The sequence below is a fragment of the Mycobacterium sp. SM3041 genome (assembly GCF_039668335.1).
In the GTDB taxonomy this organism is placed as follows: Bacteria; Actinomycetota; Actinomycetes; order Mycobacteriales; family Mycobacteriaceae; genus Mycobacterium.
Genome location: NZ_JAYXBQ010000017.1, coordinates 55,177 through 110,594 on the forward strand (window position 1 = coordinate 55,177; position 55,418 = coordinate 110,594).

The 55,418-nt window shown below is 67.3% G+C and carries 57 protein-coding genes, 1 tRNA gene and 1 pseudogene (2 of these 59 only partly in view); 30 read left to right on the top strand and 29 right to left on the bottom strand.

Features of this window, described 5'->3' with window-relative positions; translation table 11 throughout:
* Nucleotides 1-147, bottom strand: partial view of a geranylgeranyl reductase family protein gene (locus VXD91_RS05260; RefSeq protein WP_346414840.1) — the 5' end (the start) only. The gene continues 1,065 nt to the left of window position 1, outside the view; 147 of the gene's 1,212 nt are visible here — the first part of the coding sequence; the start codon lies at nt 145-147; its stop codon lies beyond the left edge, outside the window.
* A gap of 264 nt (nt 148-411) precedes the next feature.
* On the opposite strand from VXD91_RS05260, the gene VXD91_RS05265 reads away from it, so the two are divergent.
* Both VXD91_RS05265 and VXD91_RS05270 read left to right on the top strand, forming a co-directional pair.
* Nucleotides 412-1,077 carry a fasciclin domain-containing protein gene (locus VXD91_RS05265; RefSeq protein ID WP_064860545.1) on the top strand — a complete coding sequence of 222 codons (666 nt, stop codon included), beginning with the start codon at nt 412-414 and terminating at the stop codon, nt 1,075-1,077.
* A gap of 121 nt (nt 1,078-1,198) precedes the next feature.
* Complete coding sequence (locus VXD91_RS05270) at nt 1,199-2,056, top strand: cyclopropane mycolic acid synthase family methyltransferase (protein WP_064860544.1); 858 nt, start codon at nt 1,199-1,201, stop codon at nt 2,054-2,056.
* A 45-nt stretch (nt 2,057-2,101) separates the two neighbouring features.
* Here the strand turns inward: VXD91_RS05270 and VXD91_RS05275 are convergent, their stop codons facing one another.
* The 3 genes from VXD91_RS05275 to VXD91_RS05285 are packed head-to-tail and all read right to left on the bottom strand — an operon-like array spanning nt 2,102 to nt 5,373.
* Complete coding sequence (locus tag VXD91_RS05275) at nt 2,102-3,319, bottom strand: cytochrome P450 (protein WP_346414842.1); 1,218 nt, start codon at nt 3,317-3,319, stop codon at nt 2,102-2,104.
* Complete coding sequence (gene purB, locus VXD91_RS05280) at nt 3,316-4,734, bottom strand: adenylosuccinate lyase (RefSeq protein ID WP_346414843.1); 1,419 nt, start codon at nt 4,732-4,734, stop codon at nt 3,316-3,318. Before purB ends, VXD91_RS05275 begins: the two co-directional genes overlap by 4 nt.
* A 24-nt stretch (nt 4,735-4,758) precedes the next feature.
* Entirely contained in the window at nt 4,759-5,373 is a 615-nt protein-coding gene (locus VXD91_RS05285; protein WP_166428169.1) for a TetR family transcriptional regulator, read from the bottom strand.
* Between the two features lie 96 nt (nt 5,374-5,469).
* Between VXD91_RS05285 and VXD91_RS05290 the strand changes: the two genes are divergently transcribed.
* Nucleotides 5,470-6,366, top strand: a complete 897-nt coding sequence (locus VXD91_RS05290) for an alpha/beta hydrolase-fold protein (protein WP_346414844.1) — start codon at nt 5,470-5,472, stop codon at nt 6,364-6,366.
* Between the two features lie 51 nt (nt 6,367-6,417).
* On the opposite strand, the gene purD is transcribed toward VXD91_RS05290, so the two are convergent.
* Complete coding sequence (gene purD / locus VXD91_RS05295) at nt 6,418-7,686, bottom strand: phosphoribosylamine--glycine ligase (RefSeq protein ID WP_346414845.1); 1,269 nt, start codon at nt 7,684-7,686, stop codon at nt 6,418-6,420.
* A 72-nt stretch (nt 7,687-7,758) separates the two neighbouring features.
* Here purD and VXD91_RS05300 point away from each other — a divergent pair, with 72 nt between their 5' ends.
* A complete protein-coding gene (locus VXD91_RS05300) occupies nt 7,759-8,250 on the top strand; it encodes an EspA/EspE family type VII secretion system effector (protein ID WP_346414846.1) in 492 nt (163 codons plus the stop codon).
* 183 nt (nt 8,251-8,433) lie between these two features.
* On the opposite strand, the gene VXD91_RS05305 is transcribed toward VXD91_RS05300, so the two are convergent.
* Genes VXD91_RS05305 through VXD91_RS05325 form a run of 5 tightly spaced genes read right to left on the bottom strand, consistent with a single transcriptional unit; the run spans nt 8,434 to nt 13,216 of the window.
* The gene (locus tag VXD91_RS05305; RefSeq protein WP_346414847.1) at nt 8,434-9,660 is read right to left on the bottom strand and encodes a hypothetical protein; all 1,227 of its coding nucleotides are present in this window, start codon (nt 9,658-9,660) and stop codon (nt 8,434-8,436) included.
* Nucleotides 9,650-10,093, bottom strand: a complete 444-nt coding sequence (locus VXD91_RS05310; protein ID WP_226520553.1) for a carboxymuconolactone decarboxylase family protein — start codon at nt 10,091-10,093, stop codon at nt 9,650-9,652. Before VXD91_RS05310 ends, VXD91_RS05305 begins: the two co-directional genes overlap by 11 nt.
* Entirely contained in the window at nt 10,093-10,947 is an 855-nt protein-coding gene (locus VXD91_RS05315; protein WP_346414848.1) for an NAD(P)-dependent oxidoreductase, read from the bottom strand. The genes VXD91_RS05310 and VXD91_RS05315 overlap by 1 nt, the downstream gene beginning before the upstream one ends.
* On the bottom strand, nt 10,944-11,696 hold the full coding sequence (locus VXD91_RS05320) for an SDR family oxidoreductase (RefSeq protein ID WP_061002506.1): 753 nt from the start codon (nt 11,694-11,696) through the stop codon (nt 10,944-10,946). The genes VXD91_RS05315 and VXD91_RS05320 overlap by 4 nt, the downstream gene beginning before the upstream one ends.
* Nucleotides 11,697-11,746: 50 nt before the next feature.
* On the bottom strand, nt 11,747-13,216 hold the full coding sequence (locus tag VXD91_RS05325) for an aldehyde dehydrogenase (RefSeq protein WP_061002535.1): 1,470 nt from the start codon (nt 13,214-13,216) through the stop codon (nt 11,747-11,749).
* A gap of 212 nt (nt 13,217-13,428) precedes the next feature.
* Between VXD91_RS05325 and VXD91_RS05330 the strand changes: the two genes are divergently transcribed.
* From VXD91_RS05330 to VXD91_RS05365, 8 genes are all read left to right on the top strand, one after another.
* Nucleotides 13,429-14,034 carry a TetR family transcriptional regulator gene (locus tag VXD91_RS05330; RefSeq protein ID WP_061002508.1) on the top strand — a complete coding sequence of 202 codons (606 nt, stop codon included), beginning with the start codon at nt 13,429-13,431 and terminating at the stop codon, nt 14,032-14,034.
* Nucleotides 14,031-15,230, top strand: a complete 1,200-nt coding sequence (locus tag VXD91_RS05335) for a cytochrome P450 (RefSeq protein WP_061002510.1) — start codon at nt 14,031-14,033, stop codon at nt 15,228-15,230. Before VXD91_RS05330 ends, VXD91_RS05335 begins: the two co-directional genes overlap by 4 nt.
* The gene (locus VXD91_RS05340; protein ID WP_061002513.1) at nt 15,231-16,058 is read left to right on the top strand and encodes an SDR family oxidoreductase; all 828 of its coding nucleotides are present in this window, start codon (nt 15,231-15,233) and stop codon (nt 16,056-16,058) included.
* Nucleotides 16,055-17,443, top strand: coding sequence for a cytochrome P450 (locus tag VXD91_RS05345; RefSeq protein ID WP_061002515.1), 1,389 nt, complete (start codon nt 16,055-16,057; stop codon nt 17,441-17,443). The genes VXD91_RS05340 and VXD91_RS05345 overlap by 4 nt, the downstream gene beginning before the upstream one ends.
* 1 nt (nt 17,444) lies before the next feature.
* Complete coding sequence (locus VXD91_RS05350; RefSeq protein WP_061002518.1) at nt 17,445-17,651, top strand: ferredoxin; 207 nt, start codon at nt 17,445-17,447, stop codon at nt 17,649-17,651.
* A 17-nt stretch (nt 17,652-17,668) separates the two neighbouring features.
* Entirely contained in the window at nt 17,669-18,232 is a 564-nt protein-coding gene (locus tag VXD91_RS05355) for a nuclear transport factor 2 family protein (RefSeq protein ID WP_061002520.1), read from the top strand.
* 96 nt (nt 18,233-18,328) lie between these two features.
* Nucleotides 18,329-19,459, top strand: coding sequence for an NDMA-dependent alcohol dehydrogenase (locus VXD91_RS05360; RefSeq protein WP_061002522.1), 1,131 nt, complete (start codon nt 18,329-18,331; stop codon nt 19,457-19,459).
* Between the two features lie 58 nt (nt 19,460-19,517).
* On the top strand, nt 19,518-19,955 hold the full coding sequence (locus VXD91_RS05365; protein WP_061002524.1) for a nuclear transport factor 2 family protein: 438 nt from the start codon (nt 19,518-19,520) through the stop codon (nt 19,953-19,955).
* On the opposite strand, the gene VXD91_RS05370 is transcribed toward VXD91_RS05365, so the two are convergent.
* Genes VXD91_RS05370 through VXD91_RS05385 form a run of 4 tightly spaced genes read right to left on the bottom strand, consistent with a single transcriptional unit; the run spans nt 19,943 to nt 25,297 of the window.
* Nucleotides 19,943-20,941 carry an NAD-dependent epimerase/dehydratase family protein gene (locus VXD91_RS05370; protein ID WP_061002536.1) on the bottom strand — a complete coding sequence of 333 codons (999 nt, stop codon included), beginning with the start codon at nt 20,939-20,941 and terminating at the stop codon, nt 19,943-19,945. The two genes, VXD91_RS05365 and VXD91_RS05370, sit on opposite strands and share 13 nt — an antisense overlap.
* Nucleotides 20,941-21,906 (bottom strand): SDR family NAD(P)-dependent oxidoreductase, encoded by a 966-nt coding sequence (locus VXD91_RS05375; RefSeq protein WP_346414849.1) that lies wholly within the window; start codon nt 21,904-21,906, stop codon nt 20,941-20,943. The genes VXD91_RS05370 and VXD91_RS05375 overlap by 1 nt, the downstream gene beginning before the upstream one ends.
* A gap of 8 nt (nt 21,907-21,914) precedes the next feature.
* A complete protein-coding gene (locus VXD91_RS05380; protein ID WP_346414850.1) occupies nt 21,915-24,134 on the bottom strand; it encodes an MMPL family transporter in 2,220 nt (739 codons plus the stop codon).
* Nucleotides 24,131-25,297 (bottom strand): thiolase family protein, encoded by a 1,167-nt coding sequence (locus VXD91_RS05385; protein WP_346414851.1) that lies wholly within the window; start codon nt 25,295-25,297, stop codon nt 24,131-24,133. The genes VXD91_RS05380 and VXD91_RS05385 overlap by 4 nt, the downstream gene beginning before the upstream one ends.
* A 461-nt stretch (nt 25,298-25,758) precedes the next feature.
* Between VXD91_RS05385 and VXD91_RS05390 the strand changes: the two genes are divergently transcribed.
* The 5 genes from VXD91_RS05390 to VXD91_RS05410 are packed head-to-tail and all read left to right on the top strand — an operon-like array spanning nt 25,759 to nt 30,097.
* Entirely contained in the window at nt 25,759-26,382 is a 624-nt protein-coding gene (locus VXD91_RS05390) for a PaaI family thioesterase (protein ID WP_346414852.1), read from the top strand.
* The gene (locus VXD91_RS05395) at nt 26,383-27,318 is read left to right on the top strand and encodes an SDR family NAD(P)-dependent oxidoreductase (RefSeq protein WP_346414853.1); all 936 of its coding nucleotides are present in this window, start codon (nt 26,383-26,385) and stop codon (nt 27,316-27,318) included.
* Nucleotides 27,319-27,334: 16 nt separating this feature from the next.
* Nucleotides 27,335-28,696, top strand: a complete 1,362-nt coding sequence (locus VXD91_RS05400; RefSeq protein WP_346414855.1) for a cytochrome P450 — start codon at nt 27,335-27,337, stop codon at nt 28,694-28,696.
* 9 nt (nt 28,697-28,705) lie between these two features.
* Nucleotides 28,706-29,683, top strand: coding sequence for an enoyl-CoA hydratase/isomerase family protein (locus VXD91_RS05405; RefSeq protein ID WP_346414856.1), 978 nt, complete (start codon nt 28,706-28,708; stop codon nt 29,681-29,683).
* Nucleotides 29,684-29,692: 9 nt separating this feature from the next.
* A complete protein-coding gene (locus tag VXD91_RS05410) occupies nt 29,693-30,097 on the top strand; it encodes an HIT family protein (RefSeq protein WP_346414857.1) in 405 nt (134 codons plus the stop codon).
* On the opposite strand, the gene VXD91_RS05415 is transcribed toward VXD91_RS05410, so the two are convergent.
* Nucleotides 30,044-31,558, bottom strand: coding sequence for a HAMP domain-containing sensor histidine kinase (locus tag VXD91_RS05415; protein WP_346414858.1), 1,515 nt, complete (start codon nt 31,556-31,558; stop codon nt 30,044-30,046). The genes VXD91_RS05410 and VXD91_RS05415 overlap by 54 nt on opposite strands.
* Before the next feature lie 67 nt (nt 31,559-31,625).
* Nucleotides 31,626-32,345, bottom strand: a complete 720-nt coding sequence (locus VXD91_RS05420; protein WP_020098732.1) for a response regulator transcription factor — start codon at nt 32,343-32,345, stop codon at nt 31,626-31,628.
* A gap of 137 nt (nt 32,346-32,482) precedes the next feature.
* Between VXD91_RS05420 and VXD91_RS05425 the strand changes: the two genes are divergently transcribed.
* The 3 genes from VXD91_RS05425 (at nt 32,483) to VXD91_RS05435 (ending at nt 34,349) form a co-directional block, all read left to right on the top strand.
* The gene (locus VXD91_RS05425; RefSeq protein WP_346414859.1) at nt 32,483-33,778 is read left to right on the top strand and encodes a hypothetical protein; all 1,296 of its coding nucleotides are present in this window, start codon (nt 32,483-32,485) and stop codon (nt 33,776-33,778) included.
* 48 nt (nt 33,779-33,826) lie between these two features.
* Nucleotides 33,827-33,901: transfer RNA gene (locus VXD91_RS05430), tRNA-Thr, on the top strand.
* 43 nt (nt 33,902-33,944) lie between these two features.
* Nucleotides 33,945-34,349: an HNH endonuclease gene (locus tag VXD91_RS05435; protein ID WP_346414860.1), complete on the top strand. Its 405-nt coding sequence runs from the start codon at nt 33,945-33,947 to the stop codon at nt 34,347-34,349.
* Between the two features lie 11 nt (nt 34,350-34,360).
* Here the strand turns inward: VXD91_RS05435 and VXD91_RS05440 are convergent, their stop codons facing one another.
* On the bottom strand, nt 34,361-35,383 hold the full coding sequence (locus VXD91_RS05440; protein WP_346414861.1) for a tetratricopeptide repeat protein: 1,023 nt from the start codon (nt 35,381-35,383) through the stop codon (nt 34,361-34,363).
* Nucleotides 35,380-36,606 carry an ATP-binding protein gene (locus tag VXD91_RS05445; protein ID WP_346414862.1) on the bottom strand — a complete coding sequence of 409 codons (1,227 nt, stop codon included), beginning with the start codon at nt 36,604-36,606 and terminating at the stop codon, nt 35,380-35,382. The genes VXD91_RS05440 and VXD91_RS05445 overlap by 4 nt, the downstream gene beginning before the upstream one ends.
* A 331-nt stretch (nt 36,607-36,937) precedes the next feature.
* Here VXD91_RS05445 and VXD91_RS05450 point away from each other — a divergent pair, with 331 nt between their 5' ends.
* The 4 genes from VXD91_RS05450 to VXD91_RS05465 all read left to right on the top strand — a co-directional run bounded on the left by VXD91_RS05450 (nt 36,938) and on the right by VXD91_RS05465 (nt 41,329).
* Nucleotides 36,938-38,335 carry a threonine/serine exporter family protein gene (locus VXD91_RS05450; RefSeq protein WP_138247816.1) on the top strand — a complete coding sequence of 466 codons (1,398 nt, stop codon included), beginning with the start codon at nt 36,938-36,940 and terminating at the stop codon, nt 38,333-38,335.
* 6 nt (nt 38,336-38,341) lie between these two features.
* Nucleotides 38,342-38,707 (top strand): hypothetical protein, encoded by a 366-nt coding sequence (locus VXD91_RS05455; protein ID WP_346414863.1) that lies wholly within the window; start codon nt 38,342-38,344, stop codon nt 38,705-38,707.
* A gap of 94 nt (nt 38,708-38,801) precedes the next feature.
* Entirely contained in the window at nt 38,802-40,835 is a 2,034-nt protein-coding gene (locus VXD91_RS05460) for a DUF4185 domain-containing protein (RefSeq protein WP_346414865.1), read from the top strand.
* 2 nt (nt 40,836-40,837) lie between these two features.
* A complete protein-coding gene (locus tag VXD91_RS05465; protein ID WP_138247813.1) occupies nt 40,838-41,329 on the top strand; it encodes a hypothetical protein in 492 nt (163 codons plus the stop codon).
* Nucleotides 41,330-41,333: 4 nt separating this feature from the next.
* On the opposite strand, the gene VXD91_RS05470 is transcribed toward VXD91_RS05465, so the two are convergent.
* A complete protein-coding gene (locus VXD91_RS05470; RefSeq protein ID WP_346414866.1) occupies nt 41,334-42,332 on the bottom strand; it encodes an AraC family transcriptional regulator in 999 nt (332 codons plus the stop codon).
* 180 nt (nt 42,333-42,512) lie between these two features.
* Here VXD91_RS05470 and VXD91_RS05475 point away from each other — a divergent pair, with 180 nt between their 5' ends.
* On the top strand, nt 42,513-42,785 hold the full coding sequence (locus tag VXD91_RS05475) for a hypothetical protein (protein ID WP_138247811.1): 273 nt from the start codon (nt 42,513-42,515) through the stop codon (nt 42,783-42,785).
* 158 nt (nt 42,786-42,943) lie between these two features.
* Nucleotides 42,944-43,468 (top strand): DUF1254 domain-containing protein, encoded by a 525-nt coding sequence (locus tag VXD91_RS05480; protein ID WP_346414867.1) that lies wholly within the window; start codon nt 42,944-42,946, stop codon nt 43,466-43,468.
* Here VXD91_RS05480 and VXD91_RS05485 read toward each other — a convergent pair.
* The gene (locus VXD91_RS05485) at nt 43,465-45,372 is read right to left on the bottom strand and encodes an acyl-CoA dehydrogenase (RefSeq protein WP_346414868.1); all 1,908 of its coding nucleotides are present in this window, start codon (nt 45,370-45,372) and stop codon (nt 43,465-43,467) included. The two genes, VXD91_RS05480 and VXD91_RS05485, sit on opposite strands and share 4 nt — an antisense overlap.
* A 66-nt stretch (nt 45,373-45,438) precedes the next feature.
* Here VXD91_RS05485 and VXD91_RS05490 point away from each other — a divergent pair, with 66 nt between their 5' ends.
* On the top strand, nt 45,439-46,071 hold the full coding sequence (locus tag VXD91_RS05490; protein ID WP_060999488.1) for a TetR/AcrR family transcriptional regulator: 633 nt from the start codon (nt 45,439-45,441) through the stop codon (nt 46,069-46,071).
* Between the two features lie 17 nt (nt 46,072-46,088).
* Nucleotides 46,089-47,138, top strand: a complete 1,050-nt coding sequence (locus VXD91_RS05495; RefSeq protein WP_346414869.1) for an oxygenase MpaB family protein — start codon at nt 46,089-46,091, stop codon at nt 47,136-47,138.
* Here VXD91_RS05495 and arsB read toward each other — a convergent pair.
* Nucleotides 47,135-48,603 (bottom strand): annotated as a pseudogene (gene arsB, locus VXD91_RS05500) (ACR3 family arsenite efflux transporter). The gene VXD91_RS05495 and the pseudogene arsB sit on opposite strands and share 4 nt — an antisense overlap.
* On the bottom strand, nt 48,600-49,025 hold the full coding sequence (locus tag VXD91_RS05505; RefSeq protein ID WP_346414870.1) for an ArsI/CadI family heavy metal resistance metalloenzyme: 426 nt from the start codon (nt 49,023-49,025) through the stop codon (nt 48,600-48,602). Before VXD91_RS05505 ends, arsB begins: the two are co-directional and overlap by 4 nt.
* A 99-nt stretch (nt 49,026-49,124) precedes the next feature.
* On the opposite strand from VXD91_RS05505, the gene VXD91_RS05510 reads away from it, so the two are divergent.
* Nucleotides 49,125-49,478, top strand: coding sequence for an Rv2640c family ArsR-like transcriptional regulator (locus VXD91_RS05510; RefSeq protein WP_060999484.1), 354 nt, complete (start codon nt 49,125-49,127; stop codon nt 49,476-49,478).
* Between the two features lie 7 nt (nt 49,479-49,485).
* Here the strand turns inward: VXD91_RS05510 and chrA are convergent, their stop codons facing one another.
* The 3 genes from chrA to VXD91_RS05525 all read right to left on the bottom strand — a co-directional run bounded on the left by chrA (nt 49,486) and on the right by VXD91_RS05525 (nt 51,404).
* On the bottom strand, nt 49,486-50,643 hold the full coding sequence (chrA, locus tag VXD91_RS05515) for a chromate efflux transporter (RefSeq protein WP_346414871.1): 1,158 nt from the start codon (nt 50,641-50,643) through the stop codon (nt 49,486-49,488).
* Between the two features lie 38 nt (nt 50,644-50,681).
* The gene (locus tag VXD91_RS05520) at nt 50,682-51,137 is read right to left on the bottom strand and encodes a lipoprotein LpqH (RefSeq protein ID WP_346414872.1); all 456 of its coding nucleotides are present in this window, start codon (nt 51,135-51,137) and stop codon (nt 50,682-50,684) included.
* An 84-nt stretch (nt 51,138-51,221) separates the two neighbouring features.
* Complete coding sequence (locus VXD91_RS05525; RefSeq protein WP_060999479.1) at nt 51,222-51,404, bottom strand: hypothetical protein; 183 nt, start codon at nt 51,402-51,404, stop codon at nt 51,222-51,224.
* Nucleotides 51,405-51,668: 264 nt separating this feature from the next.
* Here VXD91_RS05525 and VXD91_RS05530 point away from each other — a divergent pair, with 264 nt between their 5' ends.
* Complete coding sequence (locus VXD91_RS05530) at nt 51,669-51,986, top strand: DUF732 domain-containing protein (protein WP_060999477.1); 318 nt, start codon at nt 51,669-51,671, stop codon at nt 51,984-51,986.
* Nucleotide 51,987: 1 nt separating this feature from the next.
* Here the strand turns inward: VXD91_RS05530 and VXD91_RS05535 are convergent, their stop codons facing one another.
* The 4 genes in view from VXD91_RS05535 to ttfA are tightly spaced (at most 25 nt apart) and all read right to left on the bottom strand, a layout consistent with a single transcriptional unit that may run on beyond the window.
* Nucleotides 51,988-53,142 carry a glycoside hydrolase family 76 protein gene (locus tag VXD91_RS05535; protein ID WP_346414873.1) on the bottom strand — a complete coding sequence of 385 codons (1,155 nt, stop codon included), beginning with the start codon at nt 53,140-53,142 and terminating at the stop codon, nt 51,988-51,990.
* A 15-nt stretch (nt 53,143-53,157) separates the two neighbouring features.
* Entirely contained in the window at nt 53,158-53,832 is a 675-nt protein-coding gene (locus VXD91_RS05540) for an RNA methyltransferase (RefSeq protein WP_060999472.1), read from the bottom strand.
* Nucleotides 53,825-54,736: a hypothetical protein gene (locus tag VXD91_RS05545; protein ID WP_346414874.1), complete on the bottom strand. Its 912-nt coding sequence runs from the start codon at nt 54,734-54,736 to the stop codon at nt 53,825-53,827. Before VXD91_RS05545 ends, VXD91_RS05540 begins: the two co-directional genes overlap by 8 nt.
* Before the next feature lie 25 nt (nt 54,737-54,761).
* A protein-coding gene (gene ttfA, locus VXD91_RS05550; protein ID WP_064857537.1) for a trehalose monomycolate transport factor TtfA crosses the window boundary here: on the bottom strand, nt 54,762-55,418 show its 3' portion. The gene runs 156 nt beyond the window's last position; only the last 657 of its 813 coding nucleotides appear in the window; its start codon lies beyond the right edge, outside the window; it ends in the stop codon at nt 54,762-54,764.

Sequence of the window (55,418 nt, forward strand, 5' to 3'; positions counted from 1 at the left end):
TGTCAGGCCATCACCACACGGCTTGTCTCGGGGGAACTCAGCCTTGTCCAGCAACAGCACGCGAGCCCCTGCCTGCGCCGCCTGCCATGCGGCCGCCGACCCTGCCGGGCCGCCGCCCACTATCGCCACGTCAAATCGCTGCGTCATCTGGTTTCACTCTCGTCCGACGCCCGAGCCACCACGCTGCGGGTCGCAGGAGGGGTTCGGAGCCAGGGGCGGCCCGGATGGGTGCGGCAGCGAATTCGGTGTCTTCGGGTACACGAGTCTGGCCGTTCCCTCCCTTCAGTCGAATCACGTTGGCGGACAATCCTGATTCCATCCGCCCGCGGACCCATCCAAAAGCACCGGGGCTCCGAATCAGTAAACAAAGAACAAACCACCGCGGCAGTCGTCCGCACTGAGGAGACCCGGATGCAACACCCTCGCTATCCACACATCGCGGCCGCCGGCCTGTCGATTGTCGCCGTCATCGGCCTATCAGCGTGTTCGGACGCCGGCACCAAGTCGGCATCCTCAGCTGCGCCGAGTACGAACATGGCTTCTATGCCAAGTGCTGCCTCGGCAGTGACATCGGCCCCACCCGACACGGCACTCGTGGGCACTGGTTGCCAGGCTTACGCACAGCAGGTCCCCACTGGGCCGGGTTCGGTCGCCGGGATGGGGTTGCACCCGGTCGCGACGGCAGCCTCCGACAATCCGATGCTGACCACGCTGACGGCGGCACTGTCGGGCAAGCTGAACCCAAACGTCAACCTGGTCGCGACTCTGAACAATGGCGAGTACACCGTTTTCGCGCCCACCGACGATGCCTTCAAGAAGCTGCCGGCAGCGACTCTGGACTCACTCAAGACGGACTCCGCCACCCTGACCAGGATCCTCACGTATCACGTTGTGCAAGGCCAACTCTCGCCTGCGGCGGTGGCCGGAACCCACACCACCCTCGAGAGCTCGCCGGTGAGCGTCACCGGCGACGGCGCAGGTCTGAAAGTCAATGACGCCGCGCTGGTGTGCGGCGGAGTCAAGACCGCGAATGCCACGGTGTACATGATCGATTCGGTCCTGATGCCGCCGACCTGACGGAATCACACCGCGATTCGGTACTGATCAGCCGAAGCCGCAGCCATTAAATCGATATCCGTTGCACTTCAAGGCTTTTCATAATCGACTGAATCCAGTCCCACCGCCAGGAAGGAACCTCATGGCGCCGAAACTTCAACCCCATTTCGCGGACGTTCAAGCCCACTACGACCTGTCCGACGACTTCTTCAGACTGTTCCTGGACCCCAGCCAGACCTACAGCTGCGCATACTTCGAGCGCGACGACATGACGCTCGAACAAGCCCAAACAGCCAAGATCGACCTCGCCCTCGGAAAACTCGGCCTCACACCGGGAATGACGCTGCTCGACGTCGGCTGCGGCTGGGGTGCCACCATGTGCCGCGCCATCGAGAAGTACGACGTGAACGTCGTCGGCCTCACCTTGTCCAGAAACCAGGCCACCCACGTCGAGCGGCTCTTCGACGACATGGACACCACCCGCTCCCGTCGCGTCCTCCTCGGAGGCTGGGAGCAATACGACGGAACAGTCGACCGGATCGTGTCGATCGGCGCCTTCGAACATTTCGGTCACGAACGCTATCCGGCGTTCTTCCAGATGGCATACGACGCCCTCCCGCCCGACGGCGTCATGCTGCTGCACACCATCTGCACCACCGATCCGCGTTACACGAACCTGCCCGTGACGATTGACCTCCTGCGGTTCGTCAAGTTCATCATGACCGAGATTTTCCCGGGCGGCCGACTGCCGTCCGCCCCGATGGTCCGTCAGCACGCCGCGGCGGCCGGATTCAAGGTGACTCGTGTCCAGTCATTGCAGCCGCACTACGCGAAAACCCTCGACCTCTGGGCCGAAGCCCTGGAATCACACCGCGACGAAGCCATCGCAGTGCAATCGGTCGAGGTCTACGACCGGTATATGAAATACCTGACCGGGTGTGCGAAGTTGTTCCGGCTGCGCCAGGTCGACGTCAATCAATTCACCCTCGAAAAGTCGTGATTTGTGCACGATTTTCCGCGCCACCCGCGGATTTTCGTGCACAAATCACGACAGGGACACCCAGAGGTGCCGGAGGCCGGTGTGCCGGTTGCTGCGGGTCCATTCGGGCGGCTCGACCACCTGGATGTCGGGGAACCGGGTGAGCAGCTCCTCGAACAGCACCCGCAGCTCCAGCCGCGCCAGGTTGGCTCCCAGGCAGTAGTGCAGTCCCTGCCCGAATCCCAAGTGTGGGTTGGGCTTCCGGGTCACGTCGAACGTCATGGGGTCGGCGAACACCAGCTCGTCACGGTTGGCCGAACCTTCCCACACGACCACCTTCTGTCCCGCCTCGATATCGCAGCCGCCGAGCGACACGGCACACGTGGCGGTGCGCCGCTTGGACGGCGACGGTGACGTCCAGCGCACCATCTCCTCGATCGCCGACGGCAGCAGCGACAGGTCGGCGCGTAGCAGCGCCAGCTGAGATGGGTTCTCGCACAGGGCCAAAAGCCCGCCGGCCACCGAGTTCCGGGTGGTCTCGGCGCCCGCACTGAACAGTAGGTTGAAGAACAGGTACACCTCGAGATCGGATACCCCCTCGGCGTTGGCCACCACCGACAGCATGTCGTCGGTCGGCTCGGCTCGCTTGGCAGCGATCAGCTCCATGCCGAAGTTGTACATCCGGGAGCCGGCTTCCTCCACGGACAACCGGGTGATGGCGGCCTTGCGCGAGCCGCCGAAATCGAAGCTCGGCTCGATGGCCTCGAACAGCCAATGTCGTTGCGACTCAGGGATGCCCATCAGGATGCAGATCATCTGCATGGGCAGCTCGGCGGCGATGTCGACCAGGAAGTCGAACGGCACCCCCGGCGACACCGCGTCGAGCAGGGCCTGGCTGCGCGCGCGAAGGTCGTCCTCGACCCGCGCGATCATCCGCGGCGTCAGCCCCGACGACACCAGCCGCCGAATCTCCGCGTGCCGCGGGTCGTCCATCATGTTCAGCACCTGGCCGGCGATCGACAGGTCCTGGATCAGCGTCCCGCCGAACGGGCGTACACCGCCCGTCACCGACGAGTATGTGACCGGATCACGCAGCACCGCAAGGATTTCCGCATGTGTGGCGACCGACCAGAAGCCTTCGCCGTCCGGGGTGTTCTCGGTCGGCTCGTGCCAGTACACCGGAGCTTCCGCGCGGTGCCGTGCGAACAACTCGTGCGGGAAGCCCGACGCGAAGTTGTCGAGGTCGGTCAGGTCAACCCCGGCCAAGCTTCCCGCCAAGGTCACAGGATGGCGCCCGAGGTGTACTTGGCCGCTTCCGGGTACTGCGCGACCAGACGGTCCACCGCCGCGACGACGGCGTCGACCTGGTCACCGGCGGCGCCGCTGAACGCCTGCTTGTCGGCCAGCGCCGCATCGAGCTCGACGCGGTCCAGCGGGAGGCGCGAGTCGGCTGCCAGCCGGTCCAGAAGGTCTGGCTCCAAACCCTTTTCGCGCATCGCGAGCGCGACGGCGACGGCGTGCTCCTTGATGACCTCGTGCGCGGTCTCGCGGCCGACGCCGGCGCGCACCGCCGCCATCAGGATGCGGGTCGTCGCCAGGAACGGCAGGTAGCGGTCCAGCTCGCGCTGGATCACGGCCGGGTAGGCGCCGAACTCGTCGAGCACCGTCAGGAACGTCTCGGTCTGTCCGTCGATGGCGAAGAACGCATCGGGCAGCGCGACGCGGCGCACCACCGAGCAGAAGACGTCGCCTTCATTCCATTGCGCCCCAGCCAGTTCCGCGGCCATGGAGCCGTAACCACGAAGGACGACCTGCAGGCCGTTGACGCGCTCGCACGAGCGGGTGTTCATCTTGTGCGGCATGGCCGACGAGCCGACCTGCCCGGGCGCGAAGCCCTCGGTGGCCAGTTCGTGGCCGGCCATCAGCCGGATGGTGTGCGCGAACGACGACGGGCCGGCGCCCAGCTGCACCAGCGCGGACAGCACGTCGTGGTCCAGCGACCGCGGGTACACCTGCCCGACGGAGGTGAAAACCTCGGTGAATCCCAGGAATTCCGCAACCCGGCGCTCCAGGTCGGCCAACCGCGAGGCGTCACCGCCGAACAGATCCAGCATGTCCTGCGCGGTGCCCATCGGGCCCTTGATGCCGCGCAGCGGGTAGCGGTCGATCAGCTCCCGCAGCCGGGTCAGCGCGACCAGGGTCTCCTCGGCGGCCGAGGCGAATCGCTTGCCGAGGGTGGTGGCCTGCGCCGCGACGTTGTGCGAGCGGCCGGCCATCACCAGGTCGCGGTACAGCGCGGCGCGCTCGGCGAGCCGGGCCACCACCGCGACGCCGTGCGAGAACACCAGTTCCAGCGACTGCCGGATCTGCAGCTGCTCGACGTTCTCGGTGAGGTCGCGGCTCGTCATGCCCTTGTGGACGTGCTCGTGGCCGGCCAGCGCGTTGAACTCTTCGATGCGCGCCTTGACGTCGTGCCGGGTGACGCGTTCGCGCGCGGCGATGGAATCCAGGTCGACCTGGTCCAGCACCCGCTCGTAGTCCTCAACGACGCCGGACGGCACGGCCACGCCCAGTTCGGACTGCGCGCGCAGCACGGCCAGCCACAGCCGGCGTTCGGCGACGATCTTGTTCTCCGGCGACCAGATGGCCACCATCTCGTCGCTGGCGTAACGATTGGCCAGCACGTTGGGGATGCTCACGGGACTACAGCCTACTAAGCCCGCTTATAGGGCGACCCGGCGTTCTTGGTCGAAGGGCGCCAAGACGTCGATGACGTCCACGAGGGTCGCCCGGGCCGTCGCGCGCGGGCCGTCGCCGTCACTCACCATCGACGCCACCACCGCGCCGTCGACGGCACAGACCAGGGCCGTGAGCAGTTCGGCCCGCACCGAGCGCCCGGACCGTTCCACCACCTCGATGACGGCATCGGACCGCTGCTTGAGGATGCGTCGCTGCACGTCACGCAGCCCGGGCTGGCGGGCGCAGGCGATGTACCGCTCGTAGCGGGAAATCAACTGGTCGGACGCCCGGTTACCGTCACCGACCAGCAGATCGACCAGTAGATCCGCCGTCGCGTCCGCGCCGCGGCGGCGTCGCGACAACGCCGAGACGCGCATGCGCAGCTGCTGAGATTCCGATTCTCCGACGTGCTCGACCGCCTTTTCGATCAGGTCGTCGAGGGACGAGAAGTAGTACGTCGTGGAGGCCAGCGGCAGCCCGGCCCGCTGCGCCACGGCGCGGTGCCGGACGGCGTCGAAGCCGCCCTCACACAGCAGCTCGGCGGCAGCGCTGACCAGCGCATACCGTCGCCGTTCCCCCTTTGGGGTGACTGCTGTCATCACCCTGTAAATGCTGCCAGGAATGGTCACGCGGCGATCACGATTTCACGTAATCCATTAGGCATTACTCAGGAATGACGGGCTGCGGCCGATGGCATGATGGCGGCCATGGCAGAGCTGAGCCGACGCGCCGTCCTCCGTCTCGGAGCCGGCGCCGCCGCAGGGGCCGCCGGCGCATTCGCGTTGGGGTCGACGTCGGGCCGCCCGACCGTCACCGCGACCCCGGTGACCATGACGAGCGTCGGGGTGCCGCTGGCGCCACCCCCGGCCGTCGCGGATCCGGCACCGACCTACGTGACGGGTTCCTTCGTCTCGCAGGCCCGCGGCGGCATCTCCACCAACTGGGCCATCGCCCGCCCGCCGGGCCAGACGGCCCCGCTGAGGCCCGTGATCGCGCTGCACGGCAAAGGCAGCGACGCCGCGACGGTGATGGCCGGCGGCGTCGAACAGGGGCTGGCGCAGGCCGTCGCCGCGGGACTGCCGCCGTTCGCGGTCGTGGCCGTCGACGGCGGTGGCGGCTACTGGCACAAGCGGGCTTCGGGCGAGGATTCGGGCGCCATGGTGCTCGACGAGCTGATCCCGATGCTGGCCGCGCAGGGCCTCGACACCTCGCGGGTGGGTTTCCTGGGCTGGTCGATGGGTGGCTACGGCGCGCTGCTGCTGGGCGGGCGGCTGGGCGCGGCCCGCACCGCGGCGATCTGCGCCGTCAGCCCGGCGCTCTGGACGTCATCGGGAGCGACGGCCCCGGGCGCGTTCGACGGCGCGGCCGACTACGCCGCCAACTCGGTGTGGGGGCTGCCCGGGCTGGCCGGTATCCCCATCCGGATCGACTGCGGTGACAGCGATCCGTTCTACTCGGCGACCAAGCAGTTCATCGCACAGCTGCCGAACGGCGCCGCGGGCGGCTTCTCCCCCGGCGGACACGACGCGTCGTTCTGGAGCGCACAGCTGCCGGCCGAGATCTCCTGGCTCGCCCCGCTCCTCGTCCAGTGATTTGTGCACGAAAATCCGCGGTCACCGCGGAAAATCGTGCACAAATCCCGGTTAGAGCGAGATGCGGCCTTCGGCGGCGGCGAGGCCGATGTCGGTCCGGAAGTGGCTGCCCGGCAGGCGAATCGACTCGATGATGCGGTAGGCCTCGGCCCGCGCGGCCGCCAGATCCGCGCCGGTGCCGACCACCGACAGCACCCGGCCGCCGGAGGAGACGACGCTGCCGTCATCGCGGCGACTGGTGCCGGCGTGCAGCACGCCGGCCGTCTCCGATCCGGTGATGACGTCCCCGACGCGGGGGCGGCCCGGGTAGTTCTCGGCAGCTACGACGACAGTGACGGCCGACCCGTCCTGCCACTGCAGCGCACCGACTGAGTCCAGGGTCCCGGTGGCGGCGGCGTTCAGCAGCGTGCCGAGCGGCGTCTCCAGCAGTGCCAGCACCGCCTGGGTCTCGGGATCTCCGAAGCGGCAGTTGAATTCGACGACGGCCGGGCCGTTCGACGTGATGGCCAGGCCGGCGTACAGCAGGCCCGAGAAGGAGCTGTCGCGCCGAACCAGTTCCGCGGCAACGGGTTTGACGACCTCGTCGACGATCTGGTCGACGACCGCGGCGGGCAGCCACGGCAGCGGTGTGTAGGCGCCCATGCCGCCGGTGTTGGGTCCGCTGTCGTTGTCGCCGACGCGCTTGAAGTCCTGCGCGGGCAGCAGCGGCACCACGGTCTCACCGTCGACGACGCAGAACAGCGACACCTCGGGCCCGTCGAGGAACGACTCGAGCAGCACCGGGTGGCCGGATTCGAGCAGTTCGGCGGCGTGCGCGCGGGCGGCCTCCCGATCGGCGGAGACGACGACGCCCTTGCCGGCGGCCAGACCGTCGTCCTTGACGACCCAGGCCTGCTGACCGGCGGGCGGACCGAAGCGGTCCAGGGCCGCGTCGAGGTGGGCGGGGTTGTCGACGATCTCGCTGGTCGCGGTGCGAACGCCGGCCGCGGCCATGACGTCCTTGGCGAACGCCTTGGAGCCTTCGATGCGGGCGGCGTCCTTGGAGGGCCCGAAGGTTGCGATGCCGGCCGCGCGCAGCGCGTCGGCCACACCCAGCACCAGCGGCACCTCAGGGCCGATCACGACCAGGTCGGCGGCGAGCTTCTTGGCCAGCGCGAGCACCTCGTCGGCGGCGGTGATGTCGACGTCGTGCTGCTCGGCGACGGCGGAGGTACCGGCATTGCCGGGAGCGACGGCCAGGTAGTCCACCTGGGGGTCGCGGCTCAGGGCGAGCAGCAGGGCATGTTCACGGGCACCGGAGCCGATCACGAGGACGCGCACAGCCACACCCTAGTAGCTGGTGGGCTCGTCCTAAACTGGGCAGGCCCGACGCACGCGAGGAGGTCCGCACCGGTGGAGCCGCTGGATGCCTTCCTACTGATGTGGGAGCGGGCCCGCGCCACCTTCGGCGAGGGCGTTCCGCACGACCGCTCCGAGTTCGACAAGAGCGAGCAACTGCGCGCGCTCCAGGAGCAGGTGCAGGCCGCGGGTCCCGGTTCGCACTGGACCGGCGGCGCGGCCGACCGCTACGCCGACGCCAATGCCAAACACGCCCAGGCCCTCGGCCGGCTGGCCGACCTCGACAAGCGCGTGGGCGACGAACTCGAGCGGTCCGCGGACGTGGTCAACGGCGGCCGCCGCGAACTCGACGCACTCAAACACTGGGTGACCGACCTCGCCGACGAAGCCAAGAAAACCCCGACCGCCGCCGCCGACCACGCGCTGTGGTCGGCGATCGGCAAGGCCAGCGGCGACGTCGCCGACATCATCCAGCGCTCACACACCGACTTGTCGGGGGTCGCCGGCCGAATCCAGAGCCTCGACAGCGAGTTCGACGACTTCTGAGCGCAGAATCACCAACACCGGTATCGGCGCTGCGCCAGTGGCATTGGGCACTCGAGCTTTCTCGCCACAGCAGCAGGGTCAACGCGGACGTGCCGCGACGGTGCAGACAGACCGTTCTACCAAAGGTTCTGGCGATCTGGTCGCACGTTCGCGAACCGTCAGCCCCATTGCGGGCACTCCCGCCTACACCACCGTCAGCGGCAGGGACTTGCGTTCCTCGAAAACCCATGCCGCACCGCTGCTGACCTTGCACACCGAGACCTCGCCGAGTTCCTTTGCCGGCGTGTCGGTTTCGATGAACCTGACGGTCCAGTCGGTGGCATCGCCGGACACCTCGGCCCGCAGCAAGGGATTGACGGCTGTTGCGATCGCCTGCAGCGGCAGAGCGGACTCCGGGGAGACCAGCGTGATCCAGGCGCCGTCCTCGTGTGCGGGCGACGGGTGCACGTGCACCTCGTCGGCCGAAACGTCAACGGAGACATATGCGGCCGGGTTGAGCAGCGGATGCAGCTCCAATACCCGCAGGGCGCCGGCGGCATCGGCCGGCAACCCGAGCACCTGACGGATGCGCTCGGCCGCCACGCCGGAGATGCCGATCAGGGACTTGGTCCGGATGGACCGTTCCTTGTCGGCGTCGCCGTCGCAGCGGGCCCGCACGGCCAGCGCGAAAGACAGCACCAGCAGGTGCATCTGCAGACACACCTCGTCGGCGATGCGCACCAGCGCCGAGTGCGAGAACGCCGAGAAGTCGACGTCGCCCACCAGCGGGCCGGAGTAGTCGGCCTGGCCCTCGTCCGCGGGATCGATGTCGTCGAGCTCGCATCGGTAGGCATTGGTGGCGCCGATGATGTCGAGCTGCGGGATGAAACCGACCTCGGGATAGGACTCGTCGATGATGACGGTCCACGCGCACGCCGGGGTCCGGTCCGCGGGGACCCGCGGCGGCCGGTGGATGGGCCGCACCTGGCAGCGCCGGTTGGTCGCCAGCGCCGTCGCGTCGAACGTCGGGTCCTCGATGTCATGGCACATGCCGCGCACGTAATCGGGGCCCATGGGCTCGACGTCCATGAGAGCGCCACAGTGGTCCAGGTGGAATTCGCCGTGCCAGCGGTCGTGCACGGTGTACCGGAAGTCCATGAACTGCGGCGGCGCGCCGATGTCGAGCTGCAAGCCCTTGAAGATCGTGATGACGTCCACGCCTTCGTATTTCAGCGCCTTCTGCATCCGTTTGGTGTAGAGCGGGCTGGACCCGGCCCACTCCTCGATGGCGACCTGCAGCATCTCCTCACGGCCGAATTCGACGATGCACCAGGCCATTCCGGCGCGGTCGATGAGCTGGCCGATCAGCAGCAGCTCGGGCACCAGTGCCGCGAGCTCAGCACGCGACAGCGACGCGTACCTACTTGTCATCGAGCTCGCTCCCGGTGTTCATCTTGACGGCGGCATTGACGTTGGCCTTGCGGTCCTCGTCGAGGCCCTTCTCAGCGGCCTTGCGCCGCCTCGCGACCACCTTGGACACGGCGCCGTTGAACGCCGACCCGAGCGGAAAGCCGAGGTACTGCGTCAGGAAGATGCCGATGTCCTTGAGCTCGGCCTCGGTGAATTCCTCGTTGAGCAAGGCGGCGTTGATCTGAATCTCGGCGAGGTCCTGCGAGCCGACAGCGGTGACGCACGTGAACGTCATCAGGCGCTTCTCCCGCATCGACAGTCCGGGCTTGCTCCAGATGGTGCCGAACAGGTGATCCACGGTGAGGTCGAAGTACGGGTCGCCCTCGATGTTGGGCATCTCCCAGCCGTAGACCTCGTTCATCTTCGCCAGGCCCTTGGCGCGCAACTCGTCCATCAAGACTCCTTCACATGCGGTACGCCGAGACCCTCGGCGAGGTTGGCCAGCGCCAGCTCCGCAAGCGGAAGATCCACTCCCACAGCCGAACCCAGCCCCAGCGCCAGCGACAGGTCCTTCTCCGCCAGCCCGCGGGTGTGGACGAACATGTTGTAGAGGAAGTGATCTGGCGCCAGTGGTTTGGTGTCGTCGCGCGCCATGATCGCGCCGGGGCCACCCGACTGCGCATCACTGTGCCGCACCACGCGGCCCAGCTTCTGCAGGTCGATGCCCGACGCCTCAGCGAGCTTCTGCGCCTCACACGCGGCGGCAAAACCGATGAACGTCAGCATGTTCCGCGCCAGCTTCATCTTGGTTCCGGCGCCAGGTTCGCCGGCCCGCACGACCAATGACGCCCACTGCTTGAAGACGGGCTTGACCTTGTCGTAGGCCTCGTCGTCGGCGCCGACCATGACCGCCAGCTCACCCTTGCTCGCCGCATGGGCGCCCCCGCTGACGGGGGCGTCGACGATGTGAATCCCCTTGGGCCGCAACTGCTCGGCCAGCTCGACGGCTGTGGTCGGCTCGATGGTGGAGTGGATCGCGATCACCGTGCCGGGCGCGGCATGCTCGGCCAGCTGCGTCACGACGTCACGGACCTGCTCGTCGTTGAGCACGGTCACGCTGATGACGTCGGCCTTGGCCACCTCGGCGACGCTGCCGGCCAGGGTGGCGCCGAGCTCGGCGAACGGCGCCATGGACTCGGCACGGACGTCGAAAACGATGAGCCCGCCGGGCCATTCGGCCAGGCGCTTGGCCATGGGGGCGCCCTGGTTGCCCAGCCCGATATACCCCAGCTTCACGTCAGAACTCATGACCGGATGATCTGTCCACCGTCGACGTTGAAGATCTGCCCGGTGATCCAGCTGGCCTCGTCGGACAGCAGGAACAGGCACATGCCGGCGAGGTCTTCGGGGGTGCCCATGCGCGCCAGCGGCAGGGTCTGCACGATCTGCTTGACGATGGCCTGCGGCGTGGTGCTGCGGTTGGCCTCGGTGTCGATCGGGCCGGGCGCGATCGCGTTGATCCGGATGTTGCGCCAGCCCAGCTCGCGCGACAGCTGCTGCGTCAGGCCGTTGACCCCGACCTTGGCCAGACCGTAGAAGTTGGCGTAAACCCATGCCGCGGTGGAGGACTGGTTGACGATCGATCCGCCGCCCCGCTTCTCCATGTGCGGGAACACCGCGCGGGTACACACCAGCGCACCGTCGAGGTTGACGCTCATGAACTTGCGGTAGTAGTCCCAATCGACGGTCAGCAGACCGTCGAGCTTCATGCCGCCGAAGATCGCGGCGTTGTTCACGAGGTAGTCGATGCCGCCGAATTCCGCGACGGCCGCCGCGGCCATCTCGTTGGCCGAGTCGATGTCCGACACGTCGACCCGCACGGCCAGCGCCTTGCCGCCGTCGGCCTTGATGCCGGCGGCCACCTTCTCGGCGCCTTCGACATTGATGTCGGCGATGACGACCGCAGCGCCTTCCCGGGCCAGCGCCTCGGCGTAGACCTGGCCGATGCCGCCGCCCGCGCCGGTCACGATTGCGACCTTGTTCTCAAACCTGCTCATGATTTCCTCTCGAATAACGCTTGTCAGTCAACAGTTCTCGGCGACCAGGCCTATGTGGCCAGCGTGGCGATGCACTTGGTCTCCAGGTACTCCTCGAACCCGGCGATACCCATCTCTCGGCCGTTGCCGGACTGCTTGTAGCCGCCGAATGGTGCGTCGGCGGAGTACCAGACACCGCCGTTGACGTTGACGGTGCCGACGCGCAGCCGCGCCGCCACGCCGGCCGCCCGCTGCGGGTCGGCCGAGAACACCGTGCCGGACAGGCCGTACGGCGAGTCGTTGGCGATGCGGACGGCGTCATCGTCGCCGTCGTGGGCGATGACGGTGAGTACCGGCCCGAAGATCTCCTCGCGGGCGACGCGGGCCGAGTTGTCCAGTCCGGCAATGACGGTCGGCTCGATGAAGAAACCGGTGTCGCGGTCGGCCGGGCGGCCGCCACCGCACGCGAACATGCCGCCTTCGGCGATGGCGAGGTCGAGGTAGCTCTGCACCCGGTCGCGCTGGCGGGCCGAGATCACCGGTCCGCACACCGTGCGCGGGCTGGACGGATCGCCGGGTTTGATGCCGCCCATGGTGCCTGCCGCGGCCGCGACGGCCTCGTCGTAGCGGGCCCGCGGCACGACGAGCCGGGTGGTGATGGCGCAGCCCTGGCCGGCGTGCATCGATGCCGTGAACGCCGCCATGGCGCAGGCGCCGGCCACGTCGGCGTCGTCGAGAACCAGGAACGCCGACTTGCCACCGAGTTCCAGGAACACCTTCTTGATGGTCTCGGCGGCGTCGGTCATCACGGCGCGGCCGGTGACGGTCGAGCCGGTGAACGAAACCATGTCCACGTCAGCATGTTTCGACAACATGGCCCCGACGCCGTGGTCCCGGGAGGTCACGATGTTGATGGCACCCGCCGGGAAGTCGGTGTGCTGGGTGATCAGTTCGCCGAGCACCGCGGCGACCCATGGGGTGTCCGGTGCGGGCTTGAGGATCAGGGTGTTGCCCGCCGCGAGCGCCGGGCCGATCTTGGCCAGGTTGATCTGGTGCGGGAAGTTCCACGGCGTGATGGCGCCGACGACGCCGACGGCCTCCCGTGCGATGGTCCGGTTGGTCGGAATCCCCTGCGGCGTGGCATGTCCCAGATCGGTGGTCCACTGGTAGCTCTCCGCGGTGTCGGCGGCGAAGCTCAGGTCTTCGATCGGGCCGTCCAAATGCGCTCCGGCGGTGAGCATTCGGGGTGCGCCGACTTCGGAGATCGTCAGTTCACGCAATTCAGCACTGTGGTCGCGCATGGCCTGCTGCAGCTGCCGCAGGCACCGCACGCGAAGCTCCACGTTGGTGGACCAGTCGGTCTCGTCGAAAGTGCGACGGGCGGCGTCGATGGCGTCGACCATGTCGCCCACCGTGGCGTCGGCCGCCACGCCGAGGACTTCCTCGGTCGCGGGATTGACGGTCGGGAATGTGCCTCGCGAACCCGGCACCAATTTTCCGTCGATGAGAAGGCGACTTTCGCGATCACCCAGCAAGGTCATCTGCACTCCTGCCCACTGGACGATGTCCAGCGATGTGAATTTTTCGTTGGACAACTGTCCGACAATGCTCAGTCGAACCATAACCTCACGCGCCGTCGACTAGCAAGAGCCAGTCCGCATCAGCCGTCCATTTTCGCGGATAAACAGGCTTTTAACAGGCAATATCCGTACGCATCTTGCCTTCGCGGCAGACCGTCGGCTAACTTGGACATGTGTCCAGCGATGCAGTGGCCGCGCTCACAAGCGTCAGCCAAGAAGCGGACGACCAGCCGCGCAACCGCCGCCAAGAGGAAACCTTCCAGAAGGTTCTGGCCGCCGGTCGCGAAATGCTGCGAGAGTCCTCCTACGCCGACCTGACGGTGCGGGCCGTCGCCGCGCGCGCCAAGGTCGCGCCGGCAACCGCCTACACCTACTTCTCGTCCAAAAATCACCTCATCGCCGAGGTGTATCTGGACATGGTTCGGCAGGTGCCCTACTTCACCGACGTCAACCAGACGATGGCCAGCCGGGTCGAGCAGGCACTGCGCAGCCTCGCACTGGTCGTCGCAGACGAACCCGGGGTGGCCGCGGCGTGCACGACGGCCCTGCTGTCGGGCGACGACGAGACCGTCCGCAAGGTGCGCGACCGCATCGGTGGCGAAATCCACAAGCGCATTCGGTCAGCCGTCGGCCCCGACGCCGATCCGCGCCTGCTCTCGGCCCTGGAGATGACGTACTTCGGCGCGCTCGTCAACGCCGGCAGCGGCGCGTACACCTATCACCAGATCGCCGACCGGCTGGCCTACGTCGTCGGACTCATCGTGGGAGACAACGCATGACAGCCAATGTGGAGCTACTGATCGACCCCTACAGCTACGACTTCCACGAGGATCCGTACCCGTACTACCGGCGGCTGCGGGACGAGGCGCCGATCTACCGGAACGACAAACTCAACTTCTGGGCACTGTCCCGCCACGAGGACGTGCTGCGCGGTTTCCGGAACAGCACCGCCCTGTCCAACAAGCACGGCGTCTCGCTGGATCCGATCTCCCGCAACGCCGAAGCCCACCGCGTAATGTCCTTTCTGGCCCTTGATGATCCGGCGCACCTGCGGCTGCGCACCCTGGTGTCCAAGGGGTTCACCCCGCGGCGCATCCGTGAGCTGGAGGGACGGGTCACCGAGATCGCCGTCCAGCATCTCGACGAGGCGTTGCAGAACAACAGCTTTGACTACGTCGACGATTTCGCGGGCAAGCTGCCCATGGACGTCATCAGTGAGCTGATGGGCGTCCCGCAAGAAGACCGCGTGCGTATCCGCGCGCTCGCCGACGGTGTGATGCACCGCGAAGACGGGACGGCCGATGTGCCGCCGTCAGCCATGGCCGCATCGGGTGAGTTGCTGATGTACTACGCCGACATGGTCAAGCAGCGCCGCAAGAGTCTGTCCGATGATCTCACCTCGGCGCTGGTGGAGGCCGAGATCGACGGCGACAAGCTCACCGATGACGAGATCATGGCATTCCTGTTCCTGATGGTCATCGCCGGTAACGAGACCACCACGAAACTGCTTGCCAATGCGGCGTATTGGGGACACAAGAACCCCGGCCAGCTGGCGCAGGTGTTCGACGACCATGAGCTGATCTCGCCGTGGATCGAGGAGACGCTGCGCTACGACACGTCGAGCCAGCTGCTGGCCCGGGCCGTCGTCGAGGACCTCGAGTTCTACGGCACCACCGTGCCGGCGGGTGACGTACTGGTGCTGCTGGCCGGCTCGGCCAACCGCGACGAGCGGGTGTTCGACCAGCCGGACGAATACCGCATCGGCCGCGACATCGGTTCCAAGCTCGTGAGTTTCGGCAGCGGCGCCCATTTCTGCCTGGGCGCCCACCTGGCCCGGATGGAAGCCCGGGTCGCCCTGACCGAATTGTTCAAACGCATCCGGAGCTACGAGGTGGACGAGGACAACTCCGTCCGCGTCCACTCGAGTTCCGTACGCGGATTTGCCCACCTCCCGATGACAGTGAAGGCACGCTAAATGGCCCGTTTCGAACCACACCCCACCCGCAGGCCCGCCATCGTGGCCGGGGCCTCGTCGGGTATCGGCGCCGCGACGGCGACCGCACTCGCCGCGCGCGGCTTCCCGGTCGCTCTCGGCGCCCGCCGGGTGGAGAAGTGTCAGGAACTCGTCGACCAGATCAAAGCCGAAGGCGGAGAGGCGATCGCGCTGCCGCTGGACGTCACCGACAACGCATCGGTCGAAAATTTCGTCGCCAAGGCGACGGCCGCGCTCGGCGACATCGAGGTTCTGGTCACCGGCGCCGGAGACACCAACTTCGGCCGGTTGCACGAGATGACCACCGACGAGTTCGCCGAGCAGCTGCAGATTCACCTGGTCGGGGCCAACCGCATGGCGCGCGCCGTGCTCGACGGCATGGTGGAGCGCCGGCGTGGCGACCTGATCTTCGTCGGCTCCGACGTGGCATTGCGCCAACGTCCGCACATGGGCGCCTACGGCGCCGCGAAGGCCGGACTGGTCGCGATGGTGACCAACTTCCAGATGGAACTGGAAGGCACCGGCGTGCGCGCCTCGGTGGTGCACCCCGGCCCGACCATGACGTCCATGGGCTGGAGCCTGCCGGCCGAGAAAATCGGCCCGGCCCTGGAGGATTGGGCCAAGTGGGGCCAGGCCCGGCACAGCTACTTCCTGCGCGCGGCCGACCTGGCGCGCGCCATCACGTTCGTCGCCGAGACCCCGCGCGGTGGGTTCATCGCCAACATGGAACTGCAGCCCGAGGCGCCGCTCGCCGAAGCCAAGGAACGCCAGTCGCTCGCTCTGGGCGAGGAAGGAATGCCTGGACAATGACCATCACCAAAGAGGTACAACGGGTTTCGGGTGGCGCCGAGGAGCACGGCCATCTGGAGGAGTTCCGCACCGACCCGATCGGACTGATGCAGCGCGTGCGCGACGAGTGCGGTGACGTCGGCTGGTTCCAGCTCGCCGACAAGCAGGTGGTGTTGCTGACCGGAGCAGAGGCCAACGAGTTCTTCTTCCGCTCCACCGATAGCGAGCTCAACCAGGCCGAGGCCTACCCGTTCATGACACCGATCTTCGGCGAGGGCGTGGTGTTCGACGCCGACCCCGAACGTCGGGCCGAGATGCTGCACAACACCGCGTTGCGCGGTGAGCAGATGAAGGGCCACGCCGCGACCATCGAGCGCGAAGTCCGGCGGATGACCGAGAATTGGGGCGAATCAGGCGAAATCGACCTCCTGGAGTTCTTCTCCGAGCTCACCATCTACACCTCGACGGCCTGCCTCATCGGTCCGAAGTTCCGCAACCAGCTCGACTCCCGGTTCGCGAACTACTACCACCTGCTCGAGCGCGGCACCGATCCGCTCTGCTACGTCGACCCCTACCTGCCCATCGAGAGCTTCCGTATCCGCGACGAGGCCCGGGCCAACCTGGTGGAGCTGGTGCAGGAGGTCATGAACGGGCGAATTGCCAACCCGCCCAACGACAAGAGCGATCGCGACCTGCTCGACGTCCTGGTCTCGATCAAGGATCAAGAGGGCAACCACCGCTTCAGCGCCAACGAAGTCACCGGCATGTTCATCTCCCTGATGTTCGCCGGGCACCACACCAGCTCGGGCACGTCGTCGTGGACGCTGATCGAACTGCTGCGCCACCCCGATTTCTACGCCAAGGTCCAGCAGGAGCTGGATGACCTGTACAGCGACGGCCAGGAGGTGAGTTTCCATGCGCTGCGCCAGATTCCGAACCTGGACAATGCGCTCAAGGAGACGCTGCGCCTGCACCCGCCGCTCATCATCCTGATGCGCGTCGCGCAGGACGAGTTCGAGGTCGCCGAGCACCCGATCCACAAGGGTCAGATGGTGGCGGCGTCACCGGCGATCTCCAACCGGATTCCCGAGGACTTCCCCGACCCCGACGCCTTCAACCCCGACCGGTACGAGAAGCCTCGCCAGGAAGACCTGCTGAACCGGTGGACCTGGATTCCGTTCGGCGCCGGCAAGCACCGCTGCGTGGGGGCGGCCTTCGCACAGATGCAGATCAAGGCCATCTTCTCGGTTCTGTTGCGCGAGTACGAGTTCGAGATGGCGCAACCCCCGGAGAGCTACCAGAACGACCACTCCAAGATGGTCGTCCAGTTGGCCCGGCCCGCCACCGTCCGCTACCGGAAGCGGGATTCGGCGCGCAAGAGCGCAGCGACCGGGGAAGTTGACTGAGATGGGCAGTTATCGCGTTGAAGTCGACCGCGACCTGTGTCAGGGCCACGCCATGTGCGCCCTGGAGGCACCGGACTACTTCAACGTCCCCAAGCGCGGCACCGTCGAGATCCTCGACGAGACCCCACCCGACGACGCGCGCGACGAGATCGAGCGTGCTGTCGCCGAGTGCCCTACCCAAGCCCTGTTCATCCGCGAAACCAGCTGAAAACAAAGGACAAGACAATGACGTCATTCCCCCGCGCACAACTCGAAGAGTGGGTCGAGCGGTGGCTGCAGGTCAACCGTGACGCCGAGGCGGCCGGCGACTGGAAGCCCATGGCCGACTTCTACACCGAGGACGCCACCTACGGCTGGAACATCGGACCCAAAGAAGACGTGATGTGCCTCGGCAAGGCCGAAATTCGCGACATCGCTCTGGGTTTGGAGATGGAAGGCCTCGAAGGCTGGAAGTACCCGTACCAACGCGTGGTGATCGACGACAGGCAAGGTGAAGTGGTCGGCTTCTGGAAGCAGGTCGTCACCGATCCGGAGGATGCGTCGGCCCCGGAGCGGGAGATCTACGGCATCGGCGGCAGCTGGTTCCGGCTGGAGAACGTCGACGGGGAACCGAAGATCGCCTGGCAGCGTGATTTCTTCGACTTCGGCCACGTGCAGAAGCTCTATCTGGACCTGATGACGGCCGGCAAATTGTCCAAGGGCATGCAGCAGCGCATCCAGCGCAGCCTGGCCGGCGAGCAGCTGCCGGGCTACTACCCGCTGGGTGAGGCCCCCGTCCCGATCTGGTGAAAAACCGGCCAAGCAGTTGGTTGGGGGGTGGGGTGTGACGAACGTAACTTTTACCTCTACGCTAACTGAAACAGGTTCTAGTGGAAGGCGCATGCGGTGAAGACAAAAGGTGCTCTCATCTGGGAGTTCAATCAGCCGTGGTCGATCGAGGAGATCGAGATCGGCGACCCCGTCAAGGACGAGGTCAAGATCCAGATGGAAGCCTCGGGCATGTGCCACTCCGACCACCACCTGGTGACCGGCGACATCCCGATGGCCGGGTTCCCTGTTCTCGGCGGCCACGAGGGCGCCGGAATCGTGGTCGAGGTCGGCCCGGGCGTGGACCACATCGCCGTCGGCGACCACGTCGTGCTGTCGTTCATCCCGTCGTGTGGTGAATGTCCGTCGTGTCAGGCCGGCATGCGCAACCTGTGCGACCTGGGCATGTACCTGTTGACCGGCACCGCGGTTTCCGACGGCACCAACCGCGTGCACGCCGCCGACGGCACTCCGGTGATCCCGATGACGCTGCTGGGCACATTCAGCCCGTACATGGTGGTGCACAAGAGCTCGGTGGTGAAGATCGACCCGACCATCCCGTTCGAGGTCGCCTGCCTGGTCGGTTGTGGCGTCACCACGGGCTACGGCTCGGCGGTCCGCAGTGGTGACGTCCGTCCCGGCGATGACGTCTGCATCGTCGGTGTCGGCGGTGTGGGCACGGGTGCACTGCAGGGTGCTCTCAACGCCGGTGCGCGCAACGTGTTCGTCGTGGATCCCGTTGAGTTCAAACGCGACAACGCCCTCAAGTTCGGTGCCACGCATGCCTACCCCGACATCTTCAGCGCCATGGCCGGCGTTGCCGAGGTCACCGAGGGCCGCATGGCCACCAAGACCATCGTCACCGTCGGTGAGCTGCACGGCGAGGACATCGACAACTACCTCAACATCACCAGCAAGGGCGGCACCTGCGTGGTGACCGCGGTCGCGAACATGGCCAGCCTGGACGTGAAGCTGAACCTGTCGATGCTGACCTTGATGCAGAAGCGCCTGCAGGGCACCATCTTCGGTGGCGGCAACCCGCACCACGACATCCCGTCACTGCTGGCCATGTACAAGGCCGGCCGCCTCAACCTCGACGACATGGTCACCCGCCAGTACAAGCTGGAGCAGATCAACGACGGCTACCGGGACATGCTGGAGGGCCGCAACATCCGCGGTGTCATCCGGTACACCGACGCCGACCGCTGAGCGAGACGTACCAACCCGAAACGGCATTCCACCTGCTGGAATGCCGTTTTGGCATGAAATGGAAGGAAATCCCTTGTCCGACAATCCCGTTGTCACCGCCTCGCAGTCGTCGTGGCGTTGCGTCCAGAGCCACGACCGCGAGGGCTGGCTAGCCCTGATGGCCGACGACATCGTCGTCGAAGACCCCATCGGCGAGGCCGTCACCAACCCCGACGGCACCGGCGTCAAGGGCAAGGAGGCCCTGGCCGCCTTCTACGACACCAACATCGGACCCAACCAGCTGACGGTCACGTGCGAGGAGACGTTCCCGTCGAGCTCACCCGACGAGATCGCCTACATCCTGGTGCTGCGCACCGAATTTCCGAACGGTTTCGTGGCCAGCGTCCGTGGCGTCTTCACCTACAAGGTCAACGCCGAGGGGCTCATCACCAATCTGCGCGGCTACTGGAACCTCGAGGCCATGACGTTCGAGCAGCCCGCCGATCAGACCAACTGATTGTCGGCGTAGAACCGGGCCGCGCGGCGAATCGCATTCACCGTCGGCTCCGGTTCCCAGCCCAGTTCCCGCCGCGCCTTGCTGTTGGCGGCCGGTGACGTCATGTGCAGCAACCGCGTGATGGTGACCAGCGGCGGAATCTTGCCCGGGCGCAGCGCGCGCAGCGGCTGCGTGGCGTAGGCACCGGCGTACATCGCGGCCTTTGGCACCCCGAATCGTGGTGGCGGCACGCCGGTTTCGTCGGCCGCCGTCTCCAGGATGGTGCGCAGTGGCAGGTAGCTCTCCGAGATGATGTAGCGCTCGCCGACGCGGCCGCGCTCGGCGCCCAGGAGCAGCGCGCGGGCGGCGTCCTCGATACCGACCACTTCCGCGGCCGCATCAGAGGCATAGAACCGCATCCGGCCGGCCGCGGTGCGCGCCACGATCTCACCGTGCGGCGTCGGCTGCCAGTCCCGTGGACCGTAGGTGTTCGACACGCACATCGCGACGGCCGGTAGTCCGCGCTGCATCGCCGCGTCCAGCACGAGTTGTTCTGCGGCACGCCGTGATCGGACGTAGTCACCGCCCTTGTCCGCCCAGTTGAACGGGGTGTCCTCATCGACGACCGACCCGTCACCGCTGACGGCGATGGTGCAGATGGTGCTGACGAACACGAACTTGTCGAGGCCGGCGTCCACCGCGATGTCCAGCACCTGACGCAGTCCGTCGACGTTGGTCCGGAACAACGGCGCCGGGTCGGGCAGCATGGCCCGGGCGTCCACGACGCAGTAGAAGACGACGTCCCGGTCGGCCATCGCGGCCCGCACCGCGTCGTCATCGAAAATGTCTCCGTAGCAACGCTCGACGTCGAGGTCATCGATGCCGCGGGTCGAACTGGTCTCCCGCAGCAGCACCCGGACGTCGTCGCCGCGGTCGACGAGCTGGCGCGTCACGTGGGAGCCGAGGAAGCCACTGGCGCCCATCACCAGTGACCTGCGCGGTGCCATCAGGCGCGCGGCCCGACCGGCTGACCGAGCAGGCGGTCCGGCTGCGACCACCACGGCGCGGCGTCGGACTCACCGATGCCGGTGATGTCGTTGGCCTCGACGAAGTACTCGTGCACCCGATCGGGGGCGACGGCCGGTGCGCGCTTGCCCCATTTCACCGACAGGAAGCCGCTGTCCCCCATCGATTTCTGGTGCAGCACGTAGGGAGACATCGAGCGCGCACCACGGCCGACGGTGACCCCGCCGAACGTCCATGCGATGTACGGCAGCACCCGGCGCCAGTACACCTGACTGAACTGACCGCGCTCCCGCAGGATGTTCGTGCCCGGCATCACGCCCGGGTCGAAATACGCCGCGGACATGCCCTCGGGCACCAGCCGTCCCGTCGCGCGCGACAGGTAGAACAAGCCGAGTTTGGTGCGCGCGTACGCCTGCACACCGTCATCGCTGGGCAGACACTGCTCGGCGAGCGGCTTCCATTCCGCGGTCTTCACCCGCGCCAGCCGCTGGAAGAGCGTCTGGCGAATCGTGGGTGACCCGACGATCATCACCCGGGCATCGGCTGCCAGTTGCGGGCTGATGCGTGCCAGTAGCGCGTGCGGGCCGAAAAGGTTGGTGGCGACGGTCAATTCGATGCCGTCGGGACTGAGTTCGTGGGCGTCGTTGCGCAGGACCGCGGCATTGAGCACGACGGTGCTGAGCGGCGGGATGACGCCGTCCGTCACCAAGCGCGCGATTTCCGCGGCGGCACGGCGCACACTTTCCTGCGAGCCCTGATCGCACACCACGATGTGGGTGGTGCCACCGGCGGCGCGGTCACCGAGCAGTGCCTTGAGCTCCTCGCCCCGCTCGGCGTTCCGGACGGGCAGCACGCAGTGCCAGCCCGGCGTTCCCACGATCCGTTGCGCCAGTCCGAGGCCCAGCCCGGAGGTGGCGCCCGTCAACAACAGACTGCGGGTTTCCATCTGATTCATCACCCGACTTCCGCTGGAACCGACGAATTGCCGCACCGTGCACCCTCATTCAGCCCGATGCGGGCATGCAGGCGAGCCAGCGGCGCGGGCGCCCACCAGTTGGCCTTGCCCAGCAGCACCATGACGGCCGGGAGCAGGACGGTGCGAATCACGATGGCGTCCACCAGGATCGCGACCGCCAGCCCGAACCCGAAGATGCGCAGGAACGACACCTGGGAGGCCACCAGTCCGGCGAAAGTAATCGCCATGACGAGCGCCGCGGCAGTGACGATGCGGCCGGTGCCGGCCAGACCGAGAGCCACCGATTCGCGGCCGGCCGCATCGGATCTGTCCGAGGCGAGCCAGAATTCGCGGATGCGGGCGATGATGAACACCTCGTAGTCCATCGACAGCCCGAACGCGACGCAGAACATCAACACCGGCATGGTCGACACCAGAGTGCCCACCACCGTGGTGCCCAGCCCGCCCAGGTGCCCCTCCTGGAAGATCCACACCAGCGCCCCGAACGTCGCGGTGAGCGACAAGGCGTTGAGCACCAACGCCTTCAGCGGGATGATCACGCTGCCGCTCAACAGGAACAGCAGGACGAACATCACCGCCGCGATCAACCCGAGCATGGTCGGCACGCGGCTTGCGATGGCCTCGACGCCATCGCGGTTGGACTGCGCGGCTCCCGTGAACAGTGGCGTCATCCCGGCCGGCGGCGGCACGGCGTGCAGCCGGTCCAGCGCTTCGTCCGACGCTGCGCTGAACGGCAGCGTCGTGGTGGTCACCGTCAGGAAGCTGGCGTCTTTCCCGGTCCCGGCCTCGTGGCCGGCGGGTCCGATCGCGCGTCCACCGGCATAGGTGGCACCCGGCCCGGCCGCGGCCACCACCGTCGGCACCTTGGACAACTCCGCGGCGTAGGCGTCGATGGCAGCGTTGTCTCGCGTTCCGTTGCCTTGCAACAGCACGATGTGCACCGGCAGGCCGGCGTCCTGCGTGAAGTCACTGCGCATGTGGTCGCCCACCTGCCGGGCCGACGATGTGGTCGGCAGGATGCGGTCGTCGGGGAAGCCGAATTTGATGTTGAGGAACGGCAGTCCGACGATCACCAGCGTAATCAACGTGACGGCCGCCGCGATGCGAGGCCGGCGCATGACGGCGTGTGTCCAGGTGTACCAACGGGATTCGGTGAGCGGGCCACGCTGGCCCGGCTTGCCGATCCGCTTGCCAGCCAGCCGGATGGCAGCAGGCGTGATGACGAGCGCGGCAAGAGCCGCCATGGCCACCACCGACACCGCGCCGTACGCGAACGACCGCAGGAAGTACATCGGGAAGACCGCCATGGTCGCGAGGCACAGCGCGACCGTCGCGGCCGAGAACACCACCGTCCGGCCGGCGGTGCGCATGGTGCGCCGCAACGCCTCGTCGGGGTGGGAGCCGTCGCCGATCTCCTCGCGGTACCTGCTCACCAATAGCAGTGAGTAGTCGATCGCCAAGGCCAGCCCCAGTGCCACGGCGAGGTTGAGCGCGAACACCGAGACGTCGACGAACTCGGCCAGGACCCGCAGAATCGCAACGGAACCCGAGATCGCGAACGCCCCGACGGCGAGCGGCACCAGCGCTGCAACGACACCACCGAAAACCCACACCAGCACCAGGAACGTCAGCGGCAGCACGATGGCCTCGCTGAGCGTCAGGTCATGCCGGCTCTGCTCGTTGACCGCGGAATACACGGCTCCCGGACCGCCCGCCGAGATGGTCAGCCCCGGATCACGTTGCCCGACATAGCGTTCCACCAGTGCGGTGGAAGATGCGATGCCGGTGGTCTCGTTGCCGTCCATGAACGCGATGACCAGCGCGGAGCGGCCGTCCTTGCTGACCAGACCGGCCGCGACAGGGTCGGGCGCCTCGAACGGTGACAGCACCCGCGCGACGTGCGCGGTGCCGCGCAGCTCGGTGACCAGCCGGTCGACCGCCGCGCGCACGGGCGCCGAGGCCACCGGTTCCTTCGCCTGCACCAGCAGATTGAGGTTGACGAAGCCGCGGTGGAACTCTTCGGTGAGCACTTTGTTGGCGCGGTTGGACTGGGCGTCGGGGTCGGTGAAGCCACCGGCGCCGAGCAGGTCCGCGACGGGCGCGGACAGGATGCCGAAGAGCGACATCAGCACCACAGTGGCAAGGAGAATCCTTTTGGGCGCCGCGATCACGACGCGCGAGATCAGATCGAGCATCATGCCGCCGGCGGGAAGACGTTGAGCACGACGGCGGCGCCGAGGCCGCCCGCACTGACGATCGCACCCGCGCCGATGCCGCCGCCGCGGCGCTGCAGTTCGTTGATCAAGGTGCCGGCCACGCGGGTACCGGAGGCACCATAGGGGTGGCCGAGTGCCAGGCCGCCGCCATGCACGTTGAGCCGCTCGCGGCTGATGTTCAGCGAGCGCTCATAGGCGATGCCGATCGAGGCGTAGGAGTCGTGGACGTCGTAGAGGTCGACGGCCTCGGTGCTGATGCCGGCGCCGTCGAGGGCCCGCCGGGTGGCGGTGATCGCCGCGTCGGTGGCGCGCTCAGGCTCGGAGCCGACGACCGACCAGCCGATGATCTCGGCCAACGGGGTCAGGCCGTGCAATGACGCGAAGTCGGGGTCGCAGATCATCATCGCGGCGGCGCCGTCGGTCAGGCCCGTCTGATTGCCGGGCGTCACCGTGCAGTCCGCACCGAGGAACGACGTCAGCGCGGACAGGTTGGTCATGTTGAATTCGCGGCACGGCAGCTCGTCGGCGAAAACCTCTGTGCCGTCGACGGTTACCGCAACCTTCTCGACATCCAGGACGCCGCCCTCGATCGCATCGGAAGCCAGCGTATGCGCCCGGGCCGACCACTCGTCGACCTCTTCACGCGTCAGGCCGAACTGCCGCGCGGTGCCTTCACCGAGGGTCCGGGCCAGGTCGAGCGCGGGCATCTCACCGATACCCGGATGCATCGGGGCGATCTGGGTGTCGGTGATCCCCGTAGCCGCGAAGTGCGGACCGGCCAGCGGCGACGCCGACGGCGTGTTCAGACCGCCGGCGATGACGCACTTGCCCATGCCCGCCTTGATGGTCGCCACCGCCTGGTGCATCGCCATCATTCCCGACGCGCACCAGCCGCCGACCGCGACCGCGGGGGTGTCCAGCGGCAGTCCCATGTCCAGGGCCGAGTAGCGGGCGATACAGCCGCCGCCCTGCAGCACCTCACCGAGCACGATGTTGTCGATCAGTTCGGGGTCGACACCCGAGCGGTTGATCACCTCGCGGATCACGGTGCTCGCCAGGTCGAACTCAGAAACGTTGGCCAGTCCACCTACCAGCGAACGCGTGAACGGGGTCCGCGCATACGCAACGACTACGGGATTGGTCAAGGTTCTTGTCCTCCTCGGCAACGACGTCCGCTTGTGGCACCGCGCAATCCGCGGACTGCCCAGAACTGTCGTGTGCGCGCGGACATAACGGCATGGCTGTTCTTCGTTGTGCTGATTTCAGCAACTAACGGCAATAGTTTGTAGCACGCAAATCGACCGCGGTCTATATTCCATCAACGTAAATATCCACGTCAGCAGCGTTAATTATGGATTTAGCGAACTAGTTAGAACTTGTTTCAATAATTGCTCACGGCAAGTATCGATGTAACCCCCATCACAGTCGGAACGGCGTTGGCGCACAACCGATAACAGCGTTTCGAACACCATTTGCCGATGCGGTGGATCGGGCCATTGACCGCGCAGTCAGTTCGGTGGACCCTGCCGCTGTGGCAAACCATCGACTGCCATCACAGCAAACTCTGGACTCGACAGCGTCCGGTAGAACATGTTCTAGTAGCGACATGCTCGATTTCAGCACCGACACCCTCAGCCCGGAGGAAGCCGAACGCCTCCGTTCCGTATTCGAGCCGCTGACCCAGTCCGTCCGCGAACTGATGGACGCGACCGCCCGTAGCGATGCCGACGCCGACACCATCGCGGCCGCGAAAGCCGAAATCGAGTCGGCCACCGCGCGTTTGCGCTCCAAGCAATTGGAGAAGACGTGGGGTCTGCGCTTCACCACCGAAGGCGAGTGGCTGCCGTGGACCAATGCTGTTGTAGGCCTGCGCAACCCGGTCGCGCCGCCGCTGACGGTCGTCCTCGAAGCGACCGACTATGTGTGGTCCGAGTTCGCTCTCGGCGCCGCCTACGAGGGCCCGCCCAATCACGCGCACGGCGGTGTGTGCGCCATGATCCTGGACCACGTGCTGGGTGAGGTCGCGTCGAACGATGGCACCACCCGGTTCACCGGCACCATCAACGTGAAGTACGTGCGTCCCACCCCGCTGGGCAAGCTGCGGGCCGAGGCCCGCATCGTGCGCACCGAGGGCTTCAAGGCCTACGGCGTCGCCCACATCGCCGACGACCAGGGCGTCACCATCGAGGCCAAAGGCGTCTTCATCCAGCCCAAGTGGGCCCGCGGTTAGATGGCGCTCGGAGTTTCCCGGCCGATCGGCTCTGGCCAGGCGAAAGACTGGCTCGGCGCACATATCCCTGACCAGACGGGCCGCACGGTCCTGATCACCGGCGCGAACGGCGGCCTCGGTGCCGCCACCGCGCGGCATCTGGCGGCTGCCGGCGCCCAGGTGATCCTGGCCTGCCGCCGCCCGGACCAGGCCGCGGCCCTGGCCGCCGAAATCGGGCCTGCCGCACAGACCTTGAACCTCGATCTGGCACACCTGGACTCCGTGAAGTCCGCGGCGGCCGCGTGCGGACCGGTCGACACCGTGATCGCGCTGGCCGGGGTGTGCCACGTGCCGTACGGCCTGACCGCCGACGGCTTCGAATTGCACACCGGCATCAACCATCTCGGGCACTTCGCGTTGGTCGGCCAACTGCTGGACCGGATCACCGATCGGGTCGTGGTGGTCACCAGCCGCGCCCACGAGTTCGTCGGACGACCGGGATTCGGCAAGCTCGCCCCGGCCGATCCGGGCTGGCGTACCCGCCGCTACTCCGCTTTCGACGGATACTGCCAGGCCAAGCTCGCCAACCTGTTGTTCGCCAATGAGCTCCAGCGCCGCCTTGCCGCGGCCGGCCGCGCGCTGAAAGCGGTTTCGGCACAACCCGGTTGGGCCGACACCGATGCCGGCATGCACTCGGGCCGCAAGTGGGGCGACGTGTCGTGGCGCGCCTCGTGCCGGGCCATCGGCCAGCCGGCCGATGTCGCCGCGCTGTCGATCACCTACGCCGCCGCCGCGGACGATGTCGTCGGCGGCGGCTACTACGGGCCTGACCGGTTCTTCGGGATGCGCGGGCTGCCGGCGCCGGCGAAGGCCGGGCGCGCGGCCACCGACCAGGCCCTGATGACCGCGAATTGGGTTGCCGCCGAACACCACACCGGTGTGCGGTACGACATCTGACGACAGGAGCCCGACCGTGTCAACCGACGCAGCGGACGTCGACCGGCTGCCGCCGGCCCCCGACGTGCCTTTGAGTCTGCGCGAGCGCATCGCCGCGATCCAGGTGGCGCACAGCGGATGTGAGACGTTCCGGGACGCCGGCGGACCCGTCACCACGGTGCGCATCGCACCGAAGTGGATGATGCCGCCGATCATCGCCGTCACCTCGCCGCAGGGTGCCCGCGACGTCCTGACCGCCACCTACCCGGCCGTCGACCGCGACTTCCCGTTCATGACGGAACAGCAGAAGCTCAACGGCGGCTCGCTGCTGAACTTCAGCCACAAAGAATGGGTCGGACGGCGCCGCATGCTGCAGCCGGTGTTCACCACCGCGCGCATCGCCGAACTCAACGAGCAGATGTACGACATCGCCACCGACGCCGCGACCTCGTGGCGGAACGGGTCGGAGATCGACCTCAACCAGGAGAGCCGGCGCATCACCATGCGGGTGCTCGGCCGCACCATCATGGGCTTCGAACCCGGTTCCTACACAGACGAATTGGTCGATCCACTGCGCCGGATCAGCAAGTACATCGCCGACCGGGGCCGTGCCCCGGTGAAGCTGCCGAGCTGGGTACCGACCCGGGAGCGCCGCTTCGCGGTCAGGTTCAACAAGGTGGCACACGATCTCGCCGCTCAGATCCTGCGGGACTGCCGCACCGATCCGCAGCTGAGCGCTCCCCTGGTCCGAGCCATGATGGAGGCCCGCGACCCGGAGACGGCAGAACCGTTGACGGACGAGGAAATCTGCCACGAACTCGTCATCTTCCTGGCCTCGGGGTTGGAGACCACCGCGACGACGCTCGCCTACGCACTGTGGGAACTGGGCCGTCATCCCGAGATCTTCGACCGGGTGGCGGCCGAGGTCTCCGCGGTCGACGACGCCGCGCTGCGGACCAATCCGCGCGGCCACCTGCCCTACACCGTCAGCGTCATCCAGGAGGCCCTGCGTCTGGGCGGCCCGACCCCCGCGGTGATGCGTATCGCCCGGCAGGACATGGCCGTCGACGGCTTCCGCGTCGAGGCGGGCAGCATGCTCATGGTCGGCGTCTACGCCATGCACCGCGACCCCCAATTGTGGGACCGTCCACTGGAATTCGATCCCGACCGGTTCAGCGACGGCCGCTCGCGCATGCAGTGGCAGTTCCTGCCGTTCGGTGGCGGCCCGCGCTCGTGCATCGGCGAGTTCTTCGCCCTCACCGCAGCGACTCTGGAGCTCGCCTCGATCGTCCGGCACTGCCGGCTGACATCGCGCAGCGCCACGTTCCCCATCACCGCGCCCCTCACCATCGTGCCGGACGGGCCCATCCCCGCCCTCGTCCAGACCGCCAACGCCTAGGAAGACGCCGTGCCACGACGCGCCCCGGTACGCACCGCCGCACTGAACCTGGAAACCCTGACGCTGCAGCAGGACGGCCGCGTCCTCACCGCGCGGTTCGACGACCCGCCCAACCACTTCCTGTCGCTACGGCTGGTCAAGGACATGGACCGGCTGACCCGTGCCGCGGATCAGGACCCGTCGGTCGGCGCCGTCATCCTGACCGGCACCGGAGACAAGTTCATCTCGCACTCCGAACCCGAACAGGTGCAACTGTTCTTCCAGATGGCGACGCCACCCCTGCCGTCACGCGCGGTGACCTGGTCGATCAAGCTCAACAACGCCGCCATGCGCGTGCCCGCCCTGATGAAGGCCACCGAGACCCGCGGCGGCGACTGGGGCACCGGCATCGTCTACAGCGCCATCCTCAAGCGAACCATCACCCGGATGAACCGGTCGGGCGTCGTCTACCTCGCGGCCATCAACGGCACGGCTCTCGGCGGTGGATTCGAACTCGCGCTGTTCTGCGACCTGCGTATCGCGGCCGACGCCGACCGGGTCCGCATCGGTCTGATCGAGATTCTGGCCGGCCTGGTACCGGGAGGCGGTGGGAGCCAACGACTTCCGGCGATGCTCGGCATGTCCGCCGCGCTGGAGCACATGCTGGAAGGCCGCCCGCTCACCGCGCGCGAGGCGCTCGACGCCGGTATCGTGCACCGACTCACCCCCGCCGAGGGATTGCTCGACGACGTGCAGGCCACTGCGCAGCGCCTGTCCCGCCGCTCCCCCTACGCCATCGCGGCCGTCAAACGCGCCGTCTACTTCGGTGGCAACAGGTCGTTGTCCGCGGCCCTCGACTTCGAGCTCGCGGGGTTCGTCGGGACGGGCCGCAATCCACGAAAGCACTTGACGGCAGACGCTTTTCAGCAGGACTACGAGGCCATCGGCGACAGTCCCTTCGCCGGCCACATCGAGCCCTGGCTATCCGGCACCCGCGTCGAGCAATAGGCTGGACCCATGCCGTCCGTCTTCACCATGATCATCAACCGCGACCTGCCGGGCCGATTCGTCTACGAGGACGACGACGTCGTCGCGTTCCTCACCATCGAGCCCATGACGCAGGGTCACACCCTGGTCGTGCCCCGGGCCGAGGTCGACAACTGGCAGGACGTGGACCCCGAGCTGTGGGGCAAGGTGATGACGGTGTCGCAGAAGATCGGCCGCGCGGTGTGCACGGCATTCGACACCGAGCGGGCCGGCGTCATCATCGCCGGGCTCGAGGTGCCGCACCTGCACGTGCACGTGTTCCCGGCCCGCAACCTGTCCGACTTCGGGTTCGCCAATGTCGACCGCAACCCGTCGCCCGAATCACTCGACGAAACTCAGGCCAAGATCATCGCCGCCCTCGGCACCGTCGGCTGATTCAGCAGAGCCGGCCGCGCCGCCGATCCGCGGCAGCCGCACGGTGAACCGGCACCCGTGGCCCGGCGCCGTGGTCACGGTGACAACGCCGCCGTGTGCCCGCACCAGCGAGTCGACGATCGAGAGCCCCAGGCCAGTGCCACCGCTGGTCCGGGTCCGCGACGAGTCGGTGCGGTAGAAGCGCTCGAAGATGCGGTGAGCGTCCTCGGCCGACAGGCCAGGGCCCTGGTCGCAGACCTCGAGTACCGCGTCGCCGTCGACCGTGCCGACGCGCACCGTGATGCCACCGGACTCCGGCGTGTGCTGCACGGCGTTCATCACCAGGTTGCCCAGCACCTGGCGCAGCCGGGCTTCGTCGCCCAGGACCTCCGGGGTGCCCGGCCCGTCCAACAACTCCAGCGACACCGCCCGGTGCGGCGCGATCGAGCGCGCGTCGTGCACGGCGTCGGTCGCCAGGATCAGCAGGTCGACGGGCCGCTGCTCAAGCGGCCGCTGTTGGTCCAGGCGCGCGAGCAGCAGCAGATCCTCGACCAGCAAGCCCATGCGCCGGGCCTCGCTCTCGATGCGGCTCATCAGCATCTCGACGTCGCTGGCGGCACCCTGCCGGTACAGCTCGGCGAAACCGCGGATGGTCGTCAGCGGCGTCCGCAGTTCGTGGCTGGCGTCGGTGATGAAGCGCCGCATCCGCTCCTCGGAAGTCCGCGCCGACTCTGCCGACTGTTCCGACGAGGCGACGGCGTTCTGAATCTGCGCGAGCATTCCGTTGAGCGCCAACGACAATCGGCCGACCTCGGTGCGTGAATCGCGCTCGGGCACACGACGGTCGAGCTGACCCGACGCGATGTCCGCGGCCGTGCGCTCCACCTCGTCCAGCGGCCGGAGGCTGCGGTGCACCGCGACGTACCCGGCGATGCCCAGGATCAGCAGCACCGCGGCACCGATGCCCACCTGCGACCATGCCAGCGCCCGCACCGTCGACGCCACGTCGGACAGGTCGATCGCGACCGTCGTCAATTCCCCGTCCGGGCCGCGCACCGTCATGGCCCGCCACTTCACGTCGGAATGCTGGATCGAGCCGACCGTCGTCGGCACCGGGCCGACGTCATTGCTGTCCGGCAGCGCCGGCTGCGCGTCGTTGTCGTTGACGGCGATCCACACCCGCCCGTCGGGGTCGATGCCGCGGACGTAGAAGTTGGACGGCGGCCGCGCCGGGTTCGGGCCTTCGATGGGCGTGGCCGGGATGCGCCGCGGTTCCTGGGCCCAGCTGCGCGACGCGTCCAGCAGCGTCTCGTCGACGCGGTTGATCAGGCTGTGCTGCATGATCGAGGTGACGGCGACGCCCGAGGCCAGCAGGCCGAGGGCCGCCAGCAGCACGGTCGCGGCGACCAGCCCCACCCGTAGCGGAATGCCCCGCACACCGCGGCCCATGCCGTCGCTGCGCTCGCCCTGTCGGCGTGTCATCACTCCATTGTTGGTGATGTCCCGCCAGAAACGCCTCAGCGCCGTCTGTTCTTCGCGCGAGCGCTCATCACCGCGGCTCGCGGAGCACGTAGCCGACCCCACGCAGCGTGTGCAGCAGCCGCTTCTCGCCGGTGTCGATCTTGCGGCGCAGGTAGGACACATAGGACTCGACGACGTTCACATCGCCACCGAAGTCGTAGCGCCACACGTGGTCGAGGATCTTGGGCTTCGACAGCACCGTGCCCGCGTTGATGATGAAGTAGCGCAGCAGCGTGAACTCCGTCGGCGACAGCGAAACGGGTTCGCCGGCCTTCCACACCTCGTGGGTGTCCTCGTCGAGCTCGATGTCGGCGAACGTCAGCCGGGCGCTGCGCGGCTCTTCGACACCGCGGCCGGTGCGACGCAGGATCACCCGCAGCCGGGCCACGACCTCTTCCAGGCTGAACGGCTTGGTGACGTAGTCGTCGCCGCCGAGCGTCAGGCCGGCCACCTTGTCCTGCAGGCTGTCGCGCGCGGTGAGGAAGAGGGCCGGCGCGTCGATACCGTCGGCCCGCATCCGGCGCAGCACGCCGAACCCGTCCATACCGGGCATCATCACGTCGAGAATCACCGCATCGGGCTTGACCTCGCGGGCCTTGTCGAGCGCGGCCGGGCCGTTGGAGGCGGAGTGCACCTCGAAGCCCTGGAACTTGAGACTGACCGACAGCAGCTCGACGATATTGGTCTCGTCGTCCACGACGAGAATCCGCGCTTCGGGGGTCGCCTCAGGAACTGCAGCCATGGCCATGCAGCCATGGTCCTCGCAGGCCTTAAATCCTCCCTGCCTGGTGGCTGTGAAGATACTGTGAGTCATTCAGCTAATAGCCGGACCGCCGGTACCTACCTCGGCAACATCAGATGTGATCCGCGCCATACACTTGGCCGATGGATCTGGGTAAAGCCCTGTCAGACCTGGCCTCGGCGCCGCTAAAGATCGCCAGCGCCGGTCTCGAGATCGCCAGCGGCACGCTGTCGACCGTGCAACACGCGCTCGGCGACACCAGCGTTGGTTCGCCCGTGATGTCCATGCTCGGCCTCGACGACACGCTGAGCCGGGCCGGTCGCCTGACCCGACTGGTCGACGACGACGCTCCGCTGGGCCGGGCGCTGGCGCCGGGCGGCGTGCTCGATCGGTTGCTCCGCCCGGGTGGCCTGGTCGACCAGATCAGCCAGGACGGCGGCCTCCTCGATCGCCTGACCGCCGAGGGCGGCGCCGTGACACGAGCACTGGCACCCGGCGGCATCGTCGACCAGCTGACCCTCGACGGCGGTCTGCTGGACCAATTGACCTCCGACGACGGCGCGTTGTCCCGCGTGCTCGCCCCCGGTGGCTTCGCTGAGCAGGTACTCGCCCCCGACGGTGTCGTCGACCGGGTACTCAGCGAGGACGGCATCGCGGCCCGCCTGATCGCCGAGGGCGGACCGGCCGACCGCGTCCTCGCCGACGGCGGCGTGGTGGATCGCTTGCTGAGTTCGGGCGGCATCGTCGACCGACTGCTCGAACCGGGCGGCCCCGCCGACCGCGTCCTCGCCGACGGCGGCGTCGTCGACCGCGTGCTGTCCACCGACGGCATCCTCGACCGGGTGCTGGCCCCCGGCGGGGTGGCCGACCGCGGGCTCGCCGAAGGCGGTGTCGTGGACCAGGTGCTCGCCGACGGCGGCATCGTGGACCGGGTCCTCCGACCGGAAGGCATCGCCGATCGGCTGGTCGGCGAAGGCGGTATCGCCGACCGGCTGTTGGCCGACAACGGGGTGGTCGACCGGGTGCTGCGCGCCGACGGCATCGCCGACCGCCTGCTCGGCGACGGCGGGCCGGTCGACAAGATGCTCTCCGACGGCGGCCTGGTGGACCGCCTCCTCAGCGAAGGCGGTATCGCCGAACGACTGCTCGACGAGGGCGGCGCCATCGACGTCCTCACCGCACCCGACGGCGCCCTGATGAAGTTGAACGACGTCGTCGACAACCTCAACCAACTGGCACCCGTGCTGGCCGGACTCGCGCCGACCGTCGACAAGCTGTACGACGCCGTGCTCGTCCTCAACGACGCGGTGAATCCGCTGAGCAACATCGCCGGGCGCATCCCCCTGAGCCGCCAGCGCGGCAAGCGCGCCGCCAAGGCCGCCGCTGCGCGGCAAGCCGTCGACCAGAACGGCCAGGAGCAGCCGGGATCCGGCCAGTGAAGCTGGCGGGTTAGGATTCGGGGCGGTTCGGGCATGCTCGAGCCGCATGCCTCCCTAGCTCAGTGGTAGAGCACCGCTCTTGTAAAGCGAAGGTCGTCGGTTCAATCCCGACGGGGGGCTCCAACAGGCAGCGGCCGATGTCGGTGGCTCGTCGTAGCGTCAATGCATGAGGGTATGTCTGGGGTGTGGTTCGCCCCTTTCCAAGCGCAGCCAGAAGAGCTATTGCGGCAATGCCTGCCAGGCATCGGCTCGCCGTGATGCGAGCACCAAAAAGTGGCTTGCAACCGGCGAGGCGCGGGTCCGCAGCGAGCGCGGCCACTTCATCCGGGAATACCTCGCCGACGCGCAATCCGGCTGCTGCGCAATCTGCGGCGGAGACACGACCTGGCAGGACCAGTCACTGGTGTTGGTACTCGACCACATCGACGGCGACCCGACGAACAACCGCCGGGAGAACCTGCGGCTGGTCTGCCCGAACTGTGACTCCCAGCTGCCGACGTACAAGAGTCGCAACCGCGGCAACGGCCGCCACTTCCGTCGCGAGCGATACGCCAATGGGCAGTCGTACTGAAACAAAGCCTCCTACTGCCGAGTGAAGCGACCTACCCAGGCCAGCACGAGGGTGACGATGAGCAGCATCGGAGCGCCGATCTGTACCACCTCCAACTGCCGGGGGCTGACCGTTGTCAGGGCGCCCAGGACCACGGCGACGACAACGACCACGAGGCGCATCGCCAGCAGTGGCCGGCTTTTCAGCGCCGACGCCAAGGTCCGGCGCCCGACGGTGACCACCAGTTTTCCGAGTGCAGCGCCAAGACCGATGGTCGCCGCGGCGATCCCGACGCGGGGTCCGACACCCAGTGTGTTGCCCGGGGCCGCCGTGACGAGCAGCAGCCACACCAGGAACAGCACTCCGGCAGTGCACCACCGCAGCCACCGGGCCATCGCGAGTGCGATGTTGCTGCGTGCCAGACCGCCGAGGGTGGGGTCGAGCGTGCCGGCGCCGAGGAAGCCCTGCAGCGCGCCGAGTAGCCGTCCCCGCGCCATCCGGTTGACCGCAAGGTTGTGCGTCGCGATGGCGTGATCGGGTTGCAACCGCAGCGCCGCGCTGTATTCGGCGTCCGATTCGGCGGTGCGTGAGAGCTTCCGAAAGATGTTCCCGCGCAACACGAACAGATCGGGATCTGAGGGTTCCAGCCGGATCGCTTCGGTCACCTCGGTCAGCGCGGCATCCAGCCAGCCTTCATCGGAGAGGATGTGGGCATACACCAGGTGGGTTCGATACTCGTTCGGGTCAGCGCATACCGCGCGCCAGGCCATCCATTTCGCCTCGTGCCACCGGCCCTGTCCGCGAAGCGCCAACGCGTACAACCGAATCGCGTGCTCGTTGTCAGGAGCCGATTTCAGCGCCGCATAGAGCCGGCGCTCGGCGCCGATGTAGTCGCCGAGCCCGATGGCGGCCTGGGCATCGAAGATGAGCAGTGCCGGATGGTCCGGCGCCATCGACAGCGCGTCGCCCAGCACTTCTCGGGCCCGCTGATGGTTGTCGACGTCGAGGTACACCCGCGCCTGTTGCAGCGCGGCATCGACAGCGTCGGCTGTCACCGAATCTTGTTGCGACGCAGGTACTTGGCGAGTTCGTCGTAGGTACCGTCGCGATTGCCGAATTCCACGACGTTCCGTGCAGTGTCGAACCAGGGACCGGTCGACGGACGAACCTGGCGCAGCGCGGCCTCCACATCGGACATCCGCACCGGCCGGACCTGCCCGCTCTGTAGCGAGTCGGCCATCGCCAATTGCGTTGCGGTGTCACAGACATGCGCCAGATCCGCGCCCGAGAAGCCCGCCGTGCGAGCCGCCAGTGCGGACAGGTCGATGCCCTCGATCGGCCGGTCCTGCAGGTGCAGTCGCCCGATGCTTGCCCGGGCCGCGGTGTCGGGCAACCCGACGAAGACCATCCGGTCGAACCGGCCCGGCCGGCGCAGCGCCGCATCGACATCCCACGGCGCGTTGGTGGCACCCAGGATGTACACGCCGTCGTTGCTCGCCGAGGCTGAATCCAGTTCCTCCAGAAGGGTATTGACGATGGTTCGGATGCCGGACGTACCGCTCAGCGCGGAGCGGCGGTGGCCCAGGGCGTCAACCTCGTCGAAGAACAGCACACACGGCGCGTTACGCCGCGCGGTGTCGAAGACCGCGCGGATACTGCGTTCGCTCTCCCCGAACCAGCGGTGCAACACGTCCGCGATGCCGACCTGATAGAAGTTCGCCCCCAGCTCACCCGAGACGGCTTTGGCGATGAACGACTTCCCGCACCCGGGCGGCCCGTAGAGCAGCAGCCCGCCGCGGGCCGACATCTTGTAGGCCTTCATCAGCTCGGGGTTGCGCAGCGGCCCGAGCAGCGAGAGGTCGAGCTGCTTCTTGACGGCGTCCATGCCGCCGACATCAGCAAGCCGCACCCCACTGCGGGTGACGGCCTCGAAGTCGTCCTCTCCCACTGCCCGCGCCGGTTCGTCGACAAAAGCGGGCTTGACGATGTCGGACACCTGGTCTTCGGCCGCATCCCAGTCGAACGATGACTTCGGTTGCGGCACTTCGGGTTCAGCTACGGGTACCGGGGCGGCAAGTGCCGCGGTGCACTGCTGCAACAAGCTCTGCGCGGTGGTGTCGGTCGGGTCGGCGGCCAGTACCGCACCACAATGCGCCAGCGCCTCGGCGTGCCGGCCCCGGTCGGCCAGCATCGCGGCCAGATGCAGGCGCAGGGCCAGTGCGTCGGGGCTCTGCTCGACGGCCTGCACCAACTGTGCGATCACCGGATCATCGGTCATTTCTCAGTCCCCCTCGCCCCCAACTCGACCTCAATCCTAGGTCGGCAGTGCCGGCAGGCGCCCGGTCACCGCGGCCCGCCCCATCCGGCTGCCAGCCAACACTGCCCGCCGATCACGAGGGCAATCGTGACCGCCAACGCCACCAGCACCGGCCACCAGCGAGCGGCACGACGCCACAGCCGGCCACCCGGCCCAAGGTCCCCCAACGCACGACTCCCTCTGAAAACGTTCCGCAAGGTGTAGTCGGCGGGCACTCGGCCAACCGAACGCCGCCCGGCAGTGATCTGGCACACGGCGAAGAGTAGGCAGTTGTGGGACCTACGATTCTGTTGTGACACTGCGCGACCGCGTCGCCGCCGCTCGACGCCGCATTCTCGGGGACCGGCCGTCCACCGCCGACACCGCGGGCCTACCCGTCATCGTGCCGGCGCAGCCCGTCGACCTGAGCGACGAACGTGCGGTCACCGAGGTTGTCGAGCTGGCCATGAACGTGGGCGAGGTGCTGCTGGACTCGGGTACCGGCGCCATCGACACCAGTAAGCAGATCGCCTTCGTCGCCGCCACCTACGGCCTGCCGGACTGCGCCGTCGACGTCACCTACAACGCCATCCACGTATCCGCCCGGCGCGGCCCCGGCCTGCCGCCGACCAACTACATGCGCACGGTGAAATACCGCTCACTGGACTACACGCGCCTCGAACAGGTGGACACGCTGCTGCGGCAGATCGGCCGCGGACACCTCGGCCTCAAGCCCGCCCGCGCGGCCCTGGACCACATCGTCGCCGCCGACCATCCGTATTCACGCAAGGTCGCGCTGTCCGGCTGGGCACTCATGGCGGCGGCGGTGACGCTCATGCTCGGCGGCAGCCCGACACTCGCCGTCGTCTCGTTCGTCACCACCGCCGCGATCTACGGCACCAACGTCGCTCTCGGCAAGCTCGGCCTGCCCTACTTCTTCCAGCAGGTCATGGGCGGTTTCATGGCGACGGTCCCGGCGGCGTTCATCTATAAGTTGGCCATCGAACACAGTGCCGTCGTCGCGCCGTACCGCATCATCGTGTCCGGCATCATCGTGCTCATGGCGGGGCTGTCACTCGTCGGTTCGGTGCAGGACGCCATCACGGGTGCGCCCGTCACGGCGGCCGGCCGGTTCATCGAGGTGATGGTCTACACCGCAGGCCTGGTCGGCGGCGTGGGCATCGCGCTGCGACTCACCTCCGCCCTCGGCGCCAGCCTGCCGCCCATGCAGCAGGAGGTGCTCCCCTACGCACCGTTGCCGATCATGGTGCTCACCGGCGGTCTAGCGTCAGCCGCCTTCGCGCTGGCCAGCTACGCGTCACCGAAGGCGCTGACCACCTCATTCGCGTCAGGTGCTGTCGGCGCGGGGCTGGTCGGATCCATCTTGAACGCGGGGCTGGGCCCGATCGTGGCGTCCGCGGTCGCCGCCACCGTCGTCGGTCTGGCCGGTGGCCTGCTGGCCCGCCGCGCCGTCGTCCCGCCGATCATCGTCGCCGTCGCCGGCATCACGCCACTGGTGCCCGGTCTCGCGGTCTACCGCGGGCTGTCCGAGATCATGGCCGGCCAGACCCTCGCGGCCATCTCCAATCTCTTCACCGCCGTCATGGTGGGCTGCACGCTGGCTGCCGGGGTGACCCTCGGCGAATGGGTGGCGCGCACCATGCGCCGCCCGCGTCTTCCCCGCCGACTGCTCGGCTCGCGCGTAGCGTAAGGCGCCATGTCCGAGACCGGAATCTGGATTGCCTGGGGATTGCCCACCCCGGGACGGGAACTGCAGGCCCTCGCGGCGCTGCGCGATGCCCGCGGCTACCTGCAGGCACTCGTCGACGACGGCCGGATCGAAGGTTTCGACGTCACGGTGCTGCGCCCGCAGACGACGGAGCTGGGCGGCTTCATCCACGTCAAGGGCACCCGGGTTCAGATCGACATGCTGCGCCGCGCTGGAGATTTCGAGCGCTGGGCCACCGGAATCCAGCTGATCGCGGACCGGGTGGCGTTCGTGGACAGCTGGGTCGATCGCGGCATCGATCACGCCATCGAGTTGTACGAGGACGCGCTCCGCGAAGCCGGTCTGCTCCGCTGACGTATCGAGACGGAAACAACCCCGTCGAAAATCTCCCGCGGCCCGAGCCGATGTTGTTCCATAGGTTAATTAGCTGGAACAGCAGGGAGAAACGATGAGCGCCGCACGCTACATCGGCCGGGTCGGCAGGCTCGCCGTCGCACTCGGCATCGGCACCGCGATCGCGTCTGGGCAGGGCGCCGCGTGGGCCGACCAGACCGACACCGGAGCGTCCACAGGCCCAGCAGCGGCGTCCGCGACAGGCGAAACCGCCGGGGCGTCCGGCACTTCGGGGAGCTCCACGAAACCGCGTCGCGACAAACCGCGGCCCAAGAAGGACGACGACAAGACCGGGACACCGGCCGCGGGCACCACCGACGACAGCGCGTCCGATCCCAAGCCCCAGACCCCGCCCGACCCCAAGACCGACAAACCGGCCAAGGCGCCGGGCAAGGGCCGTGATCGCGCGAACCAGCAGAAGAACAACAACGCCAACGACGCCACGCCGGCCGCCGCGGGCCCGAAAACCCCGAAACACCCACGGGTGACCCCGGACCCGACCGCCGCAGTCAAGCCGCTCGCCGGCCGGCAGACCGCGGCGCCGCCCAAGCCGGTCAGCGTCGCCGCCGTCGCACCGACGGTCATGAAGGTCACCACCAGCGCCGTGACGGCGTCGCCGACACCCGTTGCCGCGACGACGAACCTGCTCACCCCGAACGTCACTGCACCCACCGCCAAGGCGCTGAACCCGGTGGCGGCTGTGATGAAAGCCGTGTCCGGCGCGCTGAATTGGGCGTTCAACCCGATGGGGAGTCCCGCCCAGCCCACGCTGGCGTGGACGGTCATGGCCTTTGCCCGCAAGGAGATCGACAACCTTCTGACGGCCATCAAGCCGCAGAACGTCGTCAGCGCACTCACCACCACCGGCCAGGTGCTGAGCAACCCCATGGCCGCGCTCACCACGATCATGAACCCCCGGCCGGCCTGGCCCACGCCGGGTCTACAGCTCAGTCCATCAACGAGTTTCGTCGACTGGGTGACAGGCAACTTCGCCCCCAACGACACCTACTCGCGGTTCGGCGTGTGGGGCACCGACGTCGGCACCGCGTGGGACAACGGAATTGCCGACGATCCCAGCACCCCGATCAACGAGCACCAGGTGCTGATGGCTTTCGGCGACACCTTCAGCGGCCCCAACATGACCGGAAACTGGCTGAACAACATCCTGTTCCGCTCGTCGGATGCCAACCTCGCCGACGGCATTTCGATCCCGGCAGGTCAGTGGTTCAACGGCAACATGTTCGGCGGGACCCCGCTGTCGTCGCCGACGACGGCACGCCAGATCATCCTGCCCGCCAAGCTCCCCGCGGGCCTACCGTCCGGAGTGACGCTGATCCCGACCTCGGGCATCTCGGTGCCGACACCGGGTACCCAGTTCGGCGCGACGCAGTACCTGAGTTTCATGTCGGTCAAGCAGTGGGGCGCGCCCGGCCAGTGGACGACGAACTACTCGGCGATGGCGTATTCGACCGACAACGGCGAGAACTGGACCATCGCACCGCAGAGCGTCCGCCAGAACTGGGGCGGCAACGCCAATTTCCAGCAGGCGGCCCTGGTTCGCCCCGGCGATGGCTACGTCTACTCATACGGCACCCCGAATGGGCGTGGCGGCGCCGCGTACATCTCGCGGGTAGCCGAGGCCGACATCCTCGACGCGTCGAAGTACGAGTACTACAACAAGGGCAGTGCGGGTGGCTGGTTCGGCATCGGTGCGATCAAGCAGGGCTGGTACAAGGATCCGTCGAAGGCCGGCGTGGTGTTCGGCAGAGACACCGGGGCGTGCGGTATCGGCAAGCCCGGCAACCAGGTCAGCGAGATGTCGGTGCAGTACAACCCGACTTTGGGCAAGTACGTGACGCTCTACGGCGACCAGTTCAACAACATCGTGCTGCGCACCGCCGACAGGCCCGAAGGCACGTGGTCCGCCGCCACCGTGCTGATGCCGCAGCAGAACGGCGGCATCTACGCCCCCATGATGCAGCCCTGGTCGCCGTCAACCCTGGGCACCGGTACCGATCTGTACTGGAACCTGTCATTGTGGAGTGAGTACAACGTCATGCTGATGAAGACCGACCTCACGAAGTTGTAGCCATGATCCGCACGACCGTCATGATGGCCGCAGTCGCCCTGGCGACCGCGATGGCGCCGCTGTGTGCGGCCGATCCCGTTGCACCCCAACAGGATCAACCATGTCCGCCGACAGCCGACGAAGCCACCACCATGCCGACGACACCGGCGCCCACAGCAGGGGCCAACACCCCGCTGCAGTGCCACCAAGGGCGTTGGCAGGCCGTCGCCCTCCCCGCGGAACCCAGCGACCGCTGGTGGAGCACCGGCCCCGTCATCGCGCTGCGCGGCCAGGGCATGCGTAATCCAAACCTGTTGTCCGGCAAATGGAGTGGCACGCCACTCAGCCCCGGGAACCGCTGCCACGTCGAGCAGCGCGCGGTGATCAGTGCCGGTGTCGTCAGCGCGCCGGCGGCCATCGATGGCGCACCCGACCAGACACTGCATTTCGACGTCGCGCCCACGGCGTCCTCGGTCGAGTTCTCCGGCTACTGCCTCTGGACGTTGCTCGACTGAGTTGTCAGCGCCGACCGTTCCGGTAGGCCGTGGGGGTGGTGCCGAACCACCGTTTGCACGACCGGGTGAGCACGCTCTGCTCGGCATAGCCGAGATTGCGGCAGAGCTGGTCGAGGGTCAGCTCGGTATCGAGCAGTAGCCGCTGTGCGGTGTCCCGGCGGGTCTGGTCGACCAGGTCGCCGAACGTCGCGCCCTCGGCCGACAGCCGCCGCTGCAGCGTCTTCGGATGCAGCCCGACATGGCGGGCAATGTCCTGCAGCCCCACGGCGCCACCGGGTAGCAACTGACGAACCAAGGTGCGGACCAATTGGGTTGTGGCAGGCTCGGATTCACCGATGGTACTGATGAGGTAGGCCATGGCCGTCTGATGCGCAATCCGGTCGGTGCGCAACGGTCGCTCCAGGTCGGCGGCGCGCAGCGTGAACCCGGCGACCGGTTCACCGAACGATGGTGCGCAGCCGAAGTAGGACTGGTACTCGTCGGCCGGGGTACGTGCCGAGTGCGGCAGGTGCACCGATATCGGGCGGTAGTCCGGGCCGAGGAACAGTCGCAACACCTGCAGCGTGACACCGAGCGAGAGCTCGATGGCCTGTGCCTGCGGCGGCGCCGGGTCCAGGAGGTACTCGAACTCGAAGCGACGCAGGTCCGTACCGACGGGGACAGTGATGCGGGCACTGATCGCCGGGCTGTACGCGGCCATGAACTTGTCGAAGATGACGAAGGCATCGGCGACCGTTTCGGCGTTGCGCGCGGCCAGACCGACCGGGCCGAGGATGTCGATGTTCTGGCGCAACGCAAGTCGACGCCCGAAGTCGGGAGTGCGCAGTGCCACAGCCGCGGACTCGAGCACCTGGGCACCTCTGGGCAGGGAGATGAACCGATCGTGACGGCCGACGTCCCCGCTCGCGATGTTCGCCACCGCGAGCAGCGCGTCACTGTCACCGCCGAGTTCAGCAACCAACTCATGGAAGCTGGTGAGCGCCGAGCCCCGGATCACCGACATGTCTCCAACTGTCAAAAATTTGTCGCGAAATGTCAAGACATGGACCGGTACGGTGCAGCACAGTCGAACTTCATGATGGGCCGGCGCGGCGTCGCGCCGGCCCGTCGACGACTGCATCGCCCACACGTCGCAAATTCAGCAAAGCGCGACCGTTTCGTCTCCAGCAACCCGAGGAGCACCATGACCCCACGCATCACCGCACTGGTGTCCGTCCCAGTGATGGGCGCCGCACTGGCCGTGGCACCACTGGTGGTGGCCCCCACCGCCGGCGCCGACGTCTGCGCCAGCGCCGGTGGCCGCCACTTCTCCGCCGGCGGCTGCACCAACATCGCGGGCGACGTCGCGGTGGGCACCGCCATCGCCGCGGCCCACGTCCCGTATGTCGCCGGTGAAGTTCCCTGCTACACAGACGAAGGCGTGCCGTATTACACGCCGCCCGGCGCCCCCTGCTGAATCCCCGCCGTCGTCGCGGACGGCGCTGTCCCGAACTGTCAAGAATCAGTCTCTAGGTGTCAAGACTTCGGGCAGCGCCGTCCTGCACAGTGGATGTGCGGACCGAACCCGGCCCGCGACAAACCATGGGCCCCACCCGGATTGGAGCTACGGCCGTCATGTCAGCAGCCGATGTCCTGCCGTGGTGCGGCACGTTGTCCATCGCCGTCGCCGCACTGGTGATCCTGGCCGGACCGGCAGGACGCCGCGCCTACCGCGCCGAGGGCGAGACCGCATCACGCCGCTGCCCGCTGCAGCAGCTCATGCGATCGAGCCCAACCGACGCCATGTATGTCGACCGCTTCCTTGACGTGAACACCGAGCCCTGGGTGCTGACTCTCCCCGACGCCGCCGACCGCAGCTATCTGTTCCAGGTGCTCTCCGGCCGGGCCGATGTCTTCGACGACGCCGACGAGCACGTCGCCTGGACGACGCCGCAGACGTATGCCATCACCGGCCCGAGCTGGAACGGCGAACTGCCCACCGGTGTCACCGAACATCGTTCACTCGCGCCGATCATCTGGCTGCTGGGCCGTGTCGAGTGCACGAACACGGCGGAGGACCGCGCCGCGGCGCAAGAGCTGCTGGACCGGATTTCGCTGGTTCCGTTGAGTGCCTACGTAACTCAGTTCGTGCCCGACTAGGGCGCCATCTCGTAACGACCAGCCAGGTCCCGCACCGTACGGACCATGCGCTCCAGGCGTGCCGGGTCGCCCACGGGTTCCGCGATCAGATCCAGCGCGAGTTTCTTCTGCGCCGCGGTCGCGGTCGGTTTGCAGTGCAGCGTGGTGGCGTGCCGGGAGAAGTCGGTGACGAGCACTTCGAACAGCTGGTCCAGCATGTCGTCGCCGGTGCCCTCGATGGCGGCCTGCTCGAGGATCAGCTGCGCATAGGGCAACAGGGTGAACAGCTCACCGATCGCGAACAGAAAGTCGACGTCGTCCTGCTGCGCGGCGGTCGGCGTGGCCGCCGCGAGCAGCGTCTGGAAACCGTTGGCCTGCTTGAGGAAGACCGCGACGTTCGGTAGATGAGCGAACTCCTGAAGGATGCCGCGCCAGTCTGCGAAGCCGACCCGGCCCAGGCCGCGGCTGGGACCTTGCGCGAACAGGAAGTCATCGTTTGTGAAGTCTCTGCGACGACGCACGTGCGGCAACTCTTCGGTGCGCAATGCCTTCGGAGCCTTGGGAATCCGCGCGATCCGTGGCACCAGGGCCGAACCCGCGGCCCGCAGGCTGTCGGCCACGGCCCGCGTCGCCGCGTTCGGCGAGTACTCGACGGGAAGCTGCTGCAGCGCCAGCAGGCCCGCATCGGCGGGACGGAACATGAAGTTCTGCATGAACTTCAGCGAGAGCGCCATGTTGACGTGGACGGTGCCCTCGAGGCGGGGCAGGCCGACTGAACCGAGCAGCGCCATCGGGAAGAACATGTCGTTCTCGAAACCGCGTGCGGCGATGGTGTCCGACAACAGCGTCACGATCTTCTCGCCCTCGCGGGTGACGGTCATCTTCTCGATGGCGTTGAACAGCAGATAGCGACGATCGGACGCGGATGCCGACCGCATGTAGTCGATGGCCCGCTCGCTGTAGAGCTTCATCCCGGCCAACCGGACATATGCCTCGGTGAGCATGCGCCGGATCTGCGGGAACTCGGTGACGTGCTGCCCGAACAGGATTCGATTCTCTGCGTGCGTGATCGCCTCGTACATCGCGTGTTCGCAGGTGCCGATCGCGCCGAACCCCAGGTTGAACTTACCGATGTTGACGGTGTTGATCGCGGCATGGAACGCGCCCTTGCCGGCATGCAGGATGTCGTCGGCGGAGACCGGGTAGTCCTCCAGATCGAAAGCGGCGACGTACATCTGGCCGTTGACGACGTTCTTGCGCAGCTTGTAGTCGTCGTGCCGGCTGTCGGCCGCGAAGAAGAGATACCCCTCGAAATCCTCGTCGGGCTTACCGCCGTCCAGCGCTGTCGAGCTGTCCAGGATCGGCTTGTCGGCACGGCGGCCGAACACCGACACCATCCGCGCCAGGTTGCCGTTCCCGATGTAGTACTTGCCGCCGTTCGCGCGGTAGCCGTCGTCGACCGGAGTCAACACCATGTCCGTGGAGTACACGTCCGCGCCGTGCTCCTTCTCCGACAGTCCGAACGCGAAGATCTCACCGGCCTCGAGAAGCGCGGCAGCGCGCCTACGGGCCGCGGTGTTGGACGACTGCCAGATGGGGCCGAGCCCCAGGATCGTGACCTGCCAGACGTACCAGTACTGCATGCCGTAGAAGCCCAGGATCTCGCTGAACATCGCGTTGCGTGCGGTGTCCCAGCGCTTGTCGGGGTCACCGTCCGCCTCCGATGCCGGCGTCAGGAACGTCGCGAAAACCTGTTCCTTCTTGAGGAATTCGATGAACTCCGCGTACCAGACGCGATCGCGGTCCTGCTGCGTCAGCCAGGCCTTGCCGTGGCTCTCGAAGAACTCGATGGTCGCGATGAAGATCTGCTGGGTCCGCTCGTCGAAGTCGGCGAAGTCCGGCTTGTGCGGGTTGAGCATGGTCATGCCGAGTAATCCTACAAGGATGAAGAACAATTATTCAAACAAGAATAATTTTGCTACATTCGGTTCATGGCCAACGACGCCGCAACGAAGACCCGGGAACGGGCAGCCCATCTGGGCCCGGAGCGCCGGCGGCCGCAGATTCTCGACGCCGCGCTCCAGATCGCCGCGGAATCCGGCACCGCGGCCGTGACCATCGGGGCGGTCGCCGGCCACCTCGGCGTCACCCGGCCGGTCATCTACTCCTGCTTCAAGGACCGGGTGGAACTCCTTGCCGCGCTGCTGGATCGAGAGGGCGACTCGCTTCGCGAGACCCTGCTGGCCGCTCTCCACACCGGCCGCGGCGACGATCCGGAGGCCGCATTCATCGACGGGTACCGCGCGCTGCTGCATGCCGTCGAGGACCAACCGAACACCTGGCGTTTCGTCTACCTGGCGCACGCCGATCCGGCGGTCGCCGACATGGTCGCCGAGACCCGCCGCGCGCTCGCGAGAAGTTCTTCGCGCTGGATCGCGCCGGCGTTGACGACGTGGTGGCAGACCACCGACCTCAATCGCAAGATGCCGATTCTGACCGAACTGTTCGTGTCCTCCAGCGAGGCCGCGGTCCGGTCCCTACTCGACCCCGAAAATGACTGGGACGCTGACAGTCTCGGTGAGTTTTACGGACGACTCATGTGCCGCGCGTTCGCCGCGGCCTGACGATCAAGGAGTAAGTCGTGCCCCAGCCAGTGCAACCCCTCGCCGACTACGGCTTCTTCGGCCCCGGCACCGTCACCTGGAAGGTATGGGGACACACCACCACTCCGGTGACGGGCCTGCAGCGCGCTGTCGTGGTCGAGGAACTCGACCCGTCGCTGATCGCGGCCGTCGATGCCACACAGGCCAACTACGACCGGCCGCGCACCCGGTATGACCGCACCGTCCGGTATTTCGCAACTGTCGCGTTCGGCGACAGCGAGTCCGTGGTCAAGGCCGCCGACGTGCTGGTGAAGGTGCACTCGAAAGCGATTGGCACAGAGCCGGTCAGCGGCAACAAGTACGACGCCAACAACCCGCACTCACAGCTGTGGATCCTGCTGACCGGATGGCATTCGGTACTGACCGCCTACGAGATGTACGGCGGCGGCAAGCTCACCCCCGAGGAAGAGAACCAGTACTGGGAAGAGTGCGCCGTCGCGGCCGAATTCCAGACCTGCGACCCGGCCGACGTACCGCGTACCAGCGCCGGTGTTCGCGCGTACTTCGACGAGATGCGCCCACATCTGGCGGTCAGTGAAGCGGCCCGCGCCATGATGGACCACCTGCTCAACGCCAAGGTCGTACTGCCGCCGGCGCCGTGGGCGCTCAAGCCGGTCGTCGAGCTCATCAACCTCGTCCTGCGCGCGGGCACGATTGCCACCATGCCGCGTTGGATGCGCAAGCTCAGCGGTTTCGACCAGCCCCGCGTCGTCGACATCGCCGTGCGCCCGGTACTCAAGGTTGCCTACGGCATCGTCGATCGAAGCCCACGGCTGAAACTCGCAGTGGCGCAGCTGATCGCGCCGTCGGTGACCCAGGTGGCCGCGCCGTACATCCTCGGCATCCCGGCGATCACCGATGCCGTGTTCACTCCAGAAGAGGCGCGCCGCCGCTACGGATTCGTCAAACCCGCTGACGCACACCACGATCTGCGGGCCAAGCAGCAGCAACGGGTGTTCGGCGAAGGGCAGGCTCCCAGCGACGAGGGCTTGATCGAGTCGCAGGCGTACCTCGGGAGTCTCGCCTAGCGCGGCAGCAGTTCGGCGACCAGGTCCCGGACCCGCTCGGCAATGGCATCGCGGATGGGCCGGACGGCCTCGATGGGTTGCCCCGCCGGGTCATCGAGTTTCCAGTCCCGGTAGGACACCCCCGGAAAGTACGGGCAGGTGTCACCGCAGCCCATGGTGATCACCACGTCGCTCGCTTCCACCGTGTCAGCCGTCAGCACCTTGGGCGCTTCGGCCGTGATGTCGATGCCGAGTTCGGCCATGGCCGCGACCGCGACCGGGTTGATCGCATCGGCGGGAGCCGTTCCCGCAGAACGTACTTCGATCTGCCCGTCGGACAGCTCAGTCAACAGCGCGGCCGCCATCTGCGACCGGCCGGCGTTGTGCACGCAGACGAACAGCACGCTGGGTTTGGGGCTCATGCGGGCACACTCCTCAGCCGCGGCCGCAGCGCCAGCGACAGATACACCAGCGCTACCAGAACCGGCACTTCGATCAGCGGCCCGACGACGCCGGCCAGGGCCTGGCCGGAGGTCGCGCCCCACGTCGCGATGGCCACGGCGATGGCCAGTTCGAAGTTGTTACCCGCCGCGGTGAACGCCAGCGTCGTGGTGCGTTCGTAGCCGAGTCCGAGGACGGCTCCCAGCACGTAACCACCGACCCACATGATCGCGAAGTAGACCAGCAGCGGGAGCGCGATACGGGCGACGTCCCATGGGCGAGTGGTGATCTGATGCCCTTGCAGCGCAAAGAGGATCACGATGGTGAACAGCAACCCGTACAGTGCCCACGGCCCGATCCGGGGCAGAAACGTCGACTCGTACCAGGTGCGGCCCTTGACGTTTTCCCCGAGACGACGTGACAGGTAGCCGGCAGCCAGCGGGATGCCGAGGAAGATCAGGACCGATTTCGCGATCTGGCCGGGCGACGTTGCGATCGAAGTCTGCGGCAGATGCAACCAGCCCGGGAGGACCGACAGATAGAACCAGCCGAGCACCGCGAACATCAGCACCTGGAACACCGAATTGAGCGCCACCAGAACGGCCGCGGCCTCTCGGTCGCCGCACGCCAGGTCGTTCCAGATGATCACCATGGCGATGCACCGCGCCAGACCGACAACGATGAGTCCGGTCCGGTACTCGGGCAGGTCCGCGAGGAACAGCCAGGCCAAGGCGAACATCAAAGCCGGGCCGAGCAGCCAGTTCAGCACCAGCGACGACACCAGCAGCTTGCGGTCGGAGGTGACGGTGTCGAGCCGGTCGTACCGGACCTTGGCCAGCACCGGATACATCATGATCAGCAGGCCCAGCGCGATCGGCAGCGAAATGCCGTCCACCTGAACCTTTTCCAGCACGACGTCCAGTCCGGGGACCCAGCGGCCCAGCAAGAGCCCGGCCGCCATCGCCAACCCGATCCAGACCGGCAGATACCGGTCGAGCGTCGAGAGTCGAGCTGTCGCCGGAGCGGCGTCAGCGGTCTGCGTCATGCCTGCGCCCCGCAGCACACCGCATCGTCCGATCCACTCGGGGCCGCGCCGAAGGTGTCACTGTCGGCGAGGACGGTGTAGACCTCCCAGCGTTCCCCGCCGGGGGCGGTCACCCACACCTTGTCCTGCGTGGCGAAGCAACAGGTGGTGCCGATCTCCTCTTCGGTGAACATCCCTGCGTCGGTGAGGCGGGCGATCTCCGCGTGCACGGCGTCGCTGGATTCGACCTCCACACCCAGGTGGTTGATCGACCCGCCGTGTCCCGGGTTCTCGAGCAGCACCAGTTTGAGCGGCGGATTCGCGATCGCGAAGTTCGCGTAGCCGGGCTTCACCTTGGCCGGCTCGGCGCCAAAGAGGTTGCGGTAGAAAGCGATCGACTCGTCGAGGTTGTCGACGTTCAGAGCGAGCTGGACACGAGACATGGCAGACCTCCTGAGGTATGTGACGTATATCGAAATCCGTAGCACAGTTCTACCGCACCTTTTCGATATATGTCAACAAGCTGAGGTAGCATCGGTGGCATGCCCAAGGCACTGCCCGTGATCGACATGTCGGAACCGTTGTGTTGCGCCCCGGTGGCCGCGAGCCCGACCGACGACGCCGCCGCACTCGACCTCGCCATGCGGCTCAAGGCACTCGCCGACCCCGCGCGCGTGAAACTGATGTCGCTGCTGTTCACCTGTGGCGAGCCCTGCACCACCGGCTCCCTTGCGGCCGTGGTGGGCCTGGCCGAATCGACGGTCAGTCACCACCTCGGCCAACTGCGGGCCGCCGGGTTCGTCATCTCCGAACGTCAGGGCATGAACGTGCACCACACCCCGCGGCGCGACGCGCTCGCCGCGCTGTGCCGGGTGCTCGACCCGAACTGCTGCTGACCGCCGATCAGCTCGGCAGCGGCAGGCCCAGAGAGGTGGCGAGGACGCCCGCCACGGCGGCCAGCAGCAACGTGATCACGACGTTTACCCGGCTGAACACCGCAACCACCGCCACCGCCAGGACGACGTACTGCCAGGTCTGGCTGATCGACATGGCCAGCGGCACGGCCGAACCCAGAATCGCGCCGATGGCGGCCGGACCCGCGCCGTCCAGGAAGGCGCGCACATAGCTGTTGCTGCGAATCCTGTCGAAGTGCTTGGCGCCCAACAGGATGAACAGGAACGACGGGCTGAACGCCACTACCGAGGCCAGCACCCCACCGAGCAATCCGGCGGCGGCATAGCCGACGACAGCGACGGTCTGCACCACCGGTCCCGGCGTGATCTGGCCCAGCGCAACGGCATTGAGGAACTGCGCCCCGGTCATCCAGTGGTAGTGGTCGACGGCGTCGGCCTGCATGAGCGGAATGATGACGAAGCCGCCGCCATACGACAGCGCACCGACCTTCAGCGCCACCCAGCACAGCGAACCCAACGTGCCCAGCGTCAGGGACTGGAGCGCCAGGACCGGCATGCTGCGTGCACCGGACCGGGGCAGCGTCGTCGTCCGTGCCAATTCGATTGCGCCACAAGCCAACAGCACCACAACCAGCCACGGTCCCAGCCGCGCGGCGGCGACCGCACCGGCCACGAGGTACACCGGCCACCAGACCGAACTGGTGCGCCGCTGCCAACTGGCGGGGATCAATGCGGCGCCCGCGTGCACGGCCACGGCAGCCACTGCCGCGCCCGCTCCGGCACCTGTCGCCAGCACCCACCGCGGCGGCGAACCGGCCAGGAACAACGCCGCCAGCCCGAGGATGACGATGAGCCCGGGAATGATGAATGCGGCGCCGCCGACCAGCGCACCCAGCCTGCCGCGGACGCGCCAGGCGCAGTAGATCGACAGCTGCGTCGACGCCGGCCCCGGCAACAGGTTGCAGGTGGCGATCGCGTCTTCGAACTCGGTGGCACCGATCCAGCGGCGCCGCTCCACGCACAGGCTGCGCAACAACCTGATGTGCGTGGGCGGGCCACCGAAACCGATACAGCCGATGGTGCCCCACTCCCGCAGGACAGTGCCCAAAGGCACTCGGGGCGGTGAATCCTCTGCGGGCGTGGTCACGACCAATCATCCTGGCGGGTCACGCCGCAACGCGCACCTTACGGGCAGGCGACGTCCATCTCGAAGCTCTTGTTCACCTGCTGCGGCGACCGCGGATTGCTCAGGTCGCTGCCGCTGGCGGTGCCCTTGATCGCGTACGACTTGCCCCGCACGGCGGCCACGGCGTTGTCCGACTCGCCAGGCTCGGAGCTCGTGAATCCCAGCGCGACACCGTCGACGGTGCCGAGCCCGACGGTACGAACCTGTGGCGGATCGCTCGTCGTCACCACGGCACCCACGCCGCTGGACACGTCGCCGATCCCGATCGTGACGTTGTCACCCGCCTGGTGGCAGGTCACTCCGCCGCTCACGGCACGTTGTTGTCCATCGACGATGACCTGCGGCGCGCGCAGGCCCGTATTCGGCGAGCCGGCATTCGGTTGGGAGTTCTCCGTGGAGCAACCGGCCAGCCCAAGGGCGACCACACCGATCACGACACTCTTGCGTACCAACATTCTCCTCCTTCGCATCGGGATATCTGGCGGTACAACGCCAGGGGTTCCCCGGAGCGGAGGAGATCAATCGTCCGCGGCGACGAGCTACGGGCAGACGGTGACGATCCCGGCGGGGCCGGTCACGCAAGGCAGGTTGACGTAGACCTCAGGGCCATCCCAGCCGCCACCGCGCCAACCCGGGCCACCCCAACCGCGGCCGTGGTCGTCCCAGTCGTCGTGGCCGTGGCCGTGGCCGCGGTCCATCGGGATGATGGCCGGGTCAGTCACCGGCGCAGCTTCGGAAATACCCGCACCGAAACCCAAAAACGCAGCTCCCAGGCTTGCTGCAAGTGCTGTAGTCGACGCAATCTTCTTCATCGTGGCCATAGCCATCCTCCGAAATAAGCAAAAAATCAAAATGCAATATGCGATCTAAGTATATGACGCTGACGTTGCTGAAGAAATTCCTGGGTTCGTCGGCAAGCGACTCCGCCCCGGATCGGCGGGCCTCGCGTAGCCTGTCAGCAAATCGATCTTGCATGGGAGATCCGGATGAAACGCACTCGCACCGCAGCTCTGCTCGCGGCGGCCTCGTCGGCAGTCGCCATCGTGATGGCCGTTCCCGCCCACGCCGACGACGTCGACCCCATGTTCCTGCAAGCGGTGCACGACAAGGGCATCCTGATGCCGAACAGCACCGCCATCAAGCTCGCGCACGGCACCTGTAGCGCGATGCGCAGCGGGGGCGTCAACTCGGCGCTGAGCTACCTGAAGAAGAACGCCGGCAACCTGTCCAACGACGACGCCGTCAAGTTCGGCGGGCTGGCCATCTACGCGTACTGCCGCGAGCTGACGCCGAAGGGACAGTAGGTCAGGGCCCCTCGGCCTCTGTCTCTGTCTCGGCGCTCAGGGCGTGGGCCGCTTCCATCAGCATCCAGCCCGCCACCTGCACCGACAGGTCGCGTTCCGGAATGTCGGATGAATTCACCGCGCCGTCAACCGATTTCGCTGTCTCGCCGGAGTCCTTCGGCAGCTCTGCCGTGCGGTCCCAGAACGCGCCGAACAGTGGGATGCCGTTGACGGACTGCCGGTAGTCCCACGCCGACTGCGCCGACTTCAGCACCAATTCGCGGGCAGTCGTCCTGGCCGCGTCGTCGTCCTCGGTATCGCCGGGCAACGTGGTGGCGACCAGCGTCAGGTACCGGACCAGGATGGCGCCGAACAGGCCACCGTCGCCGCCGCCGGCACCCCTGATGACGCCGTCGTCGAGCATGTGGTCCTTGACCGCGGCCACCAGGCGGTGCACCCGCTCGGCGTGCCGCGGATCGCCGGTGCGCACGGCCAGCTCCACTTCCAGGCCCAGCACCACGCCCTGGCAGTAGGTGTACTGGGCGCGCACCATCGAGCCGCCCTTGATGCCGTCGAACACAAGGTGCGTATCGGGGTCGATCAGCGTGCCGTCGATCCAGTCGGCCATCTGCTGCGCCCGCCGCAGGCGGTCGTGGCGGGCCAGGAAGATCCCGGCCGGGCCGTTCGCCGGGGCGTTGAAGAACTGGTCCTGCTTCCGCCACGGGATGCCGCCGCCGTCCTCGGGCACCCAGGCATTGAGGAACTGGTCGGCAAACGTCTTGAGCGCCTTGGGCCGGCCCACGCCGACCAGCCGGCCGGAACGCTCCAGGGCGAGCGCCAGCCAGGCCATGTCGTCGTAGTAGTTGTTGGTCCAGGACCCGTTGTTGCGCAGTCGATGTCCACGGATCTGCCGGCTGATGCGGGCGACGCGGTACTCCTGCGGGTCACGCAGCTGCGCGTCGACCATGCAGTCCAGCAGATGCGCCTGCCACCAGTAGTCCCAGCTCTTGAACAGCCGGTCGGCACGCGTCGACGGCCAGGCCACGACGCCCAGCTGGGTTCCGGGTATCCCCCAGAGCCGACGGATATGCCGGTTGAACACAGCCGTTTCGGCGCTGGCCGCACGGTTGGCCCAGACTGCATCCCCGTCGCTGCGCTCCACCGGACGCTGATCCATGCGTTCTATCCTGCCCTACCAGGCCCGATCCAGTCCGGCATGTTGCGTGATCCAGGTGTGCATCACGATGCCGGCGGCCACGCCGGCATTGATGCTCCGCGTCGAGCCGAATTGCGCGATGGACACCGTCATCATCGACCCCGTCTTGGCGTCGTCGGTGATGCCCGGTCCCTCCTGCCCGAAGATCAACAGGCATTCGCGCGGCAGCGTCGTCTCTTCCAGCCGCACCGAGCCGGGCACGTTGTCGACGGCCACCGGAGTCAGGCCCTTCTCGTCGGCGAAGGCCAGCAATTCCGCCGTGGTGGCATGGTGCAGGAGCCGCTGGTAGCGGTCGGTCACCATGGCGCCCCGGCGATTCCACCGCCGGCGGCCGACGATGTGCACGGTGTCCACCGCAAACGCGTTGGCGGTCCGCACCACCGCACCGATGTTGGCGTCGTTGCCGAAGTTCTCGATCGCGATGTGCAGCGGGTGCCGGCGCTGGTCGATGTCCGCGATGATCGCCTCACGTGTCCAATAGCGGTAGGCGTCGACGACGTTGCGAGTGTCGCCCTCGCGCAACAACTCCGGGTCATAACGCGGGTCGTCGGGCAGCTCACCGGGCCAGGGGCCGACGCCGGGCCCGGCGCCCCACTCGGTGGGCCCTGGCACGTCGGTGTGATCGGGGTGGTCGGCGACGTGATCACTCACGCGAAATCCACACCGCCGCACGGGTTCCCACCACGGTGACGGTGGCGTACAGCAGCGCCTGGTTGATGTCGCCCTGCGTGCACAGCGAGGCGCGGGTGTTGATGGCCCCGACCTTCGAATCCGGCAGCACCAGCAGCGTCGCACCGTAGACGTCACACAGGTGCGACAGCCCGGGCGGCGGCAGCGTCGGCGCCACCGCGATCATCAACGGCCCGCCGCGCTTGGCCGAGTCATCTTTGTACCTGCTTGCCAGACCACCGATCTCGAGGCCGAGCAGCATGTAGCCCTTGCCGGTGAACGCCGCCGGATCGCCCAGCGCCGCGGGGATCAGCTGCCCGCCGTCGGCGCGGAACCCGTCGACGCTGGTGGCCTTGAGAGTGAGCCCGGTGTCGGACTCGTTGGTCGGTGTCAGGCCGACGGGGTACGCCGCACCGTAGGCGACGGTGGTGTCCTTGATCCGGTCGGCGGGCGAGTAGAGGTAGACGCCACGAACCTGGGTCTGGTCGCGCATCGGACCCAAACAGACTGTGCCCGTTACCTTGTCCGGGTTCTGCACCACGGCGGGATTGATCTTGAGACTGGGGACGCCGGCGCAGCCGCCGATCAGGTTCGATTCGAGGGGGTGCGCCAGTGCGCCATAGAGGCCGAAGCGCAGCGTCTCGGGCTTGGCGTGTTCGCCGCCGGCTTTCGCCGCGGCCAGGTCGACGTCGATCAGCACCTGATCATCCTGGAAGCGCAGGTTGGACACCGAGACGTTCCAGCCCAGCAGGGTCTGCGACTCACCGACCTTGACGCTGGGCGCACCGAAGATGACGGAGTTGGCGGCACCGTCGCCCGAACAGGCGACCAGCACACCGGCCAGCAGCACAATCAGCAGCCGCGAGGCCAGCCTGCGAAAAGACATGCGGCCAAGGTTAGCCGCAGGCGAATCAGCGCTGATAATTCGGCGCGGGGCGGCCGTTCCGGGCCGGAGCGAACTGCGTGTAGCGGCCGATGTCGGCGCGGCCGGGGGCCTGGTTGCTGCGGCCGGCAGGCAGTTCGTTCTGCCGCATGGGGCCGGCACTGAGCGGACGGCTCGGCGAACCGCTGCGGCGGGCGACGGCCTGGCCGGCGACGCTGCTCTGGCCGGACGGCACCGGCGGCAGCACCCGCAGCAGGTCGTTGAACTGGCGGACGGTGCGCAGACCCTCGTCCCACTGAGCACGGGTGCTGGTGATCGGCATGGACACCAGCGTCCAGTTCTGCTCGTTCCACATGACCTCGGCGCAATCCGGGGCGGTGTGCGAGAACGTCACCATGCGGCGGTCGCAGGCGCGACGGGCGGCATCGAGGTTCGTGGAGTAGACCATGCGGGGACCGATGGCGCCGAGCAGCCAGATGTCGTTTTCCCGCGGCTCCGGGATGTCCTTGAGACGGACGTCCACGGCGACGTTGGTGCCGACCTTGCGGTGCAGGGCGATGACGGTGGCCACATCGTCGAGGTCGAAGATGAACACGGCCTCGCCGCGAATCTGCCCGAGCACGACATTGCGGGCGTGCACGTTCTCACCGACGGTCGACATGATGCCGCGGCTCCACCGCTTGAC

Excerpts from the sequence above, each read along its gene's own strand:
- VXD91_RS05270 (WP_064860544.1), top strand. The coding sequence starts at position 1,199 with ATGGCGCCGAAACTTCAACCCCATTTCGCGGACGTTCAAGCCCACTAC.
- VXD91_RS05310 (WP_226520553.1), bottom strand. The coding sequence starts at position 10,093 with ATGGACGAGTTGCGCGCCAAGGGCCTGGCGAAGATGAACGAGGTCTAC.
- VXD91_RS05395 (WP_346414853.1), top strand. The coding sequence starts at position 26,383 with ATGGCGCTCGGAGTTTCCCGGCCGATCGGCTCTGGCCAGGCGAAAGAC.
- VXD91_RS05340 (WP_061002513.1), top strand. The coding sequence starts at position 15,231 with ATGGCCCGTTTCGAACCACACCCCACCCGCAGGCCCGCCATCGTGGCC.
- VXD91_RS05375 (WP_346414849.1), bottom strand. The coding sequence starts at position 21,906 with ATGGAAACCCGCAGTCTGTTGTTGACGGGCGCCACCTCCGGGCTGGGC.
- VXD91_RS05380 (WP_346414850.1), bottom strand. The coding sequence starts at position 24,134 with ATGATGCTCGATCTGATCTCGCGCGTCGTGATCGCGGCGCCCAAAAGG.
- VXD91_RS05480 (WP_346414867.1), top strand. The coding sequence starts at position 42,944 with ATGTCAGCAGCCGATGTCCTGCCGTGGTGCGGCACGTTGTCCATCGCC.
- VXD91_RS05475 (WP_138247811.1), top strand. The coding sequence starts at position 42,513 with ATGACCCCACGCATCACCGCACTGGTGTCCGTCCCAGTGATGGGCGCC.
- VXD91_RS05315 (WP_346414848.1), bottom strand. The coding sequence starts at position 10,947 with ATGAGTTCTGACGTGAAGCTGGGGTATATCGGGCTGGGCAACCAGGGC.
- VXD91_RS05470 (WP_346414866.1), bottom strand. The coding sequence starts at position 42,332 with ATGTCGGTGATCCGGGGCTCGGCGCTCACCAGCTTCCATGAGTTGGTT.
- VXD91_RS05335 (WP_061002510.1), top strand. The coding sequence starts at position 14,031 with ATGACAGCCAATGTGGAGCTACTGATCGACCCCTACAGCTACGACTTC.
- VXD91_RS05410 (WP_346414857.1), top strand. The coding sequence starts at position 29,693 with ATGCCGTCCGTCTTCACCATGATCATCAACCGCGACCTGCCGGGCCGA.
- VXD91_RS05365 (WP_061002524.1), top strand. The coding sequence starts at position 19,518 with ATGGAAGGAAATCCCTTGTCCGACAATCCCGTTGTCACCGCCTCGCAG.
- VXD91_RS05265 (WP_064860545.1), top strand. The coding sequence starts at position 412 with ATGCAACACCCTCGCTATCCACACATCGCGGCCGCCGGCCTGTCGATT.
- VXD91_RS05460 (WP_346414865.1), top strand. The coding sequence starts at position 38,802 with ATGAGCGCCGCACGCTACATCGGCCGGGTCGGCAGGCTCGCCGTCGCA.
- VXD91_RS05415 (WP_346414858.1), bottom strand. The coding sequence starts at position 31,558 with ATGACACGCCGACAGGGCGAGCGCAGCGACGGCATGGGCCGCGGTGTG.
- VXD91_RS05535 (WP_346414873.1), bottom strand. The coding sequence starts at position 53,142 with ATGGATCAGCGTCCGGTGGAGCGCAGCGACGGGGATGCAGTCTGGGCC.
- VXD91_RS05355 (WP_061002520.1), top strand. The coding sequence starts at position 17,669 with ATGACGTCATTCCCCCGCGCACAACTCGAAGAGTGGGTCGAGCGGTGG.
- VXD91_RS05290 (WP_346414844.1), top strand. The coding sequence starts at position 5,470 with ATGATGGCGGCCATGGCAGAGCTGAGCCGACGCGCCGTCCTCCGTCTC.
- VXD91_RS05530 (WP_060999477.1), top strand. The coding sequence starts at position 51,669 with ATGAAACGCACTCGCACCGCAGCTCTGCTCGCGGCGGCCTCGTCGGCA.
- VXD91_RS05345 (WP_061002515.1), top strand. The coding sequence starts at position 16,055 with ATGACCATCACCAAAGAGGTACAACGGGTTTCGGGTGGCGCCGAGGAG.
- VXD91_RS05445 (WP_346414862.1), bottom strand. The coding sequence starts at position 36,606 with ATGACCGATGATCCGGTGATCGCACAGTTGGTGCAGGCCGTCGAGCAG.
- VXD91_RS05520 (WP_346414872.1), bottom strand. The coding sequence starts at position 51,137 with ATGTTGGTACGCAAGAGTGTCGTGATCGGTGTGGTCGCCCTTGGGCTG.
- VXD91_RS05435 (WP_346414860.1), top strand. The coding sequence starts at position 33,945 with ATGAGGGTATGTCTGGGGTGTGGTTCGCCCCTTTCCAAGCGCAGCCAG.
- VXD91_RS05505 (WP_346414870.1), bottom strand. The coding sequence starts at position 49,025 with ATGTCTCGTGTCCAGCTCGCTCTGAACGTCGACAACCTCGACGAGTCG.
- VXD91_RS05350 (WP_061002518.1), top strand. The coding sequence starts at position 17,445 with ATGGGCAGTTATCGCGTTGAAGTCGACCGCGACCTGTGTCAGGGCCAC.
- VXD91_RS05425 (WP_346414859.1), top strand. The coding sequence starts at position 32,483 with ATGGATCTGGGTAAAGCCCTGTCAGACCTGGCCTCGGCGCCGCTAAAG.
- VXD91_RS05510 (WP_060999484.1), top strand. The coding sequence starts at position 49,125 with ATGCCCAAGGCACTGCCCGTGATCGACATGTCGGAACCGTTGTGTTGC.
- VXD91_RS05320 (WP_061002506.1), bottom strand. The coding sequence starts at position 11,696 with ATGAGCAGGTTTGAGAACAAGGTCGCAATCGTGACCGGCGCGGGCGGC.
- VXD91_RS05325 (WP_061002535.1), bottom strand. The coding sequence starts at position 13,216 with ATGACCTTGCTGGGTGATCGCGAAAGTCGCCTTCTCATCGACGGAAAA.
- VXD91_RS05490 (WP_060999488.1), top strand. The coding sequence starts at position 45,439 with ATGGCCAACGACGCCGCAACGAAGACCCGGGAACGGGCAGCCCATCTG.
- VXD91_RS05465 (WP_138247813.1), top strand. The coding sequence starts at position 40,838 with ATGATCCGCACGACCGTCATGATGGCCGCAGTCGCCCTGGCGACCGCG.
- VXD91_RS05545 (WP_346414874.1), bottom strand. The coding sequence starts at position 54,736 with ATGTCTTTTCGCAGGCTGGCCTCGCGGCTGCTGATTGTGCTGCTGGCC.
- VXD91_RS05485 (WP_346414868.1), bottom strand. The coding sequence starts at position 45,372 with ATGACCATGCTCAACCCGCACAAGCCGGACTTCGCCGACTTCGACGAG.
- VXD91_RS05370 (WP_061002536.1), bottom strand. The coding sequence starts at position 20,941 with ATGGCACCGCGCAGGTCACTGGTGATGGGCGCCAGTGGCTTCCTCGGC.
- VXD91_RS05305 (WP_346414847.1), bottom strand. The coding sequence starts at position 9,660 with ATGACAAGTAGGTACGCGTCGCTGTCGCGTGCTGAGCTCGCGGCACTG.
- VXD91_RS05420 (WP_020098732.1), bottom strand. The coding sequence starts at position 32,345 with ATGGCCATGGCTGCAGTTCCTGAGGCGACCCCCGAAGCGCGGATTCTC.
- VXD91_RS05285 (WP_166428169.1), bottom strand. The coding sequence starts at position 5,373 with ATGACAGCAGTCACCCCAAAGGGGGAACGGCGACGGTATGCGCTGGTC.
- VXD91_RS05455 (WP_346414863.1), top strand. The coding sequence starts at position 38,342 with ATGTCCGAGACCGGAATCTGGATTGCCTGGGGATTGCCCACCCCGGGA.
- VXD91_RS05390 (WP_346414852.1), top strand. The coding sequence starts at position 25,759 with ATGCTCGATTTCAGCACCGACACCCTCAGCCCGGAGGAAGCCGAACGC.